58 protein-coding genes and 1 pseudogene (1 of these 59 running past the window's edge) are annotated in these 52,973 nt (G+C 74.5%); 33 read left to right on the plus strand and 26 right to left on the minus strand.

All coding sequences use genetic code 11. The annotated features are described in order from the left end of the window. Both IQ279_RS21775 and IQ279_RS21780 read right to left on the minus strand, forming a co-directional pair. Positions 1-929: pseudogene (locus IQ279_RS21775) on the minus strand (IS200/IS605 family accessory protein TnpB-related protein); the annotation flags it as partial. Then, positions 922-1,500 carry an IS607 family transposase gene (locus IQ279_RS21780; protein ID WP_206350678.1) on the minus strand — a complete coding sequence of 193 codons (579 nt, stop codon included), beginning with the start codon at positions 1,498-1,500 and terminating at the stop codon, positions 922-924. The gene IQ279_RS21780 and the pseudogene IQ279_RS21775, both read right to left, overlap by 8 nt. Before the next feature lie 263 nt (positions 1,501-1,763). Between IQ279_RS21780 and IQ279_RS21785 the strand changes: the two genes are divergently transcribed. The 3 genes from IQ279_RS21785 (at position 1,764) to IQ279_RS21795 (ending at position 2,851) form a co-directional block, all read left to right on the plus strand. Further along, positions 1,764-1,976 carry a hypothetical protein gene (locus IQ279_RS21785; RefSeq protein ID WP_206350680.1) on the plus strand — a complete coding sequence of 71 codons (213 nt, stop codon included), beginning with the start codon at positions 1,764-1,766 and terminating at the stop codon, positions 1,974-1,976. Positions 1,977-2,283: 307 nt separating this feature from the next. Next, a complete protein-coding gene (locus tag IQ279_RS21790) occupies positions 2,284-2,514 on the plus strand; it encodes a hypervirulence associated TUDOR domain-containing protein (protein WP_206350788.1) in 231 nt (76 codons plus the stop codon). Then, positions 2,507-2,851, plus strand: a complete 345-nt coding sequence (locus IQ279_RS21795; RefSeq protein ID WP_206350682.1) for a DUF3140 domain-containing protein — start codon at positions 2,507-2,509, stop codon at positions 2,849-2,851. Before IQ279_RS21790 ends, IQ279_RS21795 begins: the two co-directional genes overlap by 8 nt. Before the next feature lie 35 nt (positions 2,852-2,886). On the opposite strand, the gene IQ279_RS21800 is transcribed toward IQ279_RS21795, so the two are convergent. Both IQ279_RS21800 and IQ279_RS21805 read right to left on the minus strand, forming a co-directional pair. Further along, positions 2,887-3,027 (minus strand): hypothetical protein, encoded by a 141-nt coding sequence (locus tag IQ279_RS21800; RefSeq protein WP_206350684.1) that lies wholly within the window; start codon positions 3,025-3,027, stop codon positions 2,887-2,889. 295 nt (positions 3,028-3,322) lie between these two features. Continuing rightward, positions 3,323-4,585 (minus strand): MFS transporter, encoded by a 1,263-nt coding sequence (locus IQ279_RS21805; protein WP_206350686.1) that lies wholly within the window; start codon positions 4,583-4,585, stop codon positions 3,323-3,325. A gap of 74 nt (positions 4,586-4,659) precedes the next feature. Between IQ279_RS21805 and IQ279_RS21810 the strand changes: the two genes are divergently transcribed. Beyond that, complete coding sequence (locus IQ279_RS21810) at positions 4,660-5,418, plus strand: DeoR/GlpR family DNA-binding transcription regulator (RefSeq protein ID WP_206350688.1); 759 nt, start codon at positions 4,660-4,662, stop codon at positions 5,416-5,418. Positions 5,419-5,476: 58 nt separating this feature from the next. On the opposite strand, the gene IQ279_RS21815 is transcribed toward IQ279_RS21810, so the two are convergent. The 8 genes from IQ279_RS21815 to hypA all read right to left on the minus strand — a co-directional run bounded on the left by IQ279_RS21815 (position 5,477) and on the right by hypA (position 13,263). After that, on the minus strand, positions 5,477-5,914 hold the full coding sequence (locus IQ279_RS21815; protein WP_206350690.1) for an SRPBCC family protein: 438 nt from the start codon (positions 5,912-5,914) through the stop codon (positions 5,477-5,479). Between the two features lie 107 nt (positions 5,915-6,021). After that, positions 6,022-6,789 (minus strand): HPF/RaiA family ribosome-associated protein, encoded by a 768-nt coding sequence (locus tag IQ279_RS21820; protein WP_206350692.1) that lies wholly within the window; start codon positions 6,787-6,789, stop codon positions 6,022-6,024. Between the two features lie 157 nt (positions 6,790-6,946). Continuing rightward, complete coding sequence (gene hypE / locus IQ279_RS21825) at positions 6,947-8,053, minus strand: hydrogenase expression/formation protein HypE (protein ID WP_372445207.1); 1,107 nt, start codon at positions 8,051-8,053, stop codon at positions 6,947-6,949. After that, positions 8,046-9,182: a hydrogenase formation protein HypD gene (gene hypD / locus IQ279_RS21830; RefSeq protein ID WP_206350694.1), complete on the minus strand. Its 1,137-nt coding sequence runs from the start codon at positions 9,180-9,182 to the stop codon at positions 8,046-8,048. Before hypD ends, hypE begins: the two co-directional genes overlap by 8 nt. Further along, a complete protein-coding gene (locus IQ279_RS21835; protein ID WP_206350697.1) occupies positions 9,179-9,535 on the minus strand; it encodes a HypC/HybG/HupF family hydrogenase formation chaperone in 357 nt (118 codons plus the stop codon). The genes hypD and IQ279_RS21835 overlap by 4 nt, the downstream gene beginning before the upstream one ends. Positions 9,536-9,597: 62 nt before the next feature. Further along, positions 9,598-12,009, minus strand: a complete 2,412-nt coding sequence (hypF, locus tag IQ279_RS21840; protein WP_206350699.1) for a carbamoyltransferase HypF — start codon at positions 12,007-12,009, stop codon at positions 9,598-9,600. A gap of 31 nt (positions 12,010-12,040) precedes the next feature. Further along, positions 12,041-12,856 (minus strand): hydrogenase nickel incorporation protein HypB, encoded by an 816-nt coding sequence (hypB, locus tag IQ279_RS21845; RefSeq protein WP_206350701.1) that lies wholly within the window; start codon positions 12,854-12,856, stop codon positions 12,041-12,043. Next, a complete protein-coding gene (gene hypA, locus IQ279_RS21850) occupies positions 12,856-13,263 on the minus strand; it encodes a hydrogenase maturation nickel metallochaperone HypA (RefSeq protein ID WP_206350703.1) in 408 nt (135 codons plus the stop codon). The genes hypB and hypA overlap by 1 nt, the downstream gene beginning before the upstream one ends. A 292-nt stretch (positions 13,264-13,555) precedes the next feature. Between hypA and IQ279_RS21855 the strand changes: the two genes are divergently transcribed. From IQ279_RS21855 to IQ279_RS21895, 10 genes are all read left to right on the plus strand, one after another. Next, the gene (locus IQ279_RS21855) at positions 13,556-14,608 is read left to right on the plus strand and encodes an NADH-quinone oxidoreductase subunit B family protein (protein WP_206350705.1); all 1,053 of its coding nucleotides are present in this window, start codon (positions 13,556-13,558) and stop codon (positions 14,606-14,608) included. Between the two features lie 64 nt (positions 14,609-14,672). Further along, complete coding sequence (locus IQ279_RS21860) at positions 14,673-16,460, plus strand: nickel-dependent hydrogenase large subunit (protein ID WP_206350706.1); 1,788 nt, start codon at positions 14,673-14,675, stop codon at positions 16,458-16,460. Between the two features lie 13 nt (positions 16,461-16,473). Further along, on the plus strand, positions 16,474-17,046 hold the full coding sequence (locus tag IQ279_RS21865; protein WP_206350708.1) for a NifU-related iron-sulfur-binding protein: 573 nt from the start codon (positions 16,474-16,476) through the stop codon (positions 17,044-17,046). A gap of 6 nt (positions 17,047-17,052) precedes the next feature. Beyond that, the gene (locus IQ279_RS21870; protein WP_206350710.1) at positions 17,053-17,772 is read left to right on the plus strand and encodes a DUF5947 family protein; all 720 of its coding nucleotides are present in this window, start codon (positions 17,053-17,055) and stop codon (positions 17,770-17,772) included. 10 nt (positions 17,773-17,782) lie between these two features. Continuing rightward, complete coding sequence (locus IQ279_RS21875) at positions 17,783-17,992, plus strand: hypothetical protein (protein WP_206350712.1); 210 nt, start codon at positions 17,783-17,785, stop codon at positions 17,990-17,992. After that, positions 17,989-18,753: a DUF6084 family protein gene (locus tag IQ279_RS21880; protein WP_206350714.1), complete on the plus strand. Its 765-nt coding sequence runs from the start codon at positions 17,989-17,991 to the stop codon at positions 18,751-18,753. The genes IQ279_RS21875 and IQ279_RS21880 overlap by 4 nt, the downstream gene beginning before the upstream one ends. Continuing rightward, positions 18,741-19,880 (plus strand): hypothetical protein, encoded by a 1,140-nt coding sequence (locus IQ279_RS21885; RefSeq protein ID WP_206350716.1) that lies wholly within the window; start codon positions 18,741-18,743, stop codon positions 19,878-19,880. Before IQ279_RS21880 ends, IQ279_RS21885 begins: the two co-directional genes overlap by 13 nt. Then, positions 19,877-20,680 carry a hydrogenase maturation protease gene (locus tag IQ279_RS21890; protein WP_307792471.1) on the plus strand — a complete coding sequence of 268 codons (804 nt, stop codon included), beginning with the start codon at positions 19,877-19,879 and terminating at the stop codon, positions 20,678-20,680. Before IQ279_RS21885 ends, IQ279_RS21890 begins: the two co-directional genes overlap by 4 nt. After that, positions 20,677-20,808 carry a hypothetical protein gene (locus tag IQ279_RS28550; RefSeq protein ID WP_277402572.1) on the plus strand — a complete coding sequence of 44 codons (132 nt, stop codon included), beginning with the start codon at positions 20,677-20,679 and terminating at the stop codon, positions 20,806-20,808. Before IQ279_RS21890 ends, IQ279_RS28550 begins: the two co-directional genes overlap by 4 nt. 130 nt (positions 20,809-20,938) lie before the next feature. Then, entirely contained in the window at positions 20,939-21,892 is a 954-nt protein-coding gene (locus tag IQ279_RS21895) for a pentapeptide repeat-containing protein (protein WP_372445209.1), read from the plus strand. Positions 21,893-21,918: 26 nt separating this feature from the next. On the opposite strand, the gene IQ279_RS21900 is transcribed toward IQ279_RS21895, so the two are convergent. Next, positions 21,919-22,431, minus strand: coding sequence for a GNAT family N-acetyltransferase (locus IQ279_RS21900; protein WP_206350719.1), 513 nt, complete (start codon positions 22,429-22,431; stop codon positions 21,919-21,921). Positions 22,432-22,763: 332 nt separating this feature from the next. Here IQ279_RS21900 and IQ279_RS21905 point away from each other — a divergent pair, with 332 nt between their 5' ends. Continuing rightward, positions 22,764-23,981 carry a PP2C family protein-serine/threonine phosphatase gene (locus IQ279_RS21905; RefSeq protein ID WP_206350794.1) on the plus strand — a complete coding sequence of 406 codons (1,218 nt, stop codon included), beginning with the start codon at positions 22,764-22,766 and terminating at the stop codon, positions 23,979-23,981. Here the strand turns inward: IQ279_RS21905 and IQ279_RS28675 are convergent. Beyond that, the gene (locus IQ279_RS28675) at positions 23,978-25,186 is read right to left on the minus strand and encodes a PP2C family protein-serine/threonine phosphatase (protein ID WP_307792472.1); all 1,209 of its coding nucleotides are present in this window, start codon (positions 25,184-25,186) and stop codon (positions 23,978-23,980) included. The two genes, IQ279_RS21905 and IQ279_RS28675, sit on opposite strands and share 4 nt — an antisense overlap. A gap of 289 nt (positions 25,187-25,475) precedes the next feature. Between IQ279_RS28675 and IQ279_RS21915 the strand changes: the two genes are divergently transcribed. The 3 genes from IQ279_RS21915 to IQ279_RS21925 all read left to right on the plus strand — a co-directional run bounded on the left by IQ279_RS21915 (position 25,476) and on the right by IQ279_RS21925 (position 28,062). Next, positions 25,476-26,537: a P1 family peptidase gene (locus tag IQ279_RS21915; RefSeq protein ID WP_206350723.1), complete on the plus strand. Its 1,062-nt coding sequence runs from the start codon at positions 25,476-25,478 to the stop codon at positions 26,535-26,537. 533 nt (positions 26,538-27,070) lie between these two features. Continuing rightward, a complete protein-coding gene (locus IQ279_RS21920; protein WP_158238970.1) occupies positions 27,071-27,286 on the plus strand; it encodes a hypothetical protein in 216 nt (71 codons plus the stop codon). Between the two features lie 146 nt (positions 27,287-27,432). Further along, complete coding sequence (locus IQ279_RS21925; protein ID WP_206350725.1) at positions 27,433-28,062, plus strand: acetoacetate decarboxylase family protein; 630 nt, start codon at positions 27,433-27,435, stop codon at positions 28,060-28,062. A 7-nt stretch (positions 28,063-28,069) separates the two neighbouring features. Here IQ279_RS21925 and IQ279_RS21930 read toward each other — a convergent pair whose 3' ends face one another. The 3 genes from IQ279_RS21930 to IQ279_RS21940 all read right to left on the minus strand — a co-directional run bounded on the left by IQ279_RS21930 (position 28,070) and on the right by IQ279_RS21940 (position 31,242). Beyond that, positions 28,070-29,263: a polyprenyl synthetase family protein gene (locus tag IQ279_RS21930; RefSeq protein ID WP_206350727.1), complete on the minus strand. Its 1,194-nt coding sequence runs from the start codon at positions 29,261-29,263 to the stop codon at positions 28,070-28,072. Positions 29,264-29,491: 228 nt separating this feature from the next. Beyond that, on the minus strand, positions 29,492-30,181 hold the full coding sequence (locus IQ279_RS21935; RefSeq protein ID WP_206350729.1) for an HAD family hydrolase: 690 nt from the start codon (positions 30,179-30,181) through the stop codon (positions 29,492-29,494). An 80-nt stretch (positions 30,182-30,261) separates the two neighbouring features. Beyond that, positions 30,262-31,242: an RluA family pseudouridine synthase gene (locus IQ279_RS21940; protein WP_206350731.1), complete on the minus strand. Its 981-nt coding sequence runs from the start codon at positions 31,240-31,242 to the stop codon at positions 30,262-30,264. Between the two features lie 103 nt (positions 31,243-31,345). Here IQ279_RS21940 and IQ279_RS21945 point away from each other — a divergent pair, with 103 nt between their 5' ends. Further along, positions 31,346-31,885 (plus strand): cupin domain-containing protein, encoded by a 540-nt coding sequence (locus IQ279_RS21945; protein WP_206350733.1) that lies wholly within the window; start codon positions 31,346-31,348, stop codon positions 31,883-31,885. A 238-nt stretch (positions 31,886-32,123) separates the two neighbouring features. Here IQ279_RS21945 and IQ279_RS21950 read toward each other — a convergent pair whose 3' ends face one another. The 3 genes from IQ279_RS21950 to IQ279_RS21960 all read right to left on the minus strand — a co-directional run bounded on the left by IQ279_RS21950 (position 32,124) and on the right by IQ279_RS21960 (position 36,391). Further along, positions 32,124-32,534, minus strand: a complete 411-nt coding sequence (locus tag IQ279_RS21950) for a DUF2267 domain-containing protein (protein ID WP_206350795.1) — start codon at positions 32,532-32,534, stop codon at positions 32,124-32,126. A 145-nt stretch (positions 32,535-32,679) separates the two neighbouring features. Beyond that, the gene (locus IQ279_RS21955) at positions 32,680-34,851 is read right to left on the minus strand and encodes a glycoside hydrolase family 3 N-terminal domain-containing protein (protein WP_206350796.1); all 2,172 of its coding nucleotides are present in this window, start codon (positions 34,849-34,851) and stop codon (positions 32,680-32,682) included. A 337-nt stretch (positions 34,852-35,188) separates the two neighbouring features. Beyond that, positions 35,189-36,391, minus strand: coding sequence for a glycoside hydrolase family 6 protein (locus tag IQ279_RS21960; RefSeq protein ID WP_307792473.1), 1,203 nt, complete (start codon positions 36,389-36,391; stop codon positions 35,189-35,191). Positions 36,392-36,634: 243 nt separating this feature from the next. Here IQ279_RS21960 and IQ279_RS21965 point away from each other — a divergent pair, with 243 nt between their 5' ends. The 11 genes from IQ279_RS21965 to IQ279_RS22015 all read left to right on the plus strand — a co-directional run bounded on the left by IQ279_RS21965 (position 36,635) and on the right by IQ279_RS22015 (position 46,009). Further along, a complete protein-coding gene (locus IQ279_RS21965; RefSeq protein ID WP_206350735.1) occupies positions 36,635-37,009 on the plus strand; it encodes an RNA-binding S4 domain-containing protein in 375 nt (124 codons plus the stop codon). Between the two features lie 362 nt (positions 37,010-37,371). Then, positions 37,372-39,939, plus strand: coding sequence for a nitrate- and nitrite sensing domain-containing protein (locus IQ279_RS21970; RefSeq protein WP_206350737.1), 2,568 nt, complete (start codon positions 37,372-37,374; stop codon positions 39,937-39,939). Next, the gene (locus tag IQ279_RS21975) at positions 39,936-40,370 is read left to right on the plus strand and encodes a roadblock/LC7 domain-containing protein (protein ID WP_206350738.1); all 435 of its coding nucleotides are present in this window, start codon (positions 39,936-39,938) and stop codon (positions 40,368-40,370) included. Before IQ279_RS21970 ends, IQ279_RS21975 begins: the two co-directional genes overlap by 4 nt. Next, a complete protein-coding gene (locus tag IQ279_RS21980) occupies positions 40,367-40,759 on the plus strand; it encodes a DUF742 domain-containing protein (RefSeq protein WP_307792474.1) in 393 nt (130 codons plus the stop codon). Before IQ279_RS21975 ends, IQ279_RS21980 begins: the two co-directional genes overlap by 4 nt. Further along, positions 40,740-41,333: a GTP-binding protein gene (locus IQ279_RS21985; RefSeq protein ID WP_206350740.1), complete on the plus strand. Its 594-nt coding sequence runs from the start codon at positions 40,740-40,742 to the stop codon at positions 41,331-41,333. The genes IQ279_RS21980 and IQ279_RS21985 overlap by 20 nt, the downstream gene beginning before the upstream one ends. A 120-nt stretch (positions 41,334-41,453) precedes the next feature. Continuing rightward, positions 41,454-42,014, plus strand: coding sequence for an FAD-dependent monooxygenase (locus IQ279_RS21990; RefSeq protein WP_206350742.1), 561 nt, complete (start codon positions 41,454-41,456; stop codon positions 42,012-42,014). A gap of 130 nt (positions 42,015-42,144) precedes the next feature. After that, positions 42,145-43,050 (plus strand): LysR family transcriptional regulator, encoded by a 906-nt coding sequence (locus IQ279_RS21995; RefSeq protein ID WP_206350744.1) that lies wholly within the window; start codon positions 42,145-42,147, stop codon positions 43,048-43,050. Positions 43,051-43,178: 128 nt separating this feature from the next. After that, entirely contained in the window at positions 43,179-43,784 is a 606-nt protein-coding gene (locus IQ279_RS22000) for a cysteine dioxygenase family protein (RefSeq protein ID WP_206350745.1), read from the plus strand. Then, on the plus strand, positions 43,784-44,905 hold the full coding sequence (locus IQ279_RS22005; protein WP_206350748.1) for a YeiH family protein: 1,122 nt from the start codon (positions 43,784-43,786) through the stop codon (positions 44,903-44,905). Before IQ279_RS22000 ends, IQ279_RS22005 begins: the two co-directional genes overlap by 1 nt. Before the next feature lie 97 nt (positions 44,906-45,002). Then, entirely contained in the window at positions 45,003-45,494 is a 492-nt protein-coding gene (locus tag IQ279_RS22010) for a YflT domain-containing protein (protein ID WP_206350750.1), read from the plus strand. A gap of 86 nt (positions 45,495-45,580) precedes the next feature. Further along, the gene (locus IQ279_RS22015) at positions 45,581-46,009 is read left to right on the plus strand and encodes a hypothetical protein (protein ID WP_206350751.1); all 429 of its coding nucleotides are present in this window, start codon (positions 45,581-45,583) and stop codon (positions 46,007-46,009) included. A gap of 61 nt (positions 46,010-46,070) precedes the next feature. Here IQ279_RS22015 and yidC read toward each other — a convergent pair whose 3' ends face one another. The 3 genes from yidC to IQ279_RS22030 all read right to left on the minus strand — a co-directional run bounded on the left by yidC (position 46,071) and on the right by IQ279_RS22030 (position 47,952). Next, positions 46,071-46,793: a membrane protein insertase YidC gene (yidC, locus tag IQ279_RS22020; protein WP_206350752.1), complete on the minus strand. Its 723-nt coding sequence runs from the start codon at positions 46,791-46,793 to the stop codon at positions 46,071-46,073. Positions 46,794-46,898: 105 nt separating this feature from the next. Continuing rightward, entirely contained in the window at positions 46,899-47,165 is a 267-nt protein-coding gene (locus IQ279_RS22025) for a DUF6412 domain-containing protein (RefSeq protein WP_206350800.1), read from the minus strand. 172 nt (positions 47,166-47,337) lie between these two features. After that, the gene (locus tag IQ279_RS22030) at positions 47,338-47,952 is read right to left on the minus strand and encodes a TIGR03086 family metal-binding protein (protein WP_206350753.1); all 615 of its coding nucleotides are present in this window, start codon (positions 47,950-47,952) and stop codon (positions 47,338-47,340) included. A gap of 328 nt (positions 47,953-48,280) precedes the next feature. Here IQ279_RS22030 and IQ279_RS22035 point away from each other — a divergent pair, with 328 nt between their 5' ends. Beyond that, positions 48,281-48,451 carry a hypothetical protein gene (locus IQ279_RS22035; RefSeq protein WP_206350754.1) on the plus strand — a complete coding sequence of 57 codons (171 nt, stop codon included), beginning with the start codon at positions 48,281-48,283 and terminating at the stop codon, positions 48,449-48,451. Between the two features lie 59 nt (positions 48,452-48,510). On the opposite strand, the gene IQ279_RS22040 is transcribed toward IQ279_RS22035, so the two are convergent. After that, positions 48,511-48,876 (minus strand): hypothetical protein, encoded by a 366-nt coding sequence (locus tag IQ279_RS22040; protein ID WP_241028534.1) that lies wholly within the window; start codon positions 48,874-48,876, stop codon positions 48,511-48,513. 379 nt (positions 48,877-49,255) lie between these two features. Between IQ279_RS22040 and IQ279_RS22045 the strand changes: the two genes are divergently transcribed. Then, positions 49,256-50,626 carry a hypothetical protein gene (locus tag IQ279_RS22045; protein ID WP_206350755.1) on the plus strand — a complete coding sequence of 457 codons (1,371 nt, stop codon included), beginning with the start codon at positions 49,256-49,258 and terminating at the stop codon, positions 50,624-50,626. Between the two features lie 55 nt (positions 50,627-50,681). Here the strand turns inward: IQ279_RS22045 and IQ279_RS22050 are convergent, their stop codons facing one another. Both IQ279_RS22050 and IQ279_RS22055 read right to left on the minus strand, forming a co-directional pair. Continuing rightward, positions 50,682-51,407 (minus strand): ABC transporter permease, encoded by a 726-nt coding sequence (locus IQ279_RS22050; protein WP_206350804.1) that lies wholly within the window; start codon positions 51,405-51,407, stop codon positions 50,682-50,684. Positions 51,408-51,471: 64 nt separating this feature from the next. After that, positions 51,472-52,446 carry an ATP-binding cassette domain-containing protein gene (locus IQ279_RS22055; RefSeq protein ID WP_206350756.1) on the minus strand — a complete coding sequence of 325 codons (975 nt, stop codon included), beginning with the start codon at positions 52,444-52,446 and terminating at the stop codon, positions 51,472-51,474. Between the two features lie 140 nt (positions 52,447-52,586). On the opposite strand from IQ279_RS22055, the gene IQ279_RS22060 reads away from it, so the two are divergent. Further along, positions 52,587-52,973 carry the 5' portion of a TetR/AcrR family transcriptional regulator gene (locus tag IQ279_RS22060; RefSeq protein WP_206350758.1) on the plus strand. 378 nt of this gene lie beyond the right edge of the window, so 387 of the gene's 765 nt are visible here — the first part of the coding sequence; the start codon lies at positions 52,587-52,589; the stop codon falls past the right edge of the window.

Consider the following 52,973-nt stretch of genomic DNA (forward strand, 5'->3'; position numbering starts at 1 on the left):
ATGCCCTGAGCGCGGGCGGTCTCCAGCGGAACCGTCTTGACCGCGGGCCTGGTCCACGAGGCCGTCAGATACCAGCGTCCACGCTCCACGTCCAGGTGGATGCGGTAGGCCACAGCCCGGTTGCCCTCGATCCGGTCGCGCCACTCCTCGCCTCGGTGGGCGAAGACGACCTTCGAGGCGAGGGCGTACCGGCCGTGCCGGGCGTTCGCCAGGTGGGCGAGCGGTGCGGGCAGCTTGATGCTGACCTCGCCCTCGGGGCTGACGCGGATGGTCTCGTTCCCGTACCGCTTGCCGGACTCGCCGTCGGCGCAGAGGAACCAGCGCTCGGCCTCCCACCGCTCGCGCCACTGCTCGGCGGTGAGCCGGGCGGCTTGGAGGTTGTGACGGTTGTCGAGGAGCTTTTGGCCGCCGCGCACGACGTGCCCGACACCGGCCTCACGCTCCGCACGAGCCACGTCGAGGCGGTGTTCCAAGGTAGCCAGGCGCCGGGACTTGTGGAACCACTCGCCCTTGGGCCGGTATCCGCCCAGAACACGCTTGGTGCCCTTCTTCCCGATTGGCCGCGACAGGCGGTGCATCAGGGTGCGCACACCGGCTTCGAGACCTTGGATGTGGGCGAGTTGGCAGCGCCGGGAGAGCGCCCACTGGTCATGGGTGGCCTTCGTGATCGCCCCGGCCCAGCGCGAGGACGAGGAGGCCGTCAGCCCTTGCTTGCGGGCCGCCCACGTGTCCGTGGAGTGCTCCAGGCCATCGGCACACCGGATCTTGAGGTCGAGGCAAGCCAGGCGCCCCAGGTGTTCGCCGACGAGTCGCAACACCTTGTCGTCTTCGGTGGTGAGGTGCTTGAGGCGGTCGCGTATCGCCACCCCGGACGGCCCGAGCGCGACGAACGGCGCCCCGATCGGTCGCGGCTTCTTGGGCTCACTCACCGGCGGCCGCCGCTTCCAGGGCCTTCTTCGCCCGGTTCTTCGCGGACCGGCGTCCGTACAGGCGGGCGCAGAACGACGTCAGCACCTCCACCATGTCGCGCACGAGGTCGTCCTCGACCTCACCCTCGTCCAGCACCACCAGGCGGCGGCCGGACGCAGACAGCGCGGCTTCGATCAGTTCCACGTTCATGCGACCGAGGCGGTCTTTGTGCTCGACCACTACCGTGGTCACCTTCGCATCCGCCAGGAGCCGCTTCGCCTTCGGCCGGCAGCCGTTCACGCCCGACCCGATCTCGGACTCAATACGGACGACCTTGTGACCGGCCTTCGCCGCCCACGCCGACAGCCGGGCGGTCTGCCGCTCCAGGTCCGGCTTCTGATCATGGGAGGAGACGCGGGCGTACAAGCCCGCGCCACCGGTCACGGTGGGTGAGGTGTTCGCGTCGATGTTCACCAGGATCGTGCGCGGCCCCACGCGTTCCGCGGGGACCGGCAACGTGCCCTCACGGAACCAGCGGTACGCCGTGCGGGGCGCAATGCCCTGTGCGCGTGCCCATTCCGTCAGATTCATACGCAAGATCGTATATCACTCGTGACGCCTGAAGAACACTCATGGACACTTATTCGAGAACTGTTCGCAACCTCCGATTCGGCGGAACAGCGGCCGATTCCCCCAACTCCCTTTGACGGCAGGTCTGTTCGCGATCACGGAGTTCCCGCGCGCCACGTGCGCACAGCAGGCGCTCGGGGCTCCGGACCGGCGTGGAGCGGATCGGCGCAGAACGGACACAACCGGCGAGGCTGTCTCACCGGGTCCGTGGGTAGGTTCCGTCCATGACTGATGTCGTGGACGCAGACGAACTCCTCCGCCGCATCCGGGTCGCACGCGACTGGGCGGCCGAAAGGGAAGCCGGAGCCGGGAGCCTGCCCGGCGCCGGCGAGGGCGCCGATCCCACTGCGGCCGGCGTCGACCGTGTCGTCTTCTCGGTGGTCCGCGAGGTGCTGGACGAGATCATCAACCCGGGGACCCACTCCCGCCGGCGGTAGGCCCCCTGCTCCTTCTCCCGGGCTCGGTGGCGGGAGCCCGGGCCGTGCCGCGGCGACAGAGGCGTCGGCTTCCCGCCGGGGTGCCCGGTCGTGTGCGACCCGCCGAGGCGGACGCCGCGCGACGGCCCGGCTCCACCGTGTCCGATCCCGTCCGGGGACGCTCCGGCCGACCGGTACGGGAGCCTGCGGAGCGCCGACCGTCCCCCACCGCCGCCCGCGGCTTCGCGGTGGTGGGACACGGCCATACGGATACCATGAGGACGAACGGGGCTTTTCATCCGTCCACCCCCCGCGGGAGGGGAAGATGATGAAGAAGAACAGGAAGTTCCGCAAGGGAGACCGGGTCTCCTGGAAGAGCCACGGAAGCGAGGCCGTCGGCAAGATCGAGAAGGAGATCACCTCCCGTACCGAGGCCGGCGGGCGCACCGTGGACGCCTCCCCCGACGACCCCCAGTACCAGGTCCGCAGCGAGAAGTCCGGCGGCCGGGCGGTCCACCGCCCCGACGCCCTCCGTGAGAAGGAGTCAGGGGATGACTGAGCACCGCGAGGACCGCGACGGGACCGTCACCGAGTTCGGGAAGCTGGTCAACCTCACCCCCAAGCAGCTCCAGGACTGGCTGGAACGGGACGAGTCCAGGGCCGCCGGGCAGCACCGGGGCGGCGGGGAGAGCACCGGCCACGCCTCCGGCCGCCGCATCGTCGAGCTGCTGCGGACGTCGAAGTCCGACCTCAGCGACGACGACGTGGCCCACATGCGCAAGGTCAACGGTTACATCAAGCGGCACCTGGCACAGCGTCCGTCGGGCGACGTCACCGACACCACCTGGCGGCACTCCCTGATGAACTGGGGACACGACCCCCTCAAGGACGGCTGACACCGCCGGGCCCCCACGGGCGGCGTCCTGCGGCGTCACCGTTCGGGCTCACCCTCCTCCACCCGGTAGGACCTGCTCCAGGTGGCTCCGCACCGGCAGCGGGACAGTTCTATCAGCTCGCCTTCCTCGGACACCTCCAGCCCGTGGTTGAGGCGAACGTGCACATGCTCTGCCATGGCGGCCCGACTCCCGGTCGACGAGGGCTCTCCGGCCCTGCGGCAGGAGGGGACGCCCCCATCATCCACACCCGCCGCACCCGCGGAAATGACGCGGGGCACTCCCCCCGGGGGCCCGCGCCGTCCGCCGCACCCACCCGTCAGCCCGCAGGCGTGCGGAAGGACGGCGGGGAGCCCTGGGCTCCAAAGGCCGGGGCAGGCCGCTGACCCGCCCCCTGGAGAAGGGGACGGGGATCGCCGCGGCACGGACCACGGGCCCGCCTCCCGCGGGCCCGGCGGCGCACGCACCGGCTCGTCAGTCGGCCGCCTTGGCGGCCTCGGGGGCCCCGGGGCCCCCGAGGGCCTGCGCAGGCCCTCCGGCGGGCTCGCCTCCCCCGGCGGCGGCCCGGGACTCGGTCCGCAGGATCCCGGCGGCCCCGGCCGCCACCGCGCACAGGGCCGCGGGCAGCAGGAAGGCGACGTTCAGCGGCACGAGATGGGTGAGCGGCCCGATGACGGCCGGCCCGGCGAGCATGCCGAGGTAGCCGAGCCCCGCCACCCGTGAGACGTTGGCCCCGGCCGCTTCCGGGTCGGCGTGGCCCGCCGCGCTGAAGAGCTGGGGCACGCAGCCGGACAGCCCCATGCCGAAGACGGTCCAGCCGACCAGGGCCAGGGGAACCCAGGGCGAGACCACCACCGCCGACAGGCCGATCGCGGCCAGGAGGGCGCCGTAGCGGACGATCGCGACCGGGCCGAAGCGCGCGGCCACCCGGTCGGTGAGCAGGCGTCCGACGGTCATGGCGGTGGCGAAGGCCCCGTAGGCGAGGGCCGCCGTGGCGGGGGGCGCGCCCAGGACGTCCCGCAGGGCGAGCACGCTCCAGTCGTTGGCCACCCCCTCGGCGAGCATCAGCATCAGCGCGAGGGCGGCCAGCGCCCAGGTCCGCCCGGGCGCCCCGGGCCCGGACCCGGCTCCGGTGGACGTCTTCGGGGCTTCCCTCCCGGGGCCCGCGGGTCCGGCGGGCTCGGGGCGCAGCAGCGCGGGGGCCGCCAGGACGGCGACCATGAGCCCGGCGGCGCCCATCCCGGCGAGAGTCCCGGCGGCGCTCCACTCCCAGCCGAGGGTCCTGGCGCCGGCCAGGGCCGCGAGCACCCCTCCGACGGAGAACACCGCGTGGAAGGCGGACATGACGGGCCGCCGGTAGCCGCGCTCCACCTGGACGGCGTGAGTGTTCATGGCGACGTCCAGGCAGCCGTTGCCGAAGCCGAACACCAGTAGGGCCGCACCCAGGGTCCAGGCCCCTTCGGCCAGGCCGGGCAGCACCAGGGACGCACTGCACAGCACCGCGCTCAGCGGCACCACCGCACGGGCGCCGAAGCGGTCGGCCAGTGGTCCGGTCAGCCGCATGCCCGCGAAGGCTCCGCCACCGAGCAGGAGCAGCAGCCAGCCCAGGACGGCGTGGCTGATCCCCGCGCGGTCCTCCACCACCGGGATGTGGACGACCCACATGCCCATCAGGAAGCCGTTGAGGCCGAAGTAGGCGAAGGTGGCCAGCCGTGCGAGCCGCAGCGTTCTCTCCATGTTCCAGAATTTAACAAACTAAATCTCTGTTCGATAGATTGAGTTACGCACATACTTCGTGTTCAATTCCTGGCGTGGCGAGCGCGGAGCGACTGAGACTGATCACTGAGGCCGTGCGTGAGGCCGGGCAGCTGAGCGTGGCGGAGCTGGCCGGGCTCACCGGCGCCTCGGAGATGACCATCCGGCGCGACCTGGAGTTCCTGGCGGACCAGGGGGTCCTGGAGCGCTACCGCGGCGGGGCCAGCAGCCTGCTGCTGCGCGGCGAGGAGCCTCCGTTCGGGCTGAGGGAGCTGGAGAGGCCGCACGCCAAGCGGCGGATCGCCGCCGAGGCGGCCTCCCTGATCGCCGACGGCGAGTCGGTCGTCCTCGACAGCGGTACGACCTGCCTGGAGGTGGCCCGCGCCCTGGCCGGCCGCCGGCTGACCGTCATGCCTCTGTCCCTGCACGCCGCCAACGCCCTCACCGGCGCCCCCCGGCTGAAGCTGCTGCTGCCCGGTGGGGAGCCGCGCCCGGGCGAGCTGGCGCTGACCGGCCCGCTGGCCGAGGCGTCCTTGGCCGCACTGCGCTTCGACACCGCCGTCATCGGCTGCTGCGGACTGAACGCGGTGGACGGGCTGACCGCTTACGACCTGGCCGACGCCGCCGTCAAGCGCGCCGCGATCGCCTCGGCCCGCAGGATGGTCGCGGTCGCCGACGCGGCCAAGTTCTCCCGTACCGCCCTCGCCTCCGTCGCGCCCGCCTCGGCGCTCGACGCGGTGGTGACGGAGGAGGACGCCCCCGAGGAGGAGACCGGCGCGCTGGCCGCAGCCGGCGTGACCGTACGGAAGGTGTGAACCGCCGCGGCCCGGTGGGACCGCCCGCCGACCGCCCGGGGCGGGGCGGCCGGGGCGGTCATCGCCCCTCAAGCAGCCCCGTGACCACCCGGCCGAACAGCAGCCGGGCCGCCCAGGCCGTCGGCGGGTCCAGCAGGCGCGGCAGCCCCCGCACCCGCACCTCCTCGCGCCAGACGGCCAGCGATCCCACGTCGGCGGGGACCACCTCCGCCTCGGCCCAGCCGAGCACGACCCTCCCCCGCTTCTCCACACGGCAGCGGCCGGGACGGTCTGCGGTGGGCGGCTCCCAGTGCACGACTTCCATGGGGTCGTCGAACCCGGCGCGCCCGGTGCCCGTACGCGCCGTGAAGCGCGTGCCGACGCCGGTGGGCGGCGCGGTGGTGACCGTGATCGCGGTGAACGGGACGTGGCGGGCGTGGTTCTCCCAGGTGGTCAGCCGGTGCCACGCCTCTTCGGCCGGAAGGCGGGTACGGCGCTCGATCCGGATGAGGGGCATACCGCGACGGTAGACACCGCGTGCCCGCGCACCCGGCCGACCCGCCGAGCGCCGCCCCGGGTGGCGTCCGCAGGCCGGGGCGGGTGTCCCGGCCGGCGGACGCCGGGTCACTCGGCCGGGGTGATCAGCTCGTGGAGGCCGTCGCGGCGGCGGTGGAGCAGGGCTCCGCGCTCGGTGGCGGCGTCGACGAAGAACACGAACGGCAGACCGGTCGCCTCCAGCCGCCACACCGCCTGCTCGACCCCCATACGGGGCGCCGGGATCCCGCTGATCCCCAGCGCGACGGCCGGCGGAGCGGCCGGCGGGAGGTCCGCCGGCGCCGGCGCGGAGGCGTCCGCGCGGGCGCGGGCCAGCCGGTGGCCGCCCTCCCCGTCCCGGTAGACCACGCTGTCGACGCCCGAGGCGGCGTCGGTGAACAGCTGGAAGCCGTACCCCAGGGCCTCCATCCGGTGCACCGCCTGGGCGGGGGTCATCCGGGCGGGGCCGTGGGCGCGGCGGCGCACGACGCGGCGCCCCTGCCCGATGCGCGAGCCGGGACGCGGCCCGCCGCCGTGGTGTCCGCGGCGGTGGGCGCGGGCCAGCCGGCCCGCCAGCCGGTCGCGCAGCAGGTCGATCGCCTCGGGCATGGTGTCGGCGGAGACGTGGGCCCGCACCGGGCGGCCGTTGACGTCCACGTTCACCTGGGCGTGCGCCGGGTGCCGCACGGATGCGCCGGCCGCCTGGCTCAGCTTCACCCTGGTGCCCAGGACCGGCTCCCCGACCTTGCCCAGGGCCGCCAGCACCTTGGTCCGCGCGTACTCGGCCGCGTCCCCGGGCACCTCGCCCCGGACCTCGACCCTGACCTCCGGAAGGGGGCGAATCTGCGAACGGTTCATGGTTTCCTCCTGCCGTCGTGGCACCTTCAGACTCCTCCCGCGCCGGCTCTTCCCGGCAGGGCCGAAGGTCCCCGGGGCCGGTGCCGTCCGTACCCCGCCGGGAGGGGAGGTACGGACCGGACCGGCCCCCCGTGCGCCGGCCGCGAGGGGGGCCGGCTCAGCAGATGCGGGGCAGCTGCTCGCCCAGCGGCAGGTCCACCACGCGGGTGCCGCCGAATCCGGTGCGGGCCACGACCATGCCCGGGTGGTCCGCCACGCACTCCCCGACGACCGCGGCCCCGGCGCCCTGGGGGTGCGCCCGCATCGCGGCGAGCACGGCGTCGGCCCGCCCGCGCGGGACGAAGGCCACCAGACGGCCCTCGTTGGCCACGTACAGCGGGTCCAGGCCGAGGAAGCCGCAGGCGGCCGACACGGCCTCCGGCACGGGCAGGGCCCGCTCGTTCAGCACGACGCCGGTGCCGGACGCCGCCGCGATCTCGTTCAGCGCCGTGCCCAGCCCGCCGCGGGTGGGGTCGCGCAGCGTGTGGAGGTCCGGGGCGGCCGCGAGCATCGCCTGCACCAGGCCGCCCAGGGGCGCGGTGTCGCTGGACACCTCCACCCCGAACTCCAGCCCCTCGCGGACGCTCATGATGGCCACCCCGTGCATCCCGATCGGCCCGCTGACGATCACCACGTCACCGGGTTCGGCGCGCTGCGGGCGGATGTCGACGCCCTCGGGGATCAGGCCGATGCCGGCTGTGTTGACGAAGATCCCGTCGCCGTGCCCGGCGTCGACCACCTTGGTGTCACCGGTGGCGACGGTGACGCCGGCCGCCGCGGCGGCCGTGCCGACGGCCTGGGCGACCCGCCGGACCACCGACAGCTCGGTGCCCTCCTCGATGATGAAGGCACATGACAGGTACGCGGCCCGCGCGCCGCTCATGGCCAGGTCGTTGACGGTGCCGTTGACGGCCAGGTCGCCGATGCAGCCGCCGGGGAAGAACAGCGGGCGCACCACGTAGGAGTCGGTGGAGAACGCCAGGCGCGCGCCGCCCAGCGACAGCGCGGCCGAGTCGGCGAGCCCGGCCAGCGTCTCGTTGCCGTAGGCGGGGACGAAGAGGTGCTCCACCAGTTCGGCGGAGAGGGCCCCGCCGCCACCGTGCCCCATGACGACCACCGGGTGGTCGCGCAGCGGGGCCGGACAGGTCCACTCGGCGGGGTCCACGGGTTCGGCGGCCGTGCCGGTGGTTCGGGTGGTGTCGGTGGTGCCGGCGGTGTCAGCCAACGGAGGTCGCCTCCCTCGTCGGCTCGGTGCCGCGCGCCGGGCCGCCCAGGCGCCGGTAGAGGTGGTAGGCGGCGCAGGCGCCCTCGCTGGAGACCATGGTGGCGCCCAGCGGATTGCGGGGGGTGCAGGTGGTACCGAAGGCCTCGCACTCGTTCGGTTTGATCAGCCCCTGGAGCACCTCGCCGCTGCGGCACACCCCGGACTCGCGCGTCGTGATACCGCCGACCTCGAAGCGGTGCTCGGCGTCGTACTCACGGAACGCCTTCGACAGCCGCCAGCCGCTGGCGGGGATCACCCCGATGCCCCGCCAGGCGCGGTCGGTGACATCGAAGACCTCCTCCAGCATCCGCCGCGCGGCGGGGTTGCCCTCCTCCCGCACCGCCCGGGGGTAGGCGTTCTCCACCCGGTGCTCGCCGCTCTCGAGCTGGCGGACGGTGCGGCGCACGCCCTCGAGGATGTCCAGCGGTTCGAAGCCGGTGACCACGATGGGCACGCCGAAGCGGTCGGCCAGCGCCGGGTACTCGGCCGTCCCCATCACGCTGCACACGTGACCGGCGGCCAGGAACGCCTGGACCCGGCAGTGCGGCGCCCGCATGATCGCCTCGATGGCGGGCGGCACGCGCACGTGCGAGATCAGCATGCTGTAGTTGCGGATGCCGCGCCGCCGCGCCTCGTGGACGGTCATCGCGTTGGCCGGTGCGGTGGTCTCGAATCCGACGCCGAAGAAGACCACCTCGCGGTCGGGGTGGCGCTGTGCGATCTCCAGTGCGTCCAGCGGCGAGTACACCACTCGTACGTCCCCGCCGGCACTCTTGACCCGGAACAGGTCGCGGTCGGTGCCGGGGACGCGGAGCATGTCGCCGAAGGAGCAGAAGACGACCTCGGGACGGGAGGCGATCTCCAGCGCCTTGTCGATCATCTCCAGGGGGGTGACGCACACCGGGCAGCCGGGGCCGTGGATGAGCTCGATGTGCTCGGGCAGCAGCTGGTCGATGCCGTGCCGGATGATCGAGTGGGTCTGGCCTCCGCAGACCTCCATCATCGTCCAGGGGCGGGTGGCGGTGGCGTGGATGTCCTCCAGCAGCCGCTTCGCCAGCTCCGGGTCGTTGAACTCCTCGATGTACCTCACCTGGTGACCTCCTCCGTCGCGGCCGGCCGCTCCGTGCGCCGGCCGGCCGTCTCCACCGGGGCGGCCTCGGGCCGGTCCTGCCCGGCCTCGACCGCCGCCCGTTCCCATGCGTCGCCGAACTCCTCTTCCAGCAGTCCCAGTTGCTCGAACAGCTCCAGCGAAGCCCTGGCCGACTCCTCGTCCAGCCGCTGCAGCGCGAAGCCGACGTGGACGATCACGTACTCGCCGACCTCCACCTCCGGCAGGTAGGCCAGGCACACGTCCTTGACCACCCCGCCGAAGTCGACGCGCGCCATGCGCGTGCCGTCCCGTTCCTCGATCCCGGTCACCCTGCCGGGCACCGCCAGGCACATGTGCGTTCTCCGTCCGTCGCCGGTGAGTTCACTGATGGGTCGTGAGGTTTCGCCGGGGCCCGTCAGGGAGCCCCGGTGCGTGCCGCCACGAGCAGCTGGCCGAGGGCCAGGCCCCCGTCGCCGGGTGGCACGCGGTGGTGGCGCAGCACCGTGAAGCCGGCGGTACGCAGCTGCCGCTGGCACTCCTCGTCCAGCAGCGCGTTGGCGAACACCCCGCCGGACAGGGCGACGGTGGCCGCCTCGGTGTCCCGGCGCGCCCGCCGGCAGATCTCCTCCACCGCCCCGGCCACGGCCCGGTGGAACCGCGCGGCGACGACTGGAGCGGGGGCGCCGGAGCGCAGGTCGCGGACGGCCTCGCGCAGTACGGGTGCGGGGTCGAGCACGGTCGCGCCCGTGCCGTCCGGGGCCGGCCGGCGCAGGGCGAAGGCGTATCCGGGCCCGTCCTCGTGCCACGCCGTCGCGGCGGCGGCCTCCAGTTCGACGGCGGCCTGCCCCTCGTACCCGGCCCGGTGGCACACCCCGGCCAGCGAGGAGACCGCGTCGAAAAGCCGCCCCATGCTGGAGGTTGGCACACAGGCCAGCGAGCGCTCCAACTGCACCTCCAGAACGCGCCGTTCCTCCTGCGGGCAGGCGGCGGCGCACGGCAGGTCCGGATCCCAGGGGATCCCGGCGGAGCGCAGGTGGGACAGCGCCATGCGGCAGGGGTTGCCCACCCCGGCGTCGCCGCCGGGCAGGGGCACGTAGGCCAGGTGTGCCAGCCGCCGGTAGCCGCCGTAGTCGGCGAGCAGCACCTCGCCGCCCCACACGGCCCCGTCGTCGCCGTAGCCGGTGCCGTCGAAGGCGACGCCGATGACCGGGGTACTGCCGTCCAGCCCGTTCTCGGCCATGGCCGAGGCGATGTGAGCGTGGTGGTGCTGCACCCGGCGCAGGGGCCTGCCCCCGGCGCGGTCACGGGCCCACCGTGTCGAGCGGTAGCCGGGGTGGCGGTCGGCGGCCAGCAGCCGGGGCTCGACGCCGGTCAGGGCGCGCAGGCGCTCCTGCGCGCCGTCCAGTGCGCGCAGGGCGGCCAGGTCGTCCAGGTCCCCGATGTGGGGCGAGAACCAGGCGGAGCGCCCCTCGGCGAGGCAGATCGCGTTCTTCAGGTCCGCGCCGGCCGCCAGGGAGGGCTTTACCGGCACGGGAAGTGTGACGGGGGTGGGAACGTGGCCGCGCGAGCGGCGCAGGACGACCTCGCTCCCGTCCGCGCGCATCCGCACCACCGAGTCGTCGCAGGGCGCCGCGATGGGCCTGCCGTGCCACAGCCAGGCGTCGGCCAGTCCCGCAAGCCTGGTCAGGGCCTCGCGGTCATCGGTCACGATGGGCTCGCCCGACCGGTTGCCGCTGGTCATCACCAGCACCTCGGGGCCGGGCGGGTCGCCGGGCAGACCGAACAGCAGCCGGTGCAGCGGGGTGTAGGGCAGCAGCACCCCCACGTCCGGGCTGCCCGGGCAGACTCCGTCCGCCAGCGGGTCGTCCCCCCGTTCGCCGGGCCGGTGGCGGCGCAGCAGCACGATGGGGCGCAGCCGCCCGGTCAGCGCCCGGTGTTCGGCGGGGCCGACGCGGCCGAGCCGGGCGGCGGCCCGCGCGTCGGGGCACATCACCGCGAAGGGCTTGGCGCCCCGGGCCTTGCGCTCGCGCAGGGCGGCGACGGCGGCGGGGTTCGTCGCGTCGCAGGCCAGGTGGTAGCCGCCGATGCCCTTGACCGCCACGACCGCGCCCCCGGCCAGCAGTCGGCGGGCCCCGGCCAGCGCCTCCTCGCCCGTGGCCGCGCCCGTGCCCGCGACCGCGCCGCGGGCCCGGGTGAGCCTCAGCCGGGGGCCACAGTCGTGGCAAGCGACCGGCTGGGCGTGGAAGCGGCGGTCGGCGGGGTCGGCGTACTCCCGTGCGCAGTGCGGGCACAGGGGGAAGGCGGCCATGGTCGTGGTCGCGCGGTCGTAGGGCAGCGCGGTGGCGATGGTGAACCGCGGGCCGCAGTGGGTGCAGGTGACGAACGGGTGCCGGTGGCGGCGGTCGGCCGGGTCGGCCAGCTCCCTCAGGCAGTCGTCGCAGGTGGCGGTGTCGGGCGGGATCAGGGTGCGGCCCCCGCCCCGCTCGGAGGGGCGGATGACGAAGCCCGCGCCGTCCGGGCCCGCGTCCGGTCCGGCTCCCAGCGGCGGGATGTCCTCGGCCGCCACCGAGGAGACGACCGCCAGGGGCGGCGCCTGCTCGGCCAGCCCCCGGCAGAACGCCTCCACCGCCGCGGGCGTGCCCTCGACCTCGGCGACGACACCTCCGGCGTTGTTCAGCGCATGGCCCGACAGTCCCAACCGCGAGGCCAGTGCGTGGACGAAGGGACGGAAGCCCACTCCCTGCACGGTGCCGCGCACGGTCAGACGCCGCCGTACGCGGTCCGCCCCGGCGTCCGGCCCCGGCCGGCCCTCGACGGTGGCGGTCATGGCGCTCCTCTCCGCCCGTCCCCGTCCGCCGCTACCGTGCGGGCAGGCCGGCGCCGGGCAGCGCGCCCGGCCCGCCGGGGTGCGCGTGCGGGTGCTCGTGGTCGCGGGGGTGATCCCGCGGGTGCTCATGACCGTGCTCGTGACGGTGTTCGCGCAGGTGCCGCCCGGCGAGCGGGGGCCGGTGGGGGCGGGAGCCCTCGCACACGGCCAGCACCCTGTCCAGGAGCGCGTCGACGCCCTGCCCGGTGCGGGCGGAGGTGTGCAGCACCTCGACTCCGGGGTTGACCCGCTCCACGCTCTCGGCGAAGGCGTCGCCGTCGAATCCGGCCGCCCCGCCGATGTCGGTCTTGCTCAGCACGACCAGGTTCGCCAGGCCGAAGGCGGTGGGGTACTTCACCGGCTTGTCCTCGCCCTCGGTGACCGACATCAGCACCACCCGCAGCGCCTCGCCCAGGTCGTAGGCGGCGGGGCAGACCAGGTTCCCCACGTTCTCCACGAACAGCACCCGGGTGCCCTCGGGCGGCCAGCCCTCCAGATGGCCGCGCATCTGGGCGGCCTCCAGGTGGCACAGCCCGCCGGTGAGGACCTGCTTGACCGGCGCGCCGGACCTGGCCAGCCGCCGTGCGTCGTTCTCGGTGGCCAGGTCGGCGGTCAGGGCCGCCGCCGGCACGCCGCGCCCGGCGGCGCGGGCCAGGAGGAGTTCCAGCAGGGCGGTCTTGCCGCTGCCCGGGCTGGACAGCAGGTTGACGGCCGTGATCCCCCGGCCGTCCAGTTCGCGGCGCAGCCCGGCCGCCAGTCCGTCGTTCCTGGCCAGTACGGCCTGCCGCACGTCCACGACCCGGCACATCAGACGATTCCTCCCTGTCGTTCCCCCTGTGGCGCCGAGCCGCCGTCGCAGGACGCGCCGGCCAGTGGGAGCGTGACGTCGACGATCTCCAGTTCCCGTCCGGCGACCAGTTCCGTCGCGCCCTCCCCGCACTCCGGGCACCACAGCCGCAGCGGGACGCCGGGGGCGAACTCCAGCGCACAGGCCGCGCAGCGGGCGCGGGCGGGGACGTCCTCGATGACGAGTTCGGCGCCGGCGAGCTCCGTGCCCTCGGTGACGACCTCGAAGGAGAACCGCAGCGCGTCGGCGACCACGCCGGACAGTTCGCCCACCCGCAGGCGCACCGCCTCCACCGAGGAGGCTCCGTGGCGGCGGGCGGTGTCCTGCGCGCTCTCCACTACGGCGGCGGCGATCGACAGCTCGTGCATGGGGGGTCACGCTAGCCATCCCCTCCGGCCTTCCCGGGGGCCGCCGGTCCGGGTTCCGGGCGAGTTCCCCCGTACAGCCCAGGCACCGAGGCGGCATCCGTACGCGGCGGTCCCCTTCCGGACTCCCGGGCGCGTCCGGAAGAAGGCGCTTTCCGGCACGGCACGTTTGAGTTGTGGGGGTTTGCTGGAAATGTCACGATCCGTGGAGCGGTCGGCGGCCCGGGGCACACGGCCCGCCGCCCGCCCCGGGCCCGGACTCCGGTCCCCGCCACCCGCAGGGAAGGAAGGCTCCATGAGCACCGACACGCTGGCCCCCGGCGGCGTCGACGAGGTCCACATCCTGTGGACCTCCGAGGGCATGAGCTGCGACGGCGACACGGTCTCGGTCACCGCCGCGACACTGCCGAGCCTGGAGGATGTCGTCCTCGGGGCGATCCCCGGCATCCCCAAGGTCCACCTGTACAACAAGGTGCTGGCCTACGAGACCGGCGAGGACTTCACGCGTGCCTTCCACCGGGCGGCCGAGGACGAGCTGGGGCCGTTCGTCCTGGTGGTCGAGGGTTCCATCCCCAACGAGAACATCAACGGGGACGGCTACTGGACGTCGATGGGCAACGACCCCGACACCGGTGAGCCGATCACCCTCAACCAGTGGATCGACCGCCTGGCGCACAAGGCGTACGCGGTGGTGGCCATCGGCACCTGCGCCACCTACGGCGGCATCCACGCCATGGCGGGCAACCCGACCGGTTGCATGGGGCTGGCCGACTACCTGGGCTGGGACTTCCGCTCCGCGGGCGGGCTGCCGATCGTCAACGTGCCCGGCTGCCCGGTGCAGCCGGACAACTTCATGGAGACCCTGCTGTGGGTCCTGCACCAGGCGGCCGGGCTCGCGCCGCCGATCCCGCTGGACGACCAACTACGGCCGACCTGGCTGTTCGGCAAGACCGTCCACGAGGGCTGCGACCGGGCCGCCTACTACGAGCAGGGCGACTTCGCACTGGACTACAACTCCCCCAAGTGCCAGGTGAAGATCGGCTGCTGGGGCCCGGTGGTGAACTGCAACGTCCCCAAGCGCGGCTGGATGGACGGCGTCGGCGGCTGCCCCAACGTCGGCGGCATCTGCATCGCCTGCACCATGCCGGGCTTCCCCGACAAGTTCATGCCCTTCATGGACGAGCCCCCCGGGGGCAGCGTCTCCTCCGGGCTGCTCAGCCGGACCTACGGGCCGCTGGTGCGCTCCCTGCGCGCCATTACCAACCGCACGGTGAACAAGGAGCCCAGGTGGCGCCACAACCGCGCCGAGCTGACCTCCGGCTACGCCCCCCGGTGGCCGGGCCGGTGACGACGGACCGCACACCGGCGCCGAGGACGCGAAGAACGCCCAAGAGGCTTGAGAGGACCACTCCGTGACGACCAGCCAGACCGTCCCGGTCGAGCAGCGCACCCTCACCGAGGTGGCGTTCGACCCCATCACCAGGATCATCGGCAACCTGGGCATCTACACCAAGATCGACTTCCCCAACCGGGAGGTCGTCGAGTGCCGGAGCACCTCCTCGATCTTCCGCGGCTACAGCGTCTTCATGAAGGGCAAGGACCCCCGCGACGCACACTTCATCACCAGCCGCATCTGCGGCATCTGCGGCGACAACCACGCGGTGTGCTCGATCTACGCGCAGAACATGGCGTACGGGGTGAAGACGCCGCCCCTGGGCGAGTGGATCATGAACCTCGGCGAGGCCGCCGAGTACATGTTCGACCACACGATCTTCCAGGACAACATGGTCTTCGTCGACTACTGCGAACGCATGGTCAAGGAGACCAACCCGTCCGTCCTGGAGCGCGCCGAGCGGACCGCGGCCCCGCGCGGCGACGTGCACGGCCACCGCACGATCGCCGACATCATGCGCTCCTACAACCCCTTCGAGGGCGCCACCTACAAGGAAGCCCTCACCATGAGCCGCCTCACCCGCGAGATGTGCTGCCTGATGGAGGGCCGGCACGTCCACCCCTCCACGCTCTACCCCGGTGGCGTCGGCACCGTGGCCACCCCCCAGGTCTTCACCGACTACCTGGTGCGGCTGATGCGCTGCATGGACTTCGTCAAGCGGGCCGTCGCCATGAACGACGACGTCTTCGACTTCTTCTACGAGGCCCTGCCCGGCTACGAGGAGGTCGGCCGCCGCCGCACGCTGCTGGGCTGCTGGGGCGCCTTCCAGGACCCGGACGTGGTCGACTACGACTACCGGACGATGAACCAGTGGGGCAACGCCATGTTCGTCACCCCCGGCATCGTCGTGGACGGCGAACTGGTCACCACCGACCTGGTCGACATCAACCTGGGCATGCGGATCCTGCTGGGCAGCTCCTACTACGAGGACTGGATCGGCGAGGAGACCTACGTCGACAAGGACCCCCTCGGCAACCCGGTCGACCCCCGCCACCCGTGGAACCAGACCACCCTGCCCGCCCCCCAGAAGCGCGACCTGGACGGCGGCAGGTACAGCTGGGTGATGAGCCCCCGCTGGTACGACCGGAGGACGAACGACTTCCTCGCCCTGGACACCGGCGGCGGCCCGATCGCCCGGCTGTGGGCCACCGCCCTGGCCGGGAAGGTGCGCACCCCGTATGTCCGCTCCACCGGACGCAGCGTCGAGATCGACCTGCCGAAGACCCCGGCCATGCCACAGATGCGGCTGGAGTGGACCCCGCCGCCCTTCCCCAACACCATCGAGCGCAACCGGGCGCGGATGTACTTCGTCGCCTACGCCGCCGCGATGGCCCTGCACTTCGTCGACAAGGCGATGGAGGAGGTGCGGGCCGGGCGCACCAAGGTCTTCCAGGACTTCGACGTTCCCGAGGAGGGCATCGGCGTGGGCTTCCACGAGGCCGTGCGCGGCGTCCTCTCCCACCATCTGGTGATCCGCGACAAGAAGATCGCCAACTACCACCCCTATCCCCCGACCCCCTGGAACGCCAGCCCCCGCGACTTCTACGGCACACCCGGCCCCTACGAGGACGCCGTCCAGGGCTGCCCCCTGTTCGAGGAGAACGGGCCGGACGACTTCAAGGGCATCGACATCATGCGCACCGTGCGCAGCTTCGACCCCTGCCTGCCGTGCGGCGTCCACATGTACCTCGGCGGCGGGCGCACCCTGCGCCAAACCCACTCGCCCACCTTCGGCCAGGTCTCGTAGCGGGCGGCCGGAGATGCCCTGGGACGACGAGTACGCGCGCGGGCAGGCGGCCCGCGCCGAGGAACTGCTGTCCGCGCTGGAGTCGCTGCCGGACAGCGCCGCGGCCGCCCGTGCCACCGACACCGTCCACACCCTGGTCGGCCTCTACGGGGACTGCCTGGCCCGGATCGTGGACCGCCTGGGCCGGGAGGAGGGCGGCGGCGACGCGGTGCGCCGGCTGGCCGGCGACGAACTGGTCGGCCATCTGCTGCTGGTGCACGGTCTCCACCCCGACCCGGCCGAGACCCGGGTGCGCCGCGCACTGGCCGGCCTGCGGTCGCGGCGGCGGCTCGGTGAGGGCGAGGTGGAGCTGGCAGGGATCTCCCAGGAGGTGGTCCGCGTCCGGCTCGGCGCAGGCGGGCGCGGCTGCTCCTCCTCCCCGCAGGCCCTGGAAGCGGCGGTGCGCGAGGCGGTGGCCGCCGCCGCGCCCGAGATCGAGCGGGTGGAGGTGGAGGTCGAGACCGCCCCGGACCGGGCGCCCACCGCCCTCATCCCGGTGGACGACCTCTTCCGCCGCCCTGCCCTCGCCGCCGAGCGGGAGGGGTGATCCGCCGTGCCCGCCCCCATCGCCACACCCCGGCTGCGGCGGCTGGCCCACCGCCCGGCCCGCCTGCGCGGACCGGGAGCGGACGGCGCCCCGTCCGGGCACCAGGGGTGCGACCTGTGCTCCGAGCCGCTGCCCGAGGCGCACCGTCATCTGCTGGACGTCCGCGCAGGCGCGGTCTGCTGCGCCTGCCGCGCCTGCTCCCTGCTGTTCGACCGCAAGGAGGCGGGAGGCGCCCACTACCGGCTGCTGCCACTGCGCAGGACCCGGCTGGGGGAGGACGGGTTCGACGACGCGCTGTGGGCCTCGCTCGGCGTCCCGGTCGGTCTGGCGTTCTTCACCCGCGACGGCGAAGGCGGCGAGATCACGGCCGGCTACCCCAGCCCGCTGGGTCTGCTGCGTTCCACCGTCGAGGCGGAGCGCTGGCGCGCGGTGCGGGCCCGCGACCCGGCCGTCGCGGCGATGGCCGACGACGTCGAGGCGCTGCTGGTCAACCTGGCGAACGGCGCGCGGGAGCGGTGGATCGTCCCCCTGGACGACTGCTACCGCCTGGCGGCCGTCGTACGCACCCACTGGAAGGGGCTGGGCGGCGGACCCGAGGTGTGGCGGCACATCGGGGACTTCTTCCGGGGGCTTTGCCCCGATCCGCCTGCCGGCTCCTCCCCCGGCCCGCCCGCCGGCTCCCCGCGCACCGACCCGAACCCCACCGACCTCCCGTCCACCGCATGAAGGAGGCGTCATGGCCCGTATCGCCGTAGGCAAGGCCGATGTGAGGCCCGACAGGGCGGCCCACGTCAAGGGCACCAGGCAGGGCAACCAGAAGGGCTCCTACCGCAAGACCCCCGGTCTCCTGCCCGGGGGCCGCTCCTCGGCCCGCCGGTCGACGGGCGTCAACGCCGGACGCCGCGACCCGGTGATGCCCGGGATGCCGAACCTCTCACCGTCATGACGGCGCCGCACGCGAAGCCGGCCGGCGCTCCGTCCCGGCGTCTCATCCCGGCCCTGTCCTTCGAGGTCGCGGGAGCGGAGCCCGAGCGCCACGCCGCCGTGCCCACACTCCGGTTCGACGTGGAGATCACCCGCACCGGCGGCGGCCCGGTCCGCTCGGTCAGCCTGACGACCGCGATCAGGATCGACGTCACCCGCCGCCACTACGACCAGCGGGCGCGGGCGGCCCTGGCCGAACTGTTCGGCGAACCCGAGCGGTGGGCCACCACCCTGCGCCCGCTGTCCTGGACCCGGACCACGGCGGTGGTCCCCCCGTTCGACGAGACCACCACGGTCGGTCTGACGGTGCCGTGCCCCTGCGACGCCGAACTGGCCGTCACCAAATACCTGCGGGCCGTCCCCGACGGGGAGGTGCCGCTGGACTTCCTCTTCAGCGGCACGGTCTTCTTCGACGACGGCCAGGGCCGGCTGAGAACGGCCCAGATCTCCTGGGCCGAGGACGCCGGCTACCGGCTGCCCGCCGCCCTGTGGCACACACTGGTCGACCGCTACAGCGGCGGCAGCCCCTGGCTGCGGCTGTCCCGCGAGACCCACGACCGGCTCGACGCCTACCGCACCCGGTGGACGCTGGGCACCCTGGACGACGCCGTCGGCGCCCTGCTGGACCGGGCGGAGGGCCTCCGCGCCCGCTCCCCCGCCGCGTCCGCCACCCCCGACATCCCCAGAACACCCGAGACCACCGGAGCACCATGGACGACGTGACACCGGCGGAGCGCACGGCCGAGCCCGCGGGGAAGGTCGAGAAGATCGTGCGCACCTGCCTGTACGAGGGCTACCTGCTCTGGCCGTACCGCAGATCCGCGCTGAAGAACACCAAACGCTGGACCTTCGGCGGGGTCTTCCCACGCTCGTGCGCCGACACCCTGGGCGAGGCGCACCGGATGCGCACCCAGGTGCTGCTCGAAACCGGCGGACGGGCGGCCGACCGCACCGAGGTGGCGGTGCGCGTACGGTTCCTGCACGTCGTCGACCGCGGTGTGGTCAGGCAGGGCCCGAACGGGCCCGAGGCCGTGGACGAGCTGACGGTGGACGGTGAGCGCCACCTCGCCTGGCAGGAGGCGACCGAGCGCGAGGTGTCCGTACCCGTGCGGCTGGACGCCGTCCTCGGCCGGACGGTGCGCGCCCCCGTCGCCGTCCCCGCCGGCACCGACCGCGAACCGCTCCTGGACGCCTCGGGCCGCACCGCCGGCGCCCTTCTCCGCCGGTGGAACGCGCTCAGCGGCACGGTCGAGATCGGCGCCGAGCCCGTCGCGGACGGGGTGTTCCGGCTGACCGTGCGCGTCGAGAACACCACGTCCTGCCCGGCGCCCGACCCCGTGGACCGGGGTGCGCGGGAGGCGGCCTGCGCCTACGCCTTCGTCTCCACCCACACCGTGCTGCACAGCCGCACCGGGCGCTTCGTCTCGCTCCTGGACCCGCCCGGGCGGCTGCGGGAGGCGGTCTCGGCGTGCGAGAACCAGGGCACCTGGCCGGTCCTCGTGGACGACGACGCCGACACCGGTGACGGAAGCTCCGGTGACGGCGCCGGCGGCGTGTACGGCGCGGGTGAGGGGTCGTTCGCCCGCACCGTCCTGTCCTCCCCCGTCACCCTGTACGACTTCCCCGAGGTGGCCCCCGAGAGCCCCGGCGACCTGTTCGACGGCACGGAGATCGACCGGCTGCTGATCCTCGGCGTGATGAGCCTGACGGAGGAGGAGAAGCGGGAGGCGCGGGCCTGCGACCCCAGGGCCCGGGAGATCCTGGACCGCTGCGCGGGCCTGGGCCCCGACGAACTGCTCGCCCTGCACGGCACCATCCGCGAGTTCCGGCCCGTGGGGGAGAAGCCGTGAGGGAGAGGACGGTACTGGTCGGCGGGGTACGGCTGGGACGGGGCGGCCGGGTACGGCTGTGCCCGTCCCCCGGCGCCGACATCCTCGACCTGGCCCTCACCGGGCGCACCGCCGAGATCGACGCGGTCGAGGAGGACATGGAGGGCCGCACCCACGTCGCGGTGGTCCTCGACGACGACCCGGCGGGGATCGACTTCGGCACCGCCGGTCAGATGGGACACCGCTTCTTCTTCTCCCCCGAGGAGCTGGAACCGGCCGGGGAGCACGGGGAGCCTGCCGCGCCCCCTTCCCGGATCCTGGTGGCCGGGATCGGCAACGTCTTCCTCGCCGACGACGGGTTCGGCCCCGCGGTGGCCGAGGCGCTGCGCGGCCGGCCCCTGCCCGACGGCGTCCACGTCGCGGACTTCGGCATCCGCGGGATGGACCTGGCCTACCGGCTGCTGGAGGGGTACGGCACGGCCGTACTGGTCGACGCCGCACCCCACGGGCAGCCGCCCGGCACGGTGTCGGTCATCGAGCCGGACTCCGCCGCCCTCGACGACGCCCACGCCGCGCCCGAGGTCCATGCCATGGACCCGGTCAGGACGCTGGCCCTGGCCCGGCGGCTCGCGGCCGACGGCGGCGCCTCACTGCCTCGTGTCCTGGTCGTCGGCTGCGAACCGCTGGTACGCATGCGCGGCGACGAACCGGATGTCGCCGTCGGGCTCAGCGAACCCGTGCGACGGGCGGTCGGCGAGGCCGCCGGCCTGGTGGAGTCCCTGGTGGGGGAACTGCTCGCCGGGAAGGAGGTGACCCGATGAGGAACGGTGTCTTCGTCCCCGCCGCCGTGGTGCGCGCCGCCGTGGGCGTTCTGCTGGCCGCCGCCGCGGCGACCGCGGCCGCGGGAGCGCCCTCGCTGGTGCGGTACATGCGGATCAGAGCGATGTGAGGGGTGCGGCGGATGTGACCGGATGCGGCGGCTTCCGCCCTGCCGCGGCGCCCCCGCCGGCGGGGGGACGATGGTGGCCTTCCAGGGCCCGGCAGTCGGCGCCCGCCCGTACGGCAGGAGAAGGTGCCCGGTGTCCCCCAGAACCCCCAGGACCTCCCCCGGCAGGCGACAGCGGCCGCCCGCGGCCGGCCGGGAGCGCGCGGGGCGGCGGCCCGCGCCGCCCCGCGCTCCGGCTCCCGCTCCGGCCCCCGCCGCCGACCCGGAGCTGCGGGCCGACTGCGCCTCCTGCTTCGCGCTGTGCTGCGTCGCGCTGCCCTTCGCCCCCTCGGCGGACTTCGCCGTCGGCAAGGACGCCGGGCAGCCGTGCGGGAACCTGCGGGCGGACTTCCGCTGCGGCATCCACTCCCGGCTGCGTCAGGAGGGCTTCTCCGGCTGCACCGTCTTCGAGTGCTTCGGCGCGGGCCAGAAGGTCTCCCAGGTCACCTTCGGCGGCCGGCACTGGCGCGAGGACCCCCGCACCGCCCGGCGGATGTTCAAGGTCTTCCCCGTCATGCGGCAGCTCCACGAATTCCTGTGGTACCTGTCCGAGGCACTGGAACTGCCGCCGGCCCGCCCGCTGCGCCACGAACTGCGCCGGACACTGGACGAGGTCGGCCGCCTCGCCCGCGTCGGCGCCGACGAGCTCGCGGACCTGGACGTGGCAGAGGTCCGCCGCGGGGTCGACGAACTGCTGCTGCGCACCGGCGAGCTGGTGCGGGCCGCCGCCCCCGGTCGACGCGGAAGCCGCCGGAGCCACCGCCGGGCCGATCTGATGGGGGCCCGGCTCAAGGGTGCCGACCTGCGCGGGGCCGACCTGCGCGGGGCGTACCTCATCGCCGCCGATCTGCGCGGGGCCGACCTGCGCGGGGCGTACCTGAACGGCGCGGATCTGCGGGACGCCGACCTGCGGGGAGCCGATCTGACCGGCAGCGTCTTCCTCACCCAGCCGCAGGTCAACGCGGCCCGGGGAGACGCACGGAGCGAACTGCCCCGGCGGTTGGCCCGTCCCGCGCACTGGCAGTCCGCCGCGCGGGACGGGAGCTGAGTGCCCGCGCCCCCGGCCCGGCGGCCTCAGGCGAGCGGTTTGGCCATGACGTGTTCCCGGCGGCCGTCGGGCAGCTCGTCGCGGGAGGGCCGCCACACGTACCGGACGTCGGGCTCGCGCTCCTCGTTGCGGCTGCCGTCCGTGTACTCCGCCGCGACGAAACCGTGCCGCTCGTAGAACCGCCGCGCCGGGCCGTTGACCTGGAACGTCCACAGCTCCAACCCGTCCGGCCGCCGCCGCTTGGCGAGGTCCGCGAACCGGTCGCCCAGCCCCCGGCCCCGCCAGGCGGGGTCGAGGTGGAGCTGCTCCAGCTCTCCCCCGCCCAGCACCATCACCCCCACCACCGCGTCCCCGCAAACGGCCACCCACGTCTCGCGGAGCGGCAGGACCACCTCCCGGAACCAGGCCCGCACCTGCTCGTCGCCGTGCGCCCGGCGGACGTCGGGAAGCGCCGCGGTGAAGGAACGCAGCCACACCTCGGCCGCCGCGGCGGCGTCCTGGGCCTTCGCGCGGCGGATGACAAGATCGTCTCTGTCCATGGCGGCACATCCTGGCAGCCGTGCGGCCCACCGCACATCCGGTTTCCGTCCGGGTGACACGCGCTCCCCCGACACGCCGGTGCCCTGCGGCCGGAGGCGTGCCGCGCGCTTCCCCGGGTAGGCGACGGTTGCGTCCGGGCGCCGAGCAGGTGGAGTCGCGAACAGGCGCCCGGACACCCTCGCGCCGGCGGCCGGCGGATCTCCCCCCTCCCGCCGGCCGCCTCCGGCGCGCCCCGGCCCACCGCCCGCGACCACCGCCGCCGGAGCGGCTCCGGCCGGACGGACGACCGTAAGGAGCCGCTGTGCCAGAACGGGACCTCGCCGTCCGCCGCATGTTCGCCGGCCTGCTGAGGGCCAGTCACCTGACGCCTCTGGAGAGGCTGCCGGCCACCGTGGCCGAGCACGCGGCGCCCGCCGGACTGAGGGACGTGCGGATCTACCTGGCCGACCTTCAGCAGTACTCGTTGCGGCTGCTGCCGGGCCCCGGGCCGATCCCGGACACCGAGGAGAGGGAGCTGCCGGTCGAGGGAACCGTGCCCGGCCGGGCCTTCCAGTACGGCCGGACCCTGCCCGCCGCCGGAGCCGGGCCGCACGGCTACCGCTGGTGGGTGCCCCTGCTGGACGGCACCGAACGCATGGGGGTGCTGAACATCGGCACCGCCCTCGACGACGACCGCACTCATGAGCACATGGGACTGCTGGCCTCCCTGACGGCACTCATGCTGGAGAGCAAGGGCAGGACCAGCGACATCGGCGCCCGGCTGACGCGCACCGGGGAGATGAGTGTCGCGGCCGAGATGCAGTGGCACCTGATGCCCCCGCGCACCTACGCCGACGGCCGGGTGGTGATCAGCGCCGCCATGGAACCCGCCTACCTCATCAGCGGCGACGCCTACGACTACGCCACCGCCGGACCCGCCATCCACCTGTCGGTCCTCGACGCCATGGGCCACGACACCGCGGCCGGGCTCACCGCCGGCCTCGCCGTGGCCGCCGGACGCAACCTGCGCCGCCAGGGGGCCTCGCTCACCGAGACCGGCGAGGCGATCGAGGACACCCTGGTGCGGCAGTTCGGCAACACCCGTTACGTCACCGGGATCCTGGCCACCCTGGACACCCGCACCGGTGTGCTCTCCTGGGTCAACCGCGGGCACCACCCGCCGGTCGTCATCCGCGGCGGACGCTGGTCCGCCCTGCCGCGCTGCCCGCCCACCCACCCGATGGGCACCGGACTGGGCCTGGCGAGCACTCTGTGCCGCGAGCAGCTCGAGCCGGGCGACCGCGTGGTGTTCTACACCGACGGCATCACCGAGGCCCGCGGACCGGGCGAGCGCGAGTTCGGTCTGTCCCGCTTCATCGACTTCCTCATCCGCCACCACGCCGACGGCCTCCCCGTGCCCGAGACGCTGCGCCGCCTGGTCCACGCGGTGCTCGGCCACCACGGCGGACGGCTCCAGGACGACGCGACCGTCCTGCTGTGCGAGTGGCTCGGCCCTCGCCCCGACGCCGTCGGCCCGGCGGCGGCCCGGGCCGGCCTGCACACCGCCTAACGGGAACCGGCGGCCGGGGGTCCGGGCCCGCCGCTGCCGGAGGCGGCCTCGCGGTCCTGCGCCGGCGGCCGGCTCCGGCGCAGGACCAGAAGGGCGATGTCGTCCGCCGCGTTGCCCCCGGTATGGACCGCCAGTTGGTCCAGCAGGCCCGCGGCCACCTCGCGGGGGGAGGCGTCCGCCCACCCGGCCAGGCGCTCCCGCAGAGGGAAGAAGGACCCGGAGGAGTCGCGTGCCTCGGTGACGCCGTCCGTGCAGAGCAGCAGCATGGTGTCGGGCGGAAGAGCGAACCGCTCGACGGCGCGGGAGTCCGGCGCGAGGGAACCCAGCCCGAGCGGCACCCCGGTGTTCCGCAGCGGGACCGGCAGGGCCGTCGGCCCGGTCCGCTCCCGGCGCAGCAGGTACGGCGGGATGTGCCCGCAGTCCACCACCTGCACGTCCCTGCCGCCGTCGGCGTTCAGGACGAGCGCGGTGACGAAGCGTTCGGGCTCCCCGCTCTGCGCCTCGAAGGCGTTGTGCCGGACGACCGCGTCCTCCAGGGCCTCCACTACCGCGGTGAGTTCCGGCTCCCGGCCGGCGGCCTCCCGGAAGGCGCCCAGCACCGCGAAGGCCGTCCCGATGGCGGGCAGCCCCTTGCCCTGGACGTCGGCGATGAGTACCCGGGTGCCGTACGGCGAGGGCATGACCTCGTAGATGTCCCCGCCGACCCTGCTGTCCTCCTCCACCGGCTCGTACGCACCGTCGGCCAGGAGCCGGTCGGTGAGCAGCGGAAGAGGACGCAGGATCTGGCGCTGCAGCGCGGCGGCGGCCGAACGCAGCCGGGTGATCTCCTCGTCCCTGCGGTCGCGCTGCCAGGCCCCGGCGATGCTCAGTCCGCCCAGCGCCGCGGTGAAGGCGACCGTCGAGAGGTTGGCGGAGACGGTCTGGAACGGGTCGTAGACCAGCAGCCCCACCAGGACGAGGACGACCCACGCCGCCGCGGCGGCGGTCTGCCGCGCCGTACCGCGGCCCGCGACGAAGGCGGGCAGGAAGATCAGCAGGGGGACCAGGCCGAGGCCCCGGTCGGTCAGGTAGTCGGAGACCACCACCAGCAGCGTCACGACGACGAGCAGGACCGCCAGCGCCCGGGAGCCGATTCTCGCGGGGACGTGTCCCCTTCTCCGGATCCCGGCCGCCCGCGCTCCGCCGGGGGAACCATGGCCGCGCACCGTCGCCTTCCGCACCTCTCGTGGTCGGGGTCCGACTGAACGATCCGTGCCGGGCGGGACGGATCCGGTCTCCCCACCCTGCCCCATCCTCCGGCTCGCCCCCGGCCGCGCCGGGCATTCGGGCAACGCGTCACCCGTGCGCACGCGCGCCGTACCCCGACACGCCGAGGGTGCCCCGGCGCCACCCGGCCCGCCGGCGCACACGTGGTTTCCCGGATGGGACCCTGATCGCCGCGGACGGGGACGTTCTGCGACGGGATACGACGGGGTCTGACCGGAAGGGCGGCGCATGGCACACTATTCTCAACGGGCGCGGGAGCTGGGAATCGTGGCGGACGGCGACGAGCCGGGCCCGTACAACGCGATCACCGATGTGCCCGGCGTCGCCGTCGGGCACACCACCGTCCGCAGGCCGCCCGATGTGCACACCGGAGTGACCGCGGTCGTCCCGGCGGGCATCGGGCCCCACCCCGGCGGCACTCCGCTGCCCGCCGCGCTGTTCACCGCGAACGGCTACGGCAAGCTGGTCGGTGCCACCCAGATCGCCGAACTGGGGCAGTTGGAGTCACCGGTCGTCCTCACCTCCACCCTCTGCGCCTTCCGCGCCGCGGACGCCGTGGTGGGCTGGATGCTCGCCCGCCCCGAGCACGCCGGGGTCCTCTCCTTCAACCCGGTGGTCGGCGAGTGCAACGACGGGTACCTCTCCGACATCAGGGCCCGGCCGGTGCGCAAGGAGCACGTGCTGGCCGCGATCGAGGGGGCCGGGGGCGGACCCGTGGCCGAAGGGTGCGTCGGCGCGGGCACGGGCACCTGCGCGCTGGGGTTCAAGGCGGGGATCGGCACCGCCTCCCGGCGGGTCGCGCTGGAGCCGGCGGGGCCGGTCCGGGTGGGCGTGCTGACGCAGGCCAACTTCGGCGGCACGCTGCGGATCTGCGGCGCCCCCGTCCTGCCGGAGGATGCCGGCCGGCCCGCGGACCAGGGACCCGGCGAGGACGGATCGTGCATGGTGGTCGTCGCGACCGACGCCGCGCTGGACGCCCGGCAGCTGGGCCGGCTGGCCCGGCGCGCGGTGTTCGCCCTGGGCCGGGTCGGCGCCTCCTACGGTCACGGCAGCGGGGACTACGGGCTCGCGTTCAGCACCTCCCCCCTGTGCGGCGGTGCGTCGGCGGCGGTGCCCGACCGCTGCCTCGACCCGCTGTTCGGCGCGGTCCTGCGGGCGACCGAGGAGTCGGTGCTCAACGCTCTGTGCGCGGCGGTCACCACGACCGGCCGGCTGGGCCGCACGGTGCCCGCGGTGCCGGTGGACCGGCTGCGGGATCTCGCCGGGAGGGCGTCCTCGCCCGGCGCGTGACGTCCGGCGTCCGGGGCGGCACCGGGGCCGTACCGGAGCGCCGCCGGTATGCGTGCCACCGCGAACGGCGGGTACGCGAAGGACACAACCCGCAAGGGAGTCACAGCGGTCAGCGGAGTTCCGCGCGCTGACGCCGCCGGCGGCCGGGTGTCCGTCCCCCGCACAGATCGGCCGCCGGCTCCTCCCTTCCCCGGCCGGCCCCCAAACGAGCCGAGACACCCCGACTCCGGCTCGCCTTGGACGAGGAAGCCGGGTCCGGGAGGAGGACGTGCCGCCCGGCGGGCCCTTTGGGCGACCCGCGCGAGGCGGCCGCCGTCCGTTCCGGGCCGGTGCCCCTGCCCGGAACGGAAGACCCCGCGGACCGCGCAGGACCGAGCCCCGGACGGCGTCGTTCGGAACGACGGGGCGATGTGGTGACAGATCGACAAATCCCTGCGGGTGACATGGGAGGCCGAATGCAGCAGGCCGCCGCGCGGCAGGGCCGCGCCGGGGTCACGGTGGAAGTCCCCAACGTCTCGAAGGAGATTGATCCCATGCGTCGTCTTGTCCGCATGTCCGCGGTCGGTGCCGGTCTGTGCTGCGCCCTGTTCGCCGCGGCCCCCGCCGCCACCGCCGCCTCGGCCGCCCCCGAATCGGGCGTCCAGATGTGCTCCGAGCACGTCAACCCCGGCCTCCTGGGCGGTCTGCTCCCGAGTGCGGGCAGCCAGACCAAGGGCTGCATGACCAGCAACGCCACCACGGCGGAGTAATCATTCGGCGGCATCCCGGGTGGGTGCCCCGCGGCCGGGCCGCGGGGCACCCACCCGCCGTTGCGGCCCCGCCCCTCCCGCATGGGCCGCCGCGCACGGGGTACGGTCCCCGCACCGCCGACCGTGCGGGGAAGGAGCCGTGGGACATGCCGGATTCCGCTCCCGGCCCGGACGGGCCGCTCCCCCCGTACCCTCCCGCCCCCTGGACCTTCCGGGGGCACCTGTGGGTGGCGCTCCTGCCGGTGCGAGGCCGGCTGCCCGTCCCGCCGGACCTCCGCCCGCTGGCCTGCGCCTCCCTGCTGGCGGTCGGGCTCGTCCGGTACCGGGAGGGCACTCTCGTCTACGACGAACTGGCCATGGGGCCCCTGGTGCGGCGCGGCCGCCGCCCCGGGCTGCTGATCGACCGCATCTGGGTCGACGACGCCACCTCGGTGCGGGGCGGCCGGGAGATCTGGGGCCTGCCCAAGCAACTCGCCTCGTTCACCTGGACGGACCGCTCGGTGCACGTCACCGACCACGAGGGCCCGGTCGCCTCGCTGGCCTTCTCCCCGGGAAGGCTCCGGCTCCCGGCCTTCCCGATGCCCCTGCCGGGCTTCTCCGGCCCGGCCGGGCGGCGGCTGTTCGTTCCGGGCCGTCTGGTGGGGGCCCCTCGCCCGGAGAAGGTGGCGGTCACCTCGTGGTCGAAGCGGCTTCCGCCCCTGGAGCGCACCACCGCCCGGTTCTCGCTGGCGGTACGCCCCTTCCGCATGACCGTCCCCGGGCCGGTGCGCTGCTGACCGCCGGTCACGGCGGCCGCGTGCCCGCCGCCGCCCGCACCAGGCCGGCCAGCCCCCGCCGGACGGCGGGGTCGTCGCAGGCCTGATCGATCCTGTCCAGGGCTAGCGTGCTCAGCCGCTCGATCCGCCTCTCCACGGCCGCCCGCACCCCCAGCTCGGTCAGGACCTCGCGGTAACGGGCGAGCCGCCGGGGGGTCAGTGTCCGGTCGCCCAGGCTCCCGCGCAGTACGGCGAGGGCCTCGGTGTCGCCGAGCGCCTCGGCACGGGCCAGGGCGAGGGCCGCCGGATAGGTGTTCTTGCCCTCCCGTACGTCGTCGCCCGCGGGTTTGCCCGTCCGCCGCGGGTCGCCGAGGAGGTCGTCGCGGAGCTGGAAGGCCAGCCCCGCCCGCCGGCCCGCGAAGCGCAGCGCGCCGACGAGCTCGGATGCCGACCCGCGCAGGGCCGCGCCCAGTTGGAGGGGACGCTCGACGGTGTAGAGGGCGCTTTTGAGGTGGGCCACGCGCAGTGCCGCCGGAGCCGAGAAGCCTCCCTCCGCCTGGGTGTGCAGATCGAGGAACTGACCGGCCACCATCTCCGTGCGCATCTCGCGCCACGGCTCCCGCACCCGCCGCCCGGCCGGCCCCTCCGGCAGGGCCTCTGCGAACATGTCGTCGGCCCAGGCCAGCGCGAGGTCTCCGGCGAGGGTCGCCATCGACGCTCCGTACGCCCCGGGACTGCCGAGCATCCCGTCGCGCCGGTGGCGGCGGGCGAGTTCGACGTGGAGGGCCGGGCGGCCGCGGCGCAGCGCGGAGTCGTCCATCAGGTCGTCGTGGACCAGCGCACAGGTCTGGAGCAGTTCCAGGGCTCCGGCGAGCCGGAGGGCGGTGGCCTCGTCGCCGTCCCCCGGCCGCCCTCCGGCTGCGCGCCAGCCCCACCACAGGAAGGCGGCCCGCATCCGTTTGCCCCCGTGCAGCGTGAACCGCGCGACCTCGGCGGCCAGCCGGGCACGGAAGAGGCCGTCGAGGCCGCCGGCCTCCTCACACCTGCGGCCGGTGTAGCGCCGCAGGGCCTCCTCCAGGCCACGCCGGAACTCGTCGCCGGGCCCCGCGGACCCGCCGCGGTCCGGGCTGGGGCGGGCGCCCCGGACCGGTTCCGCCGGCGGCCGCCCGTGGGCGCCCGCGGGGTCGTCACCGCCGGGAGCGCCGGGACCGGTCGTGGCCATCGGGCACCTCGCGCGGGGTCGCGCCCGGCCCGGCGGAAAGGCCGGAGCGCCACGCCGGGCGGGACGCGGGCGGGGTACGGTCGGCGGGCATCGCGGTCCTCCTCGCCGTCCTCGGGTTCAGGGCACCGGGCAGTGGCGGACGGGTGCCCTTCCCCTGCCGCGGAGAACCTCCGGCGGCCTCCTCGGAGAGCCGGAAACCGGGAAGCGGGGGCGGGAGGCCGGCGGGGCTCAGCCCTCGCGGGAGCGGCGGGCGAGCAGGCTGGCGTCGAGGTGGGCCAGCAGGTCCGCGGGGTTCTCGTAGACCTCCGCCGCGCCTGCCTCCTCCAGCTCCCGCCGGGTGATGCCGCCCGAGAGCACGCCCACGCAGGGCACGCCCGCCCTCTCGCACGCCGCCACGTCCCACACGGTGTCACCGACGAAGACGGCCCGGTCCGGGGCGACCCGCGCGTGGTCGAGCGCGGAGCGCACCAGGTCGGGCGCGGGTTTGCTGGCCTCCACGTCGTCGGAGCTGGTCGCGGCGGTCACCGCATCGTCCGCGCCCACCGCGCGCCGCATGGCCTCCAGTTCGTCGCCGCGCGCGGAGCTGGCCAGAACGACCGTCCAGCCGCGGTCGGCGCAGGCCCTGAGCAGTTCGGCGGCTTTGTCCAGCGGGGCCAGCCGCGGCCAGTACTCGGCGTACAGGGTGTGGTGGGCGGCGCTGACGGCGGCGGCCTCCCCCGGCTCCCGGTCCTCGCCGAGGAACCGGGCGAGGAGCTGGTCGCTGCCCATGCCGATGGTCCGGTGGATCACCGACATCGGCACCCGGCGGCCCGCCTGCCGCAGCGCCTCCCACCAGGCCACGGTGTGCAGGTAGGTGGTGTCCACCAGAGTGCCGTCCACGTCGAAGAGCACGGCCCTTCCCGTTCCGTCGCCGCTCATCCGCAGCCCCTTTCCGCCGGTTCGCCTTCCGGAACCGTCTTCCCGGCCCTCCCCGGAACCCCCGGCCACGGGGGGCTCGATCACCCGGACGGATGCGCGCCGTCCGCCCCCGGGGCTCCGCCGACGGCGGCCCACTCCCGGTGGGAGTCCCAGGCCGACAGCGTGCGGCGGCTGGTGAAACGGCGCGCGCGGCCGGTGATCGGGTCGGTGAACTCCAGTGATCTGGCCAGCAGTTGGAGAGGACGACCGAAGTCGTCCGGGGCGGGGTCGGTGACCGTCGGATAGACCGGGTCGCCCAGTATGGGCACGCACAGGGAACTCATGTGCAGGCGCAGCTGGTGGGTGCGGCCGGTCAGCGGCACCAGCCGGTAGCGGCCGAGTCCGCCGCGGTGGCCGGTCAGCTCGACGCGGCTGACGCTGTCGGGCTCCCCCGGCACCTCCCTCGCGGCGATGACCCCGCGTTCCTTGACGATCCTGCTGCGCACCGTGCGCGGCAGCTCCAGGCCCGGGTCGTGGGGGGCCACGGCCTCGTACTCCTTGCGCACCCGCCGGTCCTGGAAGAGGCCCTGGTAGGCGGCGCGGTGCTCGGGACGGACGGTGAACATCACCACTCCCGCGGTGAGCCGGTCCAGCCGGTGCGCCGGGCTGAGCCGGGGCAGCCCCAGATCCCGGCGGAGCCGGGCCAGCGCGGTCTCGGTGACGTGCCGGCCGCGCGGTGTGGTGGCCAGGAAGTGCGGCTTGTCCGCGACGACCAGGACGTCGTCGCGGTACAGCACCTCCACCGCGTACGGCACCGGCACCTCCTCGGGCAACTCCCGGTGGAACCACAGGTAGGCCCCCGGCCGGTACGGGGCGCCGGGATCCACCGGGCCGTCCGTGCCCCAGACCTCTCCCCCCTCCAGCATGGCGTCGATCAGGGCCGGTTCCACCGCGGGCAGCCGGTCGAGCAGGTGGTCGCGGACCGTCTCCCAGCGGCCTTCCCCGGGCAGCCTGAGGCGGACGGGGTCGATTCCGCGGCGCTGCGGCAGGGGGGAGGGCGGCACGGGGCGTCTGCGTCTCATCTCGGGGGCAAGCCTAGTGCCGCGCGTCGAGCGGGGCCGGGGCGGCCGGGCAGGGCCGCCGTAGGATCGGGGCGCCCGTCCACGCCCCTTCCCGGAGGTGCCGGTGTCCCCCGACGAGACCCCCCGTGTCCTGACCGACCTCGACGACCGCATCGCTCGGGCGGCCCCCGGCGAGGGCGGGGCGCTGTGGCGGCTGGCCGAGTCCGGGCGGCAGCTCGACGCGAACCTGGTACGGCTGCCGCCGGGGGCGTCCGTCGGCGAGCACGCCGAGAACGATCTGGACGTGCTGCTGCTGGTGGTGGCCGGCGGCGGGGAGATGGAGGACGGCTCCGGCGGACGCCGGGCGCTCGCGCCCAAGGCCCTGGTGTGGCTGCCGCGCACCTCGCGGCGGGCTCTGCGGGCGGGACCGGAGGGCCTGGTCTACCTGACCGTCCACCGCCGGAGGCCCGGTATGACCGTCGGCGTGCGCCCACCCTCCGCCGAGCGCGCCGCCCCCGGCGGGGACGAGGACGGCGGTGAGGGCGGCGAGGGGCCGTGCATGCTGGACCGGGTCTGCCCCGCGTGCGGGCGGATGAACGAGCGGGCGGGCTCGGGCGTCTGCGAGCGGTGCGGCGAGCCGCTGCCGTCGCCGAGGGCCGCATGAGGCGCCTCGGCCCGGCCCGGGGCGCCCCGTCCCGCCGTCTCGCTCAAACGCTCAGCGCCCCTGGCAGCTGTAGAGCATCAGGAGCAGCAGGGCCGTGCCGGCCAGACTGACCAGCAGGGAGCCCAGACACCCGGTGCGGTTGGAGAAGAAGACGAACACGGTCACCGTCTCAGGGGTCGTCGCACGGGCGCTCCGGCGGGTGCCGGTGTGCCGGGCCGGTGGCCCGCACCGTCCCTGCTCACGGGTGCCCCGAGCTGCCCGAGAAAAGCACCCGGGCGAGTTCGTCGTCCAGGGAGGGGCGGATCTTCGCCGAGCACGCCCCGCCGGTGGCCTCGTCGACCACCTCGATCACGCAGCGGGCCTCGTGCATCGCCTTGGGGCGGTCGGCCGAGGCGCGCTGTGCGACGCGGTCGAAGAACTCCTGGGTGCTCATCCGCATGCCCGAGACCGGTTCGTCGGGCGCGTAGGCGACCCTGCGCAGATGCTCGCCGATCTCGCGCGGAAGCTGGGCGGCCAGCTTCTCCGCGACCGTGGCCGGGACGCGTTCCGCGAGGGTCTCCAGGCTGGCCCGGGCGGCGGTCTCGGCCGCGCCGGGGTTGTCCAGCCGGGCACGTGCCTGGACCTGTCCGAGGAAGGTGTCGTACCGCATGGTCACCTCGTCCCTTCTTCGCTGACCCGGCCCCGGTACCCGGACGAAAAGGGAGGAAACACTCGTTCGGCGGCTCCGGCCCGAGCCCTGTGACGGCGGGTTCGGGCCGGAGCCGGCCCCGATCCGGACCGGCGGGGCAGCCGTGTCAGGAGCCGGCGCAGACGGTGTCCGGTACGGCCGGGGAGCCGGTGGCGGTGAAGCCGAACGTCGCCGAGCCGTCCGGGGCCAGCCGCGCGTTCCAGTCCACGCCGGCGGCGATCACGGTGTCGCCGGAGCGGGTGAGCCTGGCGTTCCAGACGCTGCCGAGCGTGAACCCGTCCTGCGCCGTCCAGCGCACCTGCCAGCCGTCGACGGGGACGGATCCGTTGTTGCGCACCGTCACCTCGGCCTGGAAACCGCCCGACCACTGGTTGACGATCCGGTAGTCGGCGGTGCACGGTGCCTGCCCGGGGTTCTCCGGGTCGCCGGGGTCCTCCGGGTCCTCGGGCTCCTCCGGGTCGCCGGGGTCCTCCGGGCCGGCGTCGGTGTAGGTGAGCCCGTAGCCGTAGGGGAACAGCGCGTCCTTGCCGTCGCCGTCGTTGACCGGCTGCTGGCTCGCGGACCGCATCCAGGTCACCGGAAGCCTCCCCGTCGGCGCGTGGTCGCCGTAGAGCACGTCGGCCACACCCGCGCCCTCGGTTCCCGGGAGCCAGGAGGCCAGCAGTGCGTCCCAGCCGTCGAGCTGTCCCGCGATGTCCAGCGGACGGCCGGAGACGAGCACGACCACGACCGGCACCCCGGAGGCCCTCAGCCGCGAGAGGGTGGCCAGGTCCTCCTGGTCCAGACCCATCGGGCCGGGCCGGTCGCCCTCCATCTCCGCGTACGGCTCCTCGCCGACGACGGCCACGGCCACGTCGTAGGAGCCGTCGATGCCGTTGCCGTGGCGGTCGTAGACGACCTTCGAGGGGTCTAAGGCCGCGGCCCGCATGCCCTCCACGACGGTGGTGCCCGGTGTGATGTCGCCGGAGGAGCCCTGCCAGGTGATGGTCCAGCCGCCGCTCTGGTTGCCGATGTCGTCGGCGTTCTTCCCCGCCACGAAGACCTTCGCCGACTCGGCCAGCGGCAGCAGTCCGCCGGAGTTCTTAAGCAGCACCTGGGACTTGCGCACCGCCTCACGGGCGAGTTCGCGGTGGGCGGCGGAGCCGATCGTGGAGGTGTAGGAGCGGTCGGTGTAGGGGTTCTCGAACAGGCCCAGCTCGAACTTCTTGGCCAGGATGCGGCGGTTGGCGTCGTCGACGCGCTCCATCGGAACCCGTCCGGCCCGCACCTCGCCGCTCAGCAGCTCGATGAACCCGCGGTAGTCGTGGGGCACCATCACCATGTCGATGCCGGCGTTCACCGCGTCACGGACCTCGGAGGCGGTGAAGCCCTCCCGGCCGTCGAGCTGGTCGACGCCCGCCCAGTCGGACACCACGAAACCGGTGAAGCCCAGTTCGCCCTTGAGGACGTCGGTGATCAGATAGCGGTGGCCGTGCAGCTTCGCGCCGTTCCAGCTGCTGTAGGAGACCATCACCGAGCCCACGCCCCGCTCCACCGCCTCGCGGAACGGCGGCAGATGGATCTCGCGCAGCTCGGCCTCGCTCAGCTCGGTGTTCCCCTGGTCGTCGCCGCCGGTGGTGCCGCCGTCGCCGATGTAGTGCTTGGCGGTGGCCAGGACCGAACCGGGAGCGCTGAGCGAGCCGCCCTGGAGGCCGTCGATCAGCGAGGTCATCGCACCGGGCAGTTCGGGCGTCTCGCCGAAGGACTCGTAGGTGCGCCCCCAGCGGTCGTCACGGGCCACGCACAGGCAGGGCGCGAAGGTCCAGTCGATGCCGGTGCCGGAGACCTCCTCGGCGGTGGCCCGCCCGATCCGCTCCACCAGGGCGGGGTCGCGGGCGGCGCCGAGCCCGATGTTGTGGGGGAAGACCGTCGCGCCCCGTACGTTGTTGTGGCCGTGGACTGCGTCCACGCCGTAGATCATGGGGATGCCCAGCGGGGTGGACAGGGCGGTGCGCTGGAAGGAGTCGTACATCTCCGCCCACGCACCGGGGGTGTTGGGCGTGGGGGCGGAACCGCCGCCGGACAGGACGGAGCCGATGCGGTAGGCCGCCAGGTCGCCCGGCCGCGCCTCCAGGGCGCCGCGGTCGACCTGGGTCATCTGGCCGATCTTGTCGTCGAGGGACATGCGGGACAGCAGGTCATCGACGCGGTTGTCCACCGGCAGGGCCGGGTCCTCGTAGGCGGGCGGCGCGTCGGCCGACGCCGCGGCGGGGGTGCCGTTCAGGCTGCAGGCCACCATCAGGCTCACCGCCACTCCCGCGGTCAGCCGCCTGAGCCGGCCGCGCAGCGCGGTCCCGGCCGGTGTCCGTGCCCTCCTGCGCTCAGGGGTTCCTCTCGTCGTCCTTCGTCTCATCGCGGTGCCGTCCTTCCGGTGGGGCCGCGCTTCCGGGCATGCGGCCTGTGGGGGGCTTTCCGGCCCCGGCCGGGGCAACCGGGCCGGACGTCCGGCCCCGGCGGAGGAGACACCGGGGCCGGACGCGGAACCGGTCCGGCGGCGCGCCCTCATCGCGCCGCCGGGCCGGGGGTTCCCGACCGGGGCTCCAGGTGCGGGGAGCATCCGGGCGGGTGGTCGCGGTTCAGGGGCGCAGCGGCGGCTCCGCGTTGCGCACCAGTTCCAGCGCCTGCTGCGGGAACCACTGGCCGGCCGCCGGATCGACCATGCCGCGCGCGGGGTCCTCGGGCCCCTCGGTGCCGCGCAGGCACAGGCCGTCCGACTCGCCGGGGATCTTGATCCACAGTCGGGCGTCGTGCAGCGGGTCGCCGGTGCGGGTGGTCGGCCGTGCGCCCAGGCCGCGGTCCGGCGGGTTGCACCAGTCCTGCGGATCCGGGTAGAGGTCCGCCGGCGCGGTCCACGGCCCCCTGCCGTTGCGGCTGGTGTCGGTGACGAAGTGGGGCTGGTCGGCCGGGTCCGCGGTGACGTTCTCCTCCAGCCAGGCCCGGGCGTCATTCCGGTCCGACCACTGATCGGGACAGGAAGCCGCGTCGCCGCCACCCTGGACGTACTCCACGCAGCCGGAGACCAGCTCGCCGTACCGGGCCAGCTCGTCGTCGGCCCGGTAGTTGGAGGCGTTGAGGTAGAAGCCGGCTGTCCGCTCGATGCCGGCCTCGACCAGCCGGGGCACGATGGACCTCACGCTGTGCCAGCCGCTGTGGCCGGCGTCGAGGTAGACGGTGGCGCCGGGCCGGGCCGAGAGGGTCTCGACGGCGTAGTCGATCTCCGCGTAGCGGGCGGCGGTCAGGGTTCCCTCGTCGTCGTCCTGGCCGCAGTCGGAGGGCAGCAGGGCCAGGGAGTCGGGCTCCAGGACGATCATCGCCCGCTTGCCGCCGATGCCCCTGGCGACCTCGTCGATCCAGGCCTTGTACTCGGCGGTGTTCACCGCGCCGCCCGCCGAGTACTGCGAGCAGTCGCGCCCTGGCACGTTGTAGAGGGCCAGCACCGGCAGGGCGCGCTTGCTTGCGGCGTCCCGCACGATGCGGGCCACCTCCCGCCGGATACGGCTGTCGTCCCCGTTGCCGTTGAGCCAGACCGCCTGAGGGGTGGTCACCATCCGGGCGACACCGGCGGCGTCCCGGTACTCCCGCGTCTCCACCAGCTCCCTGATCTGCGTGTACGCATCGGGATTGGCCGACGGTACGTACAGGCGCTCCCCGCCCCGTTCCCGCTTCTGCGCTCCCCCTTCGGCCCGGTCGGCGGCCCCGGCCGCACCGGTCCCGGCGACCAGCGCCAGTGCGGCGGCCGCCGCTGCGGCTGCGACGGTGCCTCTTCTGCGTCTCTGCACGTTCCCGGCTCCTGACGTGGACGGTCCGACGGAGCGCTCTCCCTCGGCACGGCCCACCACTTGATGGGAGCGCTCCCATTCTCGTTGCCAGACCTTCCTCCCGTCAGCGCCGCCCGTCAAGACCTCCCACCCGGGTTTTCCGCGGCACCCGCACGCTCCCGCGGGGACCGCCGCTGCGGAGGCGAAGGGCGAAGGGATCCGTCCGGCCCCCGCCGGGCGGCGCGCTCCTCTAGAGTCGGGGGCATGGCTGCAGACGAGGGGAGCGTGCGGATCGACAGCTGGATCTGGTCCGTCCGGCTCACCAAGACACGCTCGATGGCCGCCGCCGCCTGCCGCGGAGGCCATGTCCGCATCAACGGCGACCGGGTGAAGCCCTCCCATCCGGTGCGCCCCGGCGACGAGGTGCGGCTGCGCCACCTGGGCCGCGACCGGATCGTCGTCGTCACGCGCCTGGTGCGCAAGCGGGTCGGCGCCGCGGTCGCGGCGGAGTGCCTCGTCGACAACAGCCCGCCCCCGCCCCCGCGCGAGTACGCCGCCCCGGTGGCCCGGCGCGACCGCGGCGCCGGCCGCCCGACCAAGCGGGAGCGGCGCGAGACGGAGCGGCTGCGCGGCCGCTGATCCCCGCAGGCGCGCGAATCCGGGCGGCCACGCACCGGCGGCGCACGGCCACCCGGATTCGCGGCGGGAACCCCCGCGGCCGCCCACAGCCGGGGGGGTGAACGGTCGTGGTGGTCCTGCCGCCCGGAGCCGGCCGCCCGCCACCGCTCCCCCGCCTTCGTCCAGTTTTCAACCATTTGACTGACGCCGTCGTCCGCGGGCCGCGGTGAGGCGGGGACGGACGCCCGGCCGGGCACGCTGTCAGGTGATGCGGAGTCCGCCCTCACCTGTTTTCTTTTGACACTGCGTATGACTAACATCGCTCCGTCCTTCGCCGCTCCCACCAGCGGCGACCCGTCACCGTGAACCACTGCTGGGGAGAGATGGCACTGCGCACCCGTGTGCCGGGACGGCAGGGTCGGTCGGCGAGCAAAACGTTCCGTCCGAGTTCACTGCGCCCGAGGTCGATCCGGGCGGCCCTGCTCGTCCTGGCCGTCGTGCCCAGCCTCGCCATGATCGCCCTGTGGGCTGTGAGCACCGGCCAGTGGGCGCGGGAGTGGGAGGTCCAGAAGGACGAGAAGACCCTCGCCGCCCGCGCCGGCACCCCGGCCAACGCCGTCTACTTCAACCTCCAGGAGGAGCGGCGCCTGAGCGCCGAGATGCTGGCCGGGCCCGACGGTCCGACCCGTACCGCCCTGCGCGAGCAGCGCGCCCGGACGGACGAGGCCCTGCGCGACTTCCGCTCGCTGTCCGGCATCGAAGCCTCCAACGCGCCCGAGGACCTGCGGGAGATCGTCGAGCTGACCCGCTCGGACATGCTCCGCATCGACCGCATCCGCCAGAGCGTGGACAACGGGGTGGCGGGCCAGGCCGACGTCTTCCGCTACTTCACCGAGCTGATCGCCGTCGACCTGCGTCTGTTCGAGGCCCTGAGCCGTTCGGAGAACAGCGAGGTGACGGCCCGCGCCAGGGTCCTGATCGACCTGTTCTGGGCCAAGGAGATGCTCTCCCGCGAGGACGCCCTGCTCGCCCGCGGCTGGGACTCCGGCCGGCTCACAGGCAGTGAGCACTCCAACCTGACCGAGTGGATCGGCGCCCAGCAGTTCCTGCTGGAGAGCCGGATCGCGCCTCACCTGCCGCACGAGGACCTCCTGCTCTACCGCCAGATGACCACCAACAGCCACTGGCTGGGCAAGGCCGAGACGGAGCGGGTGCTGCTGGGGGCGCACTCCCACAACGGCGAACCCGGCGTCCCCCTGCCCGACTCCGAGGCCGAGTGGCGCAGGTCGGTGGACGCGCTCACCCCGCAGTTCCAGAAGCTGATCATGAACCGGACCATCGACATCAACCAGGTCGGTGACGAGGCGGTGGCGGCCCTGGAGCGCCGTATGACGGTCGTCGCCGCCATCAGCCTGGCTGCGGTCCTCCTGATCATCGTGCTCAGCCTGCGGATCGCGGGCGCCCTGCGACGGCGTATCACCTCCCTGCGTCAGGACGCCCTGGCACTGGAGGGGAAGCTGCCGGACGTCGTCGAGCGGCTGCGCCGCGGCGAGACGGTCGACAGCGAGGCCGAGGTGCCCCGGGTCGGTCACGAGAACGACGAGCTGGGCCGGCTGGGCCAGGCGCTCAACCTCGCGGGCCGCAGCGCCGTCGAGACCGCCGTACGGGAGGTCGAGCAGCATCGCGGCTTCGAACGCCTGCTCCAGCGCATCGCCCGTCGCACCCAGCTGCTCATCGGTCTCCAGATGAAGAAGCTCGACGAGATGGAGCGCCGCCACGAGGACCCGGAGGTGCTGGAGGGCCTGTTCGACCTCGACCATCTGACGGCCCGTCTGCGCCGCTACGAGGAGAACCTGGTCATCCTCGGCGGTGGCCAGCCGCAGCGGCGCTGGCGCAAGCCGGTGAAGGTGCTGGACGTGCTGCGCGCCGCGCTGGGCGAGGTGCAGGACTACCGCCGCATCCAGGTCGAGGTCGAGGGCCGGCCCTGGCTGACCGGCCGCGCCGTGGGACCGGTGGTGCACGTGCTGGCCGAGCTGATGGAGAACGCCGCCGCGTTCTCCAAGCCGCCCACCCCGGTGGAGGTGCGGGCCGGCATGGTCGGGCGGGGCCTGGTCGTGGAGATCGAGGACCGCGGCCTGGGCATGGAGCCGGACGAGTACGAGCGGGTCAACCGGCTCATCGCCGATCCGCCCCGCGCCGACATGCTCTCCCGTGCCGACGACATCCGGCTGGGCCTGTACGTGGTCGCGCGGCTCGCCTCCGGCCTGGGCCTGGGGGTCGAGTTCCGGCCGTCGGTGTTCGGCGGCACCCGGGTGATCGTCCACATCCCCGAGGAACTCGTCGCGGACGGGCCCGCCGACGACGCTCCCCGAAGGACCTCCGCGCGCCGGGAGGCGGCTGCCGAGAGCGAGAGCGCCGGCGGCCAGGAGAGCGTGCCGTCTGACGACGGGCCACCCGCGCCGCTGCCCGTGCGCTCCCGCGGCCGGGCGATGTCCGCGGTCGTCCCCTCCCCGGCGGACCCGCCGTCCGCCGGGGAGCCCCGGAGCCCCGGCACCGCCCGGGGCGCCGGGGCCGCCGAAGAGACCGGAGGCGCCGAGGAGGCCCGGCACGACGGAACCGGCGCGGCCGGTGACGCGGAGAAGGGCGCGGGCAGGAGCGCCGAGACGGCCGCGGAGCACCCCGCCGACGCGGCGGACAGGCCGCTGCCCAAGCGGGTCCGCCAGGCCAGCCTCGCCCCCGAGCTGCGCAAGCCGGCCGTCCGGAAGGCTCCCGTCCCGGACGAGGACACCCTCACCCTGCGCCCGGAACCCGCCCGTTCCGGCGCGGCCATCGGCGCCTTCCAGCGGCAGTCCCGCATCGCCAGGCAGCAGGCCGCCGACCCCGACGCCCCCTCCACGACCGGCGGCAGCACGCCGGGGCAGAGCCGACCCAAGACGGAAGACCGAACATGACACAGCGAACCACCGCCACCAACCAAGACCTGGACTGGCTGCTGGACGGTCTGGTCGAGCAGGTGCCGGGCACCCGGCACGCCATCGTCCTGTCGGACGACGGGCTGGTGATAAGCCAGTCGGGCACCATCGAGCGCACCGCCGCCGAGCGGCTGGCGGCCGTGGCCACCGGCCAGCAGAGCCTGGCCCGCGGTGTCGACGAGCTGTTCGACGGCGGCCCGGTGCAGCAGGTCATCGTGGAGCTGGCCAACCTGTGGCTGTTCATCACCGCGGCCGGCAAGGGCACCCACCTGGCCGTCGTCGCCTCCCAGGACGTGGACGCGGAGGTGATGGCCGTGGCCATGCACACCCTCGTCCAGCAGGTCGGCCAGAAGCTCGGCACCGAGACCCGGTCCGACGCCTCGGCCTCCGGCGGGGGTGGACGTGGGTGAACCACTGGACGGACAGGCTGGAGTCCGACGGCGAGGAAGAGGACTCACTGGTCCGGCCGTACACCATCACCCGCGGCCGCACCGCTCCGCAGCGCGACGACCTCACCCTGATCACGGTGGTGACGACGGTCGGGCCCGAGGAGGGCCGGCCCGCCGGGCGGCGGCTGGAGCCGGAGCACCGGGCCATCGTCGAGCAGTGCCGCGAGTCGGCCGCGGTGGCGGAGATCGCCGCTGAGCTGGACCTGCCCGTGTCGGTGACGAAGATCCTGATCGGCGATCTCGTGGAGCTCGGCGCGGTGACGACCCGTCCGCCCCTGGCGGACGGGAGAAGTGGTGGACTTGACGTTGAAATTCTTCAGGCGGTGAGGGATGGGCTCCACAGACTCTGACGCTACGACGGGCCCCCTGGCCGTCAAGATCCTCGTCGCCGGGGGCTTCGGGGTGGGCAAGACCACGATGGTGGGGGCGGTCAGCGAGGTGGCCCCCCTGCGCACCGAGGAGTACCTGACCGAGGCCAGCGTCGGGGTGGACGACACCGGCGGTCTCGCGGAGAAGAACACCACCACGGTGGCGCTCGACTTCGGCCGGATCACCGTCAACCCGGAACTGGTGGTCTACCTCTTCGGCACCCCGGGCCAGGAGCGCTTCTGGTTCATGTGGAACGACCTGGTCAACGGCGCCCTGGGCGCGGTCGTCCTGGTCGACACCCGGCGGCTGGACGTCAGCTTCGCCTCCATCGACTTCTTCGAGAGCCGGGGCATCCCCTTCGTGGTGGGCGTCAACTGCTTCCACGGCCGCTGCGACCGCACCGAGCAGGAGGTGCGCGACGCCCTCGACCTCGACCCCGGCGTCCCGCTGCTGATGGGGGACGTACGGCGGCCGGAGGCCGGCCGCGATCTGCTGGTGGCCCTGATCGACCTGCTGATGTCCCGGTCCGCGCCGGTCCGCGAACCGGCCGGCTGACCGGCGGCGAAGGCCGCCGCCCCTCCCGTCCGCCCTCATCCGCCCGCCGGTGCGCTCCGGCGCCCGGCGAGCGCTCCCGGCACGCCTTTCACCCGGCGTGCCCTCCCCCGGAAGGAACCCATGTCCCCGGCCCGTACCGTTCTCGTCGCCGGAGGCGGAATCTGCGGCAACGCCCTGGCCGTCCTGCTGCGCCGCGCAGGCATCGGAGTCGATCTGGTCGAGCTCTCCTCCGACTGGAGCGTCCAGGGCTCCGGCATCACCCTCCAGGGCAACGCCCTGCGGGTGCTGCGCGAGGTGGGCGCCTGGGAGGAGATCCGCGCCTCCATCACGGAGGACCGCGCGGTCAACTACACCTGGTTCCACCGGCTTCTGGTCGAGGGGCCGTGGCACCGCGGCCGGGTCGTGCTGGCCGGGGACGCGGCCCACGCCTGCCCGCCCACCCTCGCCCAGGGGGCGGCGATGTCCCTGGAGGACGCCCTCGTCCTCGCCGAACTGCTCACCGGCGGCGCCGACTGGGACGAGAGGACGCTGGCCGCCTACCGGGAGCGCCGCATGCCGCGGGTGCGCATGGTCGTGGAGAACTCCGTGCGGCTGGGCGACTGGCTGATGGAGGGGGTGCGGGACGCGGACGTGCCCGGCCTGATCGGCCGGACCATGACGGTGCTCGGCGAGCACCCTTAGCCGGTGTCCTCACGGGCGGTCCCACGGGCGGTATCGCAGAATTCCTCACGGTGCACGGCGGGCCGTACTCGCTCCGTCGAAGGCTCGTAACGGTCTCTCACCGTCTCTAAATTCCGTTTATCGTTCCGGCATGTTCGATTCGCGGCACATCAGGACCTTCCACGAGGTGGTCCGCACCGGTTCGTACTCGGCGGCGGCCCGATCCCTGGGGTACACACAGCCCGCGATCACCCAGCAGATGAAGGCGCTGGAGCGGACCGTGGGCACTCCGCTCTTCCTGCGGGCCGGCCGGCGGATGCGGCTCACCGAGGCAGGCGAGGCCCTGTCCCGGCACGCCGGCGTGATCCTGGACAGCATGGAGGCCGCCCAGCGGCAGATGACGGCGCTGACCAGGCTGCGTGCGGGGCGGGTGCGGGTGTGCGCGTTCCCCAGCGCCGGGGCCACCCTGGTGCCGGAGGCGCTGGCGCGGCTGGCCGCCGACCATCCCGGGGTGCGCGTCGAACTCCAGGAGAGCGAGCCGCCGGAGTCGCTGGAGCGCGTGGTGCGCGGTGAGTGCGACATAACCCTGGCCTTCACCTACCCCGGGCTGCGCGAGCAGGTGCCCGGGGAACTGGTGGAGATACCGCTGCTGGAGGACCAGCTCACCGTACTGCTGCCCGCCGGGCATCCGATGACGCGGCGGCGGGCGGTACGGCTGGCGGAGCTGGCGGACGAACGGTGGATCGCCGGGTGCCTGCGCTGCCGCACCAACTTCCTGCACGAGTGCGCCGAACTGGGCTTCGCCCCCGACATCGTCTTCACCACCGACGACAACCTGGTGGTGCAGAGCCTGGTCGCCGAAGGGCTGGGCATCGCCATGATGCCTGGGCTGGTGCTGTCCTTCCTGGTCCACCGGAAGGTCACCGGACGCGCGCTGGACCCTGCCGCCCGGCGGCAGGTGTCGGCGTACGTGCTCCGCGAGCATCTGCGGATACCGGCCACCGCGCTCGTGCTCCAGGAGCTGCGGGCCGTGGCCGCGAACCGCACCGGCTGCTGAGGCCTGCCGCCGGGCGGCCACCCCTCCGCCCCAGAGCCCGTCCCCCCCGCTCTTCCATAAGAAGAATTTTGGGAACCTCGAAGAAACCCTCGTTGGACGTGATGGGAGATCGGCGCAACGCTGCGGACATGGCCGCTTCGCTCTCCTCCACGACACACACCGCCGCCCGGTCGGCCGCTTCTGCCTCCGGCCCGCGGACGACCGACCGCCTCGCCGCCCTCGTCGCGGACATCCGCGCGGCCGTGGGGCGGGGCCTGCCGCCGGACCCGACCGCGTACCTGGTCGGCGAGAAGCTGGCGCCCCACCTGGGCGCCCCCGGGCTGCTCACCCCCGGACAGTGCGAGGGCGACCCCGAGCGCTACCGCCAGCACCTGCTGCACGCCGAGGCCGACGGCAGTTTCTCGGTCGTGGCCCTCGTCTGGCTGCCGGGCCAGCGCACCTCCGTGCACGACCACGTCTCCTGGTGCGTCACCGGTGTCCACCAGGGCGAGGAGCACGAGCGCCGCTACCGGCTGCTGCCCGCCGACCCCCCGGGCGGCCGGGCACGGCTGGTCGCCACCGAGGACGTGGTGAACCCGCAGGGCTCGGTGTGCGGTTTCGCGCCCCCCGGCGACATCCACCGGGTCTGGAACGGCGGCTCGGACAAGGCCGTGTCCATCCACGTCTACGGAGCCGACATCTCCCGGCTGGGCAGCAGCGTCCGCCGGGTCTACGACCTCCCCGCCGACCGCTGATGGCGCTGCTCGGGCAGCGTCCGCGGCGGCACACCGGCGAGCACGGCGACGGTCACGGCAACGGCGAGCGCCCCGCGGCGCGTCCGGCCGGGCCGAACTCCCCGCACCGGAACGCGCCGGGCCCGCTGCCCGGTCTCGCCCTCGCCGCGGGCGGCACGGCGCTGGCCTGGGCCGTGCACCGGCTGCTGCCGGGCGTGCCGATGCTGACCGCGGCGGTCGTGCTGGGTGTCGTCGCCGCCCACCTGCCGGGGACGGGCCGGTTCGCCTCCGGCGCCGGCCGCCCCGGGCTCTCCCTGGCCGGGAAGCGGCTGATGCGCGCCGGTGTGGTGCTGCTGGGTCTGGAACTGAGCCTGGGCGACGTACTGGGGCTGGGCTGGGCCACCGTCGGCATGGTGCTGGCGGTGGTGGTCTCGACCTTCTCCGGCACCCTGTGGCTGGGCCGCCGGCTCGGCCTGCGCGGGGACCAGCCGCTGCTGGTCGCCACCGGCTACTCGATCTGCGGGGCCTCCGCGATCGGCGCGGTCGGCGAGGCGCGCGGCAGCGACGAGCGGGACACGGCCGCCTCCGTCGCCCTGGTGACCCTGTGCGGCACGCTGGCCATCGTCGTCCTGCCGCTGCTGCACCACCCCCTAGGCCTGGACAACGCCCAGTTCGGGCGCTGGGTCGGCGCCGGGGTGCACGACGTGGGCCAGGTGGTGGCGGCCGCCCAGACCGCGGGCGAGGCGGCGCTGGGCGAGGCGGTGCTGGTGAAGCTGATGCGGGTGCTGCTGCTGGCTCCGCTGGTCGCGGCGGTGGCCGTCTCGGCGGTCCGGCGCGGCCGGGACGGCCGGGCATCCGGTGACGGGGCGCCCGGCGGCAGGCGGCCCGCGCTGGTTCCGCTGTTCGTGGCCGGGTTCCTGGCGGCGGTGGCCGTACGCACCACCGGAGCCGTCCCGGCCGGTGCGCTGGAGGCCGCCGCGGCGGTCCGGGAATTCGTCCTCGCCGCCGCGCTCGTCGGTCTGGGCAGCGCCGTCCACCTGCCCACCCTGGCGCGCACCGGCGTGCGGCTGGCCGTGCTCGGGGCCTGCTCGTGGGTGGTCGTCGCCGGGGTCTCCTACGCGGGCGTACTGCTCACCGCCTGACGGCCGCGGGCGTCCGTTCGCCTTCCCCGGCGCCCATGAAGGGGCGGCCGCCGGGGAAGGCGGGCCATAACGGACATCCCGACAAGGAGAGCACGAGATGGCCAGCATCGAACCGAACCCCGTGAACCCGGTCAGCGACGCCTGGAACACGGTGGCCGGCTACTCCTCCTACGAGGAGGCCCAGAGCGCCGTTGACCGCCTCTCCGACGAGAGGTTCCCCGTGGAGCACATCGATATCGTCGGCTCCGACCTGCGCCTGGTCGAGCATGTCACCGGGCGGATGACCAAGGGCCGGGCGGCGGCCATGGGGGCCGCCAGCGGTGCCTGGTTCGGCCTCTTCATCGGTCTGCTGGTGGGGCTGTTCACCACCGGCGGGGCCTGGCTCGGGCTGATCCTCGGAGGCATCCTCATCGGTGCGCTGTGGGGGGCGGCCTTCGGGTTCGTCGGCCACGCCGCGACCGGTGGGAGGCGCGACTTCTCCTCCACCCGCTCCCTGGCCGCCGCCCGCTACGACGTCATCGTGCGCGGCGGCCACGCCGACCGGGCGCGGGGCATCCTCCAGCGCGAGGGGCTGTCCGGCACGGCGTGACCGCGCCGCGGCCGCGGTGCGCGACGGCGGCGCGGCGGTCGTCGAACCGGTGGCGCCGGCCGCCCCGGGGCGTGGAGGGTACGGGGATGCAGACCTTTGTCTTCCGCTGCCGTTCGTGCCGCGCCGAGGTGACCACCCCCGTCCGCGAGGTCCCGCTCCCGCACGGCGCCAAGGCTCCGTGCGACATGTCCCGGGGCCAGGTGTGCCCGCCCCGGCTGCCGCCGGGCGCCTTCGCCGTCGAACGCTTCGAGGAGGCGGGGCGCGGCGCCCGCAGGCCGCGCCCCGCCCCCGTCCTCAACCCCGGTGACCTGCGGGGAACCCGGCACACCGACGATCCGGCCAGGCTCAACGGCTGCTGCGGACTCGACGGGACGGACGGCCCCAATCTGCTGTGCGCCCGGTGCGGGGCGGAACTGGCGACGGAGAGCTCCGACTGCTGGACCTGGCAGCAGACGGTACTGCTGCCGGAGGCCGTCGAGCGCGTCACCCTCCCCGGACGCAGGAGCGGACGGTAGGCCGCCGAGCGGTGGAACGGGGTTTCCGGGAGGGGCGCGGCACCGGGGTGCCGCGCCCGGGTCATCTCCCGCCCCCGGCCTCGCTCCCGGTCTTGCGTTCGCGGTGCAGCAGTGCCCGCTCCGCCGCCGTCCACGCCGTGGTCGTGGCCAGGTGGATCCCGGCGGCCAGCGGGACGAACGCGGCGGTCACCAGAGTGCCGAAGGAGAGCAGCGGCAGGACCCTCGCCAGGCCCGGTGCACCGGGCAGCTCCGCCCGGCGCGCCGCCGCGCGCGCCCGTCGGCAGGTCCAGGCCGCCACGGCGGCGATCGCCGCGAACAGGCCGAGGTACACCAGCCCCTGCGGGCCGAACACCCCGCCGTCCGCGAGCGCGTCGGCGTAGACGCCGCCCAGTGGGGCCGCTCCCAGCCGGTCCTCCAGCAGCCCGTTGGGTTCGCCGGCCACCCGCTCCGCCGTGAACAGCCGGTACATCACGAAGAAGACGGGCAGTTGCACCAGCATGGGCAGGCAGCCCGCCGTCGGCGAGACCCCCTCACGGGTGTGCAGTTCCAGCAGGGCGCGTCGCAGCCGCTCGGGGTCGGCGGCGTGTCGCTTTCCCAGCTCGGCGGTCTGCGGGGCGAGGCGGGCGCGGGCCTTCTCCGCCCGCGCCCCGGCGCGGGCCAGGGGGTGGAGCAGGGCGCGTACGCACACGGTGGCCACCACGATCGCGGCGGCGGTCGCGAAGTCGGCGAAGAGTGGTTCGAGCGCGCCGGCCAGCAGCGCGAGGGGATGGACGATGACGGACATGGCTGAGCCCTCCCGGGGCCTCGTCGTGCCGGACTGATCGGATGTCGGCGTGACGAGCCGTGCGGGCGCGGCCCCGGCGGGGGATCCGCCGGGGTTCTCCCGCGCCTATCCGGCCGTCGGGAGGGGACGGCCGGGCGCCCGGGGCCGCGGGCGGCCCGAGGCGTCGGGGTCGCGCTGCGGCAGGAAGGCGGTACGGCGCTCCCGGTCGCGCAGGGCGGTGCGGATGCGCGCGGGCGGCGCGGGCCGGGCGCGGCACGCGGCCAGGAGGGCGGCCACGGCGAGCGCCGTGCTCGCGGCGGCGGTGGCGGCGAGGGCGGCGACGGCCTCCGCCAGACCGCCGCCGTGGGCGGGCTGAAGGCCCGTCAGGAGCATCAGCAGCGCCGTCAGCGCCGGTGGGACCAGGAGGGCGAGCGGCCGGAGGGCGGTGCGGCGCAGCACCGCACGGGGGGCGCGCACCCGGTCCGAGCGCCTGTCGTACGACACCTGCGCCCCCTCCCGCGGTTCGCTCCCCTGCGGCCCCGTCTGCCCGTGGCCGCCCTCGATGCTAGCCCAGACGCCCGGAAGCGGTCCCGGGTTTCCATGAGGGCTCCCTGCCGCTGAGGCCGACGGCGCGGTCCAGCAGCGGGGAGCCGTCGGGGACCTCCACGACGGGGCCGAACACGCCCGCCCTCTCCGCCTCCTCCGTGGACTGTGACAGCAGGTCGACCGAGACCCGCAGGCTCGCCTCGTCGCAGTCGTAATCCTGGCCGGTGGCGCGGGCGATGTCCCAGCCGTGGATGAGGAGTTCGTTCAGGGCGACTCGCCCGGCCACCGCGGCCGGCAGTGTGACGCCGCCCGCCTGGGTGGTCCCCTCCCACGCCGCTGGTTCCCGCCATGCCCCGACGAGTCCGTCCAGGGCGCGGGGTACGGCGTCGCGCCAGTCGGAGGGCAGCAGCGCGGCCGAGGGCCGGGAGGCGGAGGGGTCGGTCCGGGTGGCGGGCCCCAGGTCCTTGCGGGCGGCGTCCCGGAAGGCGACGCTCAGGCCGAGCACATGGTGGATCAGGTCGCCGACGGTGCTCTCCTCGCACGGGGTCGGCGCAAAGAGCCGCTCGTCGTCGACGCTCTCCAGCACCAGGGCCATGCGCCGGGCCGGGGGCTCCAGATCGGGCATCGCGGTCATCTCGCGTTCCTTCCTCTCCCGGGTGCGCCGGTTCGCGCGGCGCCGTACGGGCGCGCGTATGTGGAGACCGGCGCGGTGCGGGGAACTCATCGCCGCCGCGGCGGGTGGCGCAGGTCTCCCCGGCCCGGGGCATGACCGCCGCCGCCACGGGTAGCCGCCCGCTGGTCCGCGGCCGCGCCGCGGCTGGACGCGCACCGCGGCGGGTGTGCCCGGATCGCGGGCGCGGCGGCGGGCGCGCGACCGGCACGTGAAACGATCTGGGGCGCGGCGAACGGCCGCACCACGGGTCGCTCACGGCACCCGTGACACGAGAGAGAGGATCCGCACCATGGCGACCACCGCGACCCGGACCGAGCACCCGCCGATCTACGAGGGTCTGCTGGAGGAACTCGGGGACGTACCCACCGAGACACGCGAGGCGGCCGAGCGAATACTGCGCGAGACCCGTGAGGTCCTGGACTGGAGAGAGCCGGGCGAGGCGCAGCACCGGCCCGAGTGACCCCGGCCCGCCCGGACCGCTCCCGGGGAACGGAGCCCGGGGAGCGCCGGGCACTGTCGTCAGGCGGTGGCCGGGAGTGGCACCAGGAAGAACTCCCGGCCGTCACGCCCGATCACCCGCACCGGGTTGGAGGGCAGTGCGTCGAAGACGGCCGCCGCCACGGTCTCCGGTGCGTCCTCGGCGGTGATCGGCGGCCCGAGGGCCGCCCGGATCGCCTTCCGGGAGGCGGGCGAGGGGGACTTGCGCCCGGCGGCCTCGGCGCACTCGTCGATCTGCTCGTCGCTCAGGCCGGGCCCGTGTCCCCTGCGGCGCGCCTCGGCGGCCACCACGGTGGCCAGGGCGGCGCGGTTGTGGTCGCGGCAGACGTCCCCAGGGGTCCCCGCGGGCTGGAAGTGGCGGGCGGTTCCGATCGAGATCGAGGACAACGCGGCCTCCGTGCAGAGCTTGGGTCCGTGCGGGGGTGGAGGAGGACCGGGCGGGGCTCCCGCTCCGGAACGTCCGGGGCGTCCGGGGCGTCCTCCATGGTACGGGCGCGTTCCGGCGGCTCCCGGTTCCCGAGCGCCCGCCTGAGGAGGGAGGGCCCCGGTCGAGACGGGGGAGAACTCGACCGGGGCCGGCCGGGAGGCGGGTGCCCGGAGGGCGGCGCCCGGGGCAAGAGGCGCTCTCGCGTCCGACGGCACCCGCATCTGGTTCAACCGTAAACCACTCTGGGATGTTCCCGCGCACCGGTACCCGCTCCCATGCCCGAGCGGACTTTTCCCGGCGTTCCCGGGTGGCCGGGCGACGGCTGGGTAGCGGGACACCATGAGGACAAACCGCCCCATCTCCCACATACTCCGGGGGCGGCGGGCGACTCTGCTCTGGGCCGTCCTGCTCGCCCTCGCCACCGCCCTCCTCACCCCCGCGGGCGCCGCCCGGGCGGCCACCGACCTCGACGAGGTCGCCGCCGCGCTGCGGGACGACCCGGTCTACGTCGATCCGGCCGCCTCCGACAAGCTCTCCGAGTCCGAGGCCGACCGCCTCACCGAGCAGATCCGGGCCGGCGACGTCCCCGTCTACATCGCCGTCCTGCCCGACGACCCCTCCTACGGCGGCGACGCCGTCTTCGACCGGCTGCGCTCGGAGGTGGGACGCCCCGGCGTGTACGCCGTCGCGCTGGGCTCGCAGTTCGGCGCGGCCTCGGACGCGGGCGTGCTGGCCGGTTCGACGGCCGGCGAGCTGGCCCAGCGCAACCTGCGGGAGCACACCGGCGAGCCGGACCGGATCCTCGGCGGCTTCGTCACCGACGTGCGGTCGGCCGCGCGCGCCGACGGCGGTACGGGCGGTTACGGCGACCGGGACACCACCGGCGGTACCGGCGGCGCCGGCGTCCTGGTGGGATTCCTGGCCGTGCTGGCGGTGCTCGCGCTCGGCGGCCTGTTCCTGACGCGGCGCTCGCGCAAGCGGCGGCAGGAGGAGGAGCGCGCCGAACTGGAGCAGGTGCGGGCGGCGGTCCAGGAGGACATCACCTCCTACGGCGAGGCCCTGGACCGGCTCGACTTCTCCCCCTCCGCCCCCGGTGTCACCCCGGAGATGCTCGACGACTACCGGCGGGCCCTGGATGCGTACGAGAAGGCCAAGGACGCCTCGGACGCCGCCCGCCGCCCCGGTGACGTACGGGCGGTGTCCGAGGCCCTGGAGGACGGCCGGTTCGCCCTGGCGGTGCTGGACGCCCGGCAGGAGGGCCGGGATCTGCCCCAGCGGCGGCCGCCGTGCTTCTTCGACCCCCGGCACGGGCCGTCGGTGCGCGATGTGGAGTGGGCGCCCCCGGACGGCTCGCCCCGCGAGGTGCCGGTCTGCGCGGCCGATGCCGCCCGGCTCGACGACGGCCTGGACCCGGCGGTGCGGACCGTGCCGACGGCGACCGGTGAGCGGGTGCCCTACTGGGACGCGGGCCCGGCCTACGGTCCGTGGATGGGCGGCTACTACGGCGGCTACGGCTCGATGCTGCTGCCGGGCCTGCTCTTCGGAACGGTCCTGGGCAGCAGCATGGGCGGCTGGGGCTACGGCTACGGGCCCGGCTGGGGTTACGGCGGCGAGAACGGCGGGGACTTCGGCGGCGGAGACGGAGGCGGCTTCGGTGGAGGCTTCGGAGGCGGGGGCTTCGGGGGCGGCTTCGGCGGGGGCGACTTCTGAGCCCCTCCCCCACCCCGCTGCCGGGCGGGCCCGGGAAGCCGGGCCCGCCCGGTTCTCACGCCGTGCGGCGGCGGAAGAGCGCCCCGGAGGCCGCGACGGAGACGGCGAGGATCCCGGCGCACCAGGCCAGCGCCCGCCAGGGCGCGCCGCCGACCGGCTGCCCCAGCAGCAGTCCCCGCAGCGACTCGATGAGCGGGGTGACGGGCTGGTGCCCGGCGAAGCCGTGGAGCCAGCCCGGCATGGTCTCCACGGGGACGAAGGCGCTGCTCGGGTAGGGCAGGAACAGCACCAGGAAGGTGAAGCCGCTCGCGGCCTCGGTGGATTTCGCGAGCAGGCCGACCGCGGCGGACAGCCAGGACAGGGCCAGCAGGTAGGCGGCCAGGAGTCCCGCGGCGGCCGCCCAGCCGGCCGCGTCGGCCTCCGGCCGGAAGCCGATGGCGAAGGCGACGGCGAGCACCACGGCCGTCGCGGCGGCGTTGCGCGCGGCACTGGCCGCCACGTGCCCGGCCAGCACGGAGGTACCGCCGACGTCCAGGGAGCGGAAGCGGTCGACGACGCCCTCGGCCATGTCGCCCGCGACACCGACGGCCGTCGCCGCGGCCCCGTAGCCGGCGCACAGCACCAGCACTCCGGGGACGACGTAGGTGATGTACCGGGTACCGGTGTCGATCGCCCCTCCGAAGAAGTAGACGAACACCAGCATCAGCATCACCGGCAGTATCAGCGAGGTGAGCAGGGCGTCGGTGTTGCGCATGGACAGCCGTGTGCAGCGGGCGGCCATGACCAGGCAGTGCCTCAGGGCGCGGGCCGGGGCCCCGGGCACGGCGGCGCGGGGGGCCGTGAGGTCAGACACGGGCGGGCTCCTTGTGGGCGGGGGCGGCGGGGGTGGCGGCCCGGCCGGTGAGCGCCAGGAAGACGTCGTCGAGGGTGGCCTCGTGCACGGTGAACCGGGCCACCGCGTCCCGGTCCGGATCGATCTCGTCCAGCAGCGCCCGCACCCGCGCCGCGCTCCCGTCGGTGGGCACTCCCAGGAGCAGCCGGTCCGGTTCGCGGTGCACGGCGCGCCCGCCGAGCAGATCCGCGGTGCGCCCGTAGGCGGCGGCGTCGGTGAGTGTGAGGTCCAGACGCCGTCCGGCCACCCGCCTCTTGAGATCGGCGGCGGTGCCTTCGGCGACCACCCGGCCCGCGTCGAGGAGTGCGATGCGGCCGGCGAGCCGGTCGGCCTCCTCCAGGTACTGGGTGGTGAGGAAGACCGTGGTGCCGGCGGCCGCCAGGCCGGCGACGAGTTCCCACATGGCCTGGCGGCTGCGCGGGTCGAACCCGGTCGTCGGCTCGTCGAGGAAGACGACCTCGGGGCTCACCACGAGTCCCGCCGCGACGTCCAGGCGGCGGCGCATCCCGCCCGAGTACGCGCCGGCCCTGCGACCGGCGGCGCCGGTGAGATCGAACCGCTCCAGCAGTTCCCCGGCGCGCTCGCGGGCCCGGCGCCGTGTCAGCCCGCACAGCCGGCCCATCATGCGGAGGTTCTCCTCGCCGGTCTGCTGCTCGTCCAGCGCCGCGTACTGGCCGGTGAGGCTGATGCGGCGGCGCACCTCGCGCCGGTCGCGCACCGTGTCGAAGCCCGCGACGCGGGCCCGGCCCGCGTCGGGGCGCACCAGCGTGGACAGGATGCGCACGGTGGTGGTCTTGCCGGCCCCGTTGGGCCCCAGCAGCGCGAACACGCTGCCGCGCGCCACCTCCAGATCCACTCCGGCCAGGACTCTCACCCGGCCGTAGGACTTCTCCAGGCCGGTCGCCTCGACCACCGGTTCGTCGGCCATGACGGCCCCCCCTCTTGTCCCGCGCGCCCCGGGCACGCTTCTGCGTATGACATACACGCTATTGCGTAGGGTATACACATCCCTAGGATGGCGGTCAACCGGACGGAGAGCACCACAGCGGCGAGGGCGGGCACGACAAGATGGCGAAGGACAGCGGCGACGGCCTGCCTCCCGGCGTGGAGACCGCCTGGGGTCTGCGCGAACGCCCCGGCAAGGGGCCCCGCCCGGGGCTGAGCGTGTCCCGGATCGTCGGCGCCGCGACCGAACTCGCCGCCGCCGAGGGGATCGCGGCGGTCTCCATGGCCCGGGTCGCCACCGCCCTCGGCGTCTCCACGATGTCGCTGTACCGGTACGTGGCCTCCAAGGAGGAGCTCCTGATCCTCATGGAGGACACCGCCTCGGGGCCGCCTCCGCAGGGCCCCGCGCCGGAGGAGGAGGGCTGGCGGGCCGCGCTCGCGCACTGGGCCCGCTCCCACCGGGAGGTGCTGCACCGCAACCTGTGGATGCTCCGCATCCCGGTCAGCTCG

It is taken from the genome of Streptomyces verrucosisporus (genome assembly GCF_017114865.1).
Lineage (GTDB): Bacteria > Actinomycetota > Actinomycetes > Streptomycetales > Streptomycetaceae > Streptomyces > Streptomyces fenghuangensis.

What these genes read in the sequence shown, in the direction of transcription:
- IQ279_RS22035 (WP_206350754.1), top strand. Translation starts at nt 48,281, where the DNA reads ATGGCGACCACCGCGACCCGGACCGAGCACCCGCCGATCTACGAGGGT.
- IQ279_RS22030 (WP_206350753.1), bottom strand. Translation starts at nt 47,952, where the DNA reads ATGACCGCGATGCCCGATCTGGAGCCCCCGGCCCGGCGCATGGCCCTG.
- IQ279_RS21920 (WP_158238970.1), top strand. Translation starts at nt 27,071, where the DNA reads ATGCGTCGTCTTGTCCGCATGTCCGCGGTCGGTGCCGGTCTGTGCTGC.
- IQ279_RS21970 (WP_206350737.1), top strand. Translation starts at nt 37,372, where the DNA reads ATGGCACTGCGCACCCGTGTGCCGGGACGGCAGGGTCGGTCGGCGAGC.
- IQ279_RS21965 (WP_206350735.1), top strand. Translation starts at nt 36,635, where the DNA reads ATGGCTGCAGACGAGGGGAGCGTGCGGATCGACAGCTGGATCTGGTCC.
- hypA (WP_206350703.1), bottom strand. Translation starts at nt 13,263, where the DNA reads ATGCACGAGCTGTCGATCGCCGCCGCCGTAGTGGAGAGCGCGCAGGAC.
- IQ279_RS22005 (WP_206350748.1), top strand. Translation starts at nt 43,784, where the DNA reads ATGGCGCTGCTCGGGCAGCGTCCGCGGCGGCACACCGGCGAGCACGGC.
- IQ279_RS21990 (WP_206350742.1), top strand. Translation starts at nt 41,454, where the DNA reads ATGTCCCCGGCCCGTACCGTTCTCGTCGCCGGAGGCGGAATCTGCGGC.
- IQ279_RS22050 (WP_206350804.1), bottom strand. Translation starts at nt 51,407, where the DNA reads ATGGCCGCCCGCTGCACACGGCTGTCCATGCGCAACACCGACGCCCTG.
- IQ279_RS21940 (WP_206350731.1), bottom strand. Translation starts at nt 31,242, where the DNA reads ATGAGACGCAGACGCCCCGTGCCGCCCTCCCCCCTGCCGCAGCGCCGC.
- IQ279_RS22025 (WP_206350800.1), bottom strand. Translation starts at nt 47,165, where the DNA reads ATGCTCCTGACGGGCCTTCAGCCCGCCCACGGCGGCGGTCTGGCGGAG.
- IQ279_RS21795 (WP_206350682.1), top strand. Translation starts at nt 2,507, where the DNA reads ATGACTGAGCACCGCGAGGACCGCGACGGGACCGTCACCGAGTTCGGG.
- IQ279_RS28550 (WP_277402572.1), top strand. Translation starts at nt 20,677, where the DNA reads ATGAGGAACGGTGTCTTCGTCCCCGCCGCCGTGGTGCGCGCCGCCGTG.
- IQ279_RS21925 (WP_206350725.1), top strand. Translation starts at nt 27,433, where the DNA reads ATGCCGGATTCCGCTCCCGGCCCGGACGGGCCGCTCCCCCCGTACCCT.
- IQ279_RS21995 (WP_206350744.1), top strand. Translation starts at nt 42,145, where the DNA reads ATGTTCGATTCGCGGCACATCAGGACCTTCCACGAGGTGGTCCGCACC.
- IQ279_RS21855 (WP_206350705.1), top strand. Translation starts at nt 13,556, where the DNA reads ATGAGCACCGACACGCTGGCCCCCGGCGGCGTCGACGAGGTCCACATC.
- IQ279_RS21930 (WP_206350727.1), bottom strand. Translation starts at nt 29,263, where the DNA reads ATGGCCACGACCGGTCCCGGCGCTCCCGGCGGTGACGACCCCGCGGGC.
- IQ279_RS21805 (WP_206350686.1), bottom strand. Translation starts at nt 4,585, where the DNA reads ATGGAGAGAACGCTGCGGCTCGCACGGCTGGCCACCTTCGCCTACTTC.
- IQ279_RS22045 (WP_206350755.1), top strand. Translation starts at nt 49,256, where the DNA reads ATGAGGACAAACCGCCCCATCTCCCACATACTCCGGGGGCGGCGGGCG.
- yidC (WP_206350752.1), bottom strand. Translation starts at nt 46,793, where the DNA reads ATGTCCGTCATCGTCCATCCCCTCGCGCTGCTGGCCGGCGCGCTCGAA.
- IQ279_RS21815 (WP_206350690.1), bottom strand. Translation starts at nt 5,914, where the DNA reads ATGCCCCTCATCCGGATCGAGCGCCGTACCCGCCTTCCGGCCGAAGAG.
- IQ279_RS21875 (WP_206350712.1), top strand. Translation starts at nt 17,783, where the DNA reads ATGGCCCGTATCGCCGTAGGCAAGGCCGATGTGAGGCCCGACAGGGCG.
- IQ279_RS21985 (WP_206350740.1), top strand. Translation starts at nt 40,740, where the DNA reads ATGGGCTCCACAGACTCTGACGCTACGACGGGCCCCCTGGCCGTCAAG.
- IQ279_RS21835 (WP_206350697.1), bottom strand. Translation starts at nt 9,535, where the DNA reads ATGTGCCTGGCGGTGCCCGGCAGGGTGACCGGGATCGAGGAACGGGAC.
- IQ279_RS22010 (WP_206350750.1), top strand. Translation starts at nt 45,003, where the DNA reads ATGGCCAGCATCGAACCGAACCCCGTGAACCCGGTCAGCGACGCCTGG.
- IQ279_RS22015 (WP_206350751.1), top strand. Translation starts at nt 45,581, where the DNA reads ATGCAGACCTTTGTCTTCCGCTGCCGTTCGTGCCGCGCCGAGGTGACC.
- IQ279_RS21900 (WP_206350719.1), bottom strand. Translation starts at nt 22,431, where the DNA reads ATGGACAGAGACGATCTTGTCATCCGCCGCGCGAAGGCCCAGGACGCC.
- IQ279_RS21790 (WP_206350788.1), top strand. Translation starts at nt 2,284, where the DNA reads ATGAAGAAGAACAGGAAGTTCCGCAAGGGAGACCGGGTCTCCTGGAAG.
- IQ279_RS21820 (WP_206350692.1), bottom strand. Translation starts at nt 6,789, where the DNA reads ATGAACCGTTCGCAGATTCGCCCCCTTCCGGAGGTCAGGGTCGAGGTC.
- IQ279_RS21950 (WP_206350795.1), bottom strand. Translation starts at nt 32,534, where the DNA reads ATGCGGTACGACACCTTCCTCGGACAGGTCCAGGCACGTGCCCGGCTG.
- IQ279_RS21955 (WP_206350796.1), bottom strand. Translation starts at nt 34,851, where the DNA reads ATGGTGGCCTGCAGCCTGAACGGCACCCCCGCCGCGGCGTCGGCCGAC.
- IQ279_RS21865 (WP_206350708.1), top strand. Translation starts at nt 16,474, where the DNA reads ATGCCCTGGGACGACGAGTACGCGCGCGGGCAGGCGGCCCGCGCCGAG.
- IQ279_RS22055 (WP_206350756.1), bottom strand. Translation starts at nt 52,446, where the DNA reads ATGGCCGACGAACCGGTGGTCGAGGCGACCGGCCTGGAGAAGTCCTAC.
- IQ279_RS22000 (WP_206350745.1), top strand. Translation starts at nt 43,179, where the DNA reads ATGGCCGCTTCGCTCTCCTCCACGACACACACCGCCGCCCGGTCGGCC.
- IQ279_RS21885 (WP_206350716.1), top strand. Translation starts at nt 18,741, where the DNA reads ATGGACGACGTGACACCGGCGGAGCGCACGGCCGAGCCCGCGGGGAAG.
- IQ279_RS21935 (WP_206350729.1), bottom strand. Translation starts at nt 30,181, where the DNA reads ATGAGCGGCGACGGAACGGGAAGGGCCGTGCTCTTCGACGTGGACGGC.
- IQ279_RS21905 (WP_206350794.1), top strand. Translation starts at nt 22,764, where the DNA reads ATGTTCGCCGGCCTGCTGAGGGCCAGTCACCTGACGCCTCTGGAGAGG.
- IQ279_RS21780 (WP_206350678.1), bottom strand. Translation starts at nt 1,500, where the DNA reads ATGAATCTGACGGAATGGGCACGCGCACAGGGCATTGCGCCCCGCACG.
- IQ279_RS21915 (WP_206350723.1), top strand. Translation starts at nt 25,476, where the DNA reads ATGGCACACTATTCTCAACGGGCGCGGGAGCTGGGAATCGTGGCGGAC.
- IQ279_RS21785 (WP_206350680.1), top strand. Translation starts at nt 1,764, where the DNA reads ATGACTGATGTCGTGGACGCAGACGAACTCCTCCGCCGCATCCGGGTC.
- IQ279_RS21975 (WP_206350738.1), top strand. Translation starts at nt 39,936, where the DNA reads ATGACACAGCGAACCACCGCCACCAACCAAGACCTGGACTGGCTGCTG.
- IQ279_RS21880 (WP_206350714.1), top strand. Translation starts at nt 17,989, where the DNA reads ATGACGGCGCCGCACGCGAAGCCGGCCGGCGCTCCGTCCCGGCGTCTC.
- hypB (WP_206350701.1), bottom strand. Translation starts at nt 12,856, where the DNA reads ATGTGCCGGGTCGTGGACGTGCGGCAGGCCGTACTGGCCAGGAACGAC.
- hypF (WP_206350699.1), bottom strand. Translation starts at nt 12,009, where the DNA reads ATGACCGCCACCGTCGAGGGCCGGCCGGGGCCGGACGCCGGGGCGGAC.
- IQ279_RS21800 (WP_206350684.1), bottom strand. Translation starts at nt 3,027, where the DNA reads ATGGCAGAGCATGTGCACGTTCGCCTCAACCACGGGCTGGAGGTGTCC.